The sequence below is a fragment of the Candidatus Aquiluna sp. IMCC13023 genome (assembly GCF_000257665.1).
Taxonomy (GTDB): Bacteria; Actinomycetota; Actinomycetes; order Actinomycetales; family Microbacteriaceae; genus Aquiluna.
Genome location: NZ_AJKR01000003.1, coordinates 346030 through 403579, shown reverse-complemented (window position 1 = coordinate 403579; position 57550 = coordinate 346030). Strand labels below are relative to the sequence as shown.

The 57550-nt window shown below is 51.0% G+C and carries 54 protein-coding genes and 2 tRNA genes (2 of these 56 running past the window's edge); 35 read left to right on the top strand and 21 right to left on the bottom strand.

Annotated features, from left to right (window positions below; translation table 11 throughout):
* Window positions 1–451 carry the final stretch of a DNA-processing protein DprA gene (gene dprA, locus IMCC13023_RS07080; protein ID WP_007542228.1) on the top strand. Its footprint begins 587 nt before the window's first position, so the window shows 451 of its 1038 coding nt (coding positions 588–1038); its start codon lies off the left edge, out of view; the stop codon is at window positions 449–451.
* An 83-nt stretch (window positions 452–534) separates the two neighbouring features.
* Window positions 535–1425 carry a tyrosine recombinase XerC gene (locus IMCC13023_RS05735; RefSeq protein WP_007542227.1) on the top strand — a complete coding sequence of 297 codons (891 nt, stop codon included), beginning with the start codon at window positions 535–537 and terminating at the stop codon, window positions 1423–1425.
* A 129-nt stretch (window positions 1426–1554) separates the two neighbouring features.
* On the opposite strand, the gene IMCC13023_RS07460 is transcribed toward IMCC13023_RS05735, so the two are convergent.
* Window positions 1555–2022 (bottom strand): M23 family metallopeptidase, encoded by a 468-nt coding sequence (locus IMCC13023_RS07460; protein ID WP_081478865.1) that lies wholly within the window; start codon window positions 2020–2022, stop codon window positions 1555–1557.
* A 245-nt stretch (window positions 2023–2267) separates the two neighbouring features.
* Between IMCC13023_RS07460 and rpsB the strand changes: the two genes are divergently transcribed.
* From rpsB to IMCC13023_RS05685, 9 genes are all read left to right on the top strand, one after another.
* A complete protein-coding gene (gene rpsB / locus IMCC13023_RS05725) occupies window positions 2268–3305 on the top strand; it encodes a 30S ribosomal protein S2 (RefSeq protein WP_040325456.1) in 1038 nt (345 codons plus the stop codon).
* Window position 3306: 1 nt separating this feature from the next.
* On the top strand, window positions 3307–4134 hold the full coding sequence (gene tsf / locus IMCC13023_RS05720; protein WP_007542224.1) for a translation elongation factor Ts: 828 nt from the start codon (window positions 3307–3309) through the stop codon (window positions 4132–4134).
* Between the two features lie 99 nt (window positions 4135–4233).
* Window positions 4234–4935 (top strand): UMP kinase, encoded by a 702-nt coding sequence (gene pyrH / locus IMCC13023_RS05715; RefSeq protein WP_007542219.1) that lies wholly within the window; start codon window positions 4234–4236, stop codon window positions 4933–4935.
* A 19-nt stretch (window positions 4936–4954) separates the two neighbouring features.
* Complete coding sequence (gene frr, locus IMCC13023_RS05710; protein WP_007542217.1) at window positions 4955–5515, top strand: ribosome recycling factor; 561 nt, start codon at window positions 4955–4957, stop codon at window positions 5513–5515.
* Entirely contained in the window at window positions 5516–6337 is an 822-nt protein-coding gene (locus IMCC13023_RS05705; protein WP_007542215.1) for a phosphatidate cytidylyltransferase, read from the top strand.
* A complete protein-coding gene (locus IMCC13023_RS07075) occupies window positions 6334–6876 on the top strand; it encodes a hypothetical protein (protein ID WP_157775978.1) in 543 nt (180 codons plus the stop codon). Before IMCC13023_RS05705 ends, IMCC13023_RS07075 begins: the two co-directional genes overlap by 4 nt.
* 50 nt (window positions 6877–6926) lie before the next feature.
* Window positions 6927–7505 (top strand): aggregation-promoting factor C-terminal-like domain-containing protein, encoded by a 579-nt coding sequence (locus tag IMCC13023_RS07405; protein WP_249859725.1) that lies wholly within the window; start codon window positions 6927–6929, stop codon window positions 7503–7505.
* Window positions 7505–7801, top strand: a complete 297-nt coding sequence (locus IMCC13023_RS07455; protein ID WP_007542211.1) for an Rv1322 family protein — start codon at window positions 7505–7507, stop codon at window positions 7799–7801. The genes IMCC13023_RS07405 and IMCC13023_RS07455 overlap by 1 nt, the downstream gene beginning before the upstream one ends.
* Window positions 7801–8508: an alpha/beta hydrolase gene (locus IMCC13023_RS05685; protein WP_007542210.1), complete on the top strand. Its 708-nt coding sequence runs from the start codon at window positions 7801–7803 to the stop codon at window positions 8506–8508. The genes IMCC13023_RS07455 and IMCC13023_RS05685 overlap by 1 nt, the downstream gene beginning before the upstream one ends.
* Window positions 8509–8519: 11 nt before the next feature.
* On the opposite strand, the gene IMCC13023_RS05680 is transcribed toward IMCC13023_RS05685, so the two are convergent.
* Both IMCC13023_RS05680 and IMCC13023_RS05675 read right to left on the bottom strand, forming a co-directional pair.
* On the bottom strand, window positions 8520–9572 hold the full coding sequence (locus tag IMCC13023_RS05680) for an AI-2E family transporter (RefSeq protein WP_007542209.1): 1053 nt from the start codon (window positions 9570–9572) through the stop codon (window positions 8520–8522).
* On the bottom strand, window positions 9573–10640 hold the full coding sequence (locus IMCC13023_RS05675) for a coiled-coil domain-containing protein (RefSeq protein WP_040325271.1): 1068 nt from the start codon (window positions 10638–10640) through the stop codon (window positions 9573–9575).
* Between the two features lie 61 nt (window positions 10641–10701).
* Here IMCC13023_RS05675 and IMCC13023_RS05670 point away from each other — a divergent pair, with 61 nt between their 5' ends.
* From IMCC13023_RS05670 to gatB, 8 genes are all read left to right on the top strand, one after another.
* Window positions 10702–12411 carry a DUF8094 domain-containing protein gene (locus tag IMCC13023_RS05670; RefSeq protein WP_007542207.1) on the top strand — a complete coding sequence of 570 codons (1710 nt, stop codon included), beginning with the start codon at window positions 10702–10704 and terminating at the stop codon, window positions 12409–12411.
* Window positions 12411–13253, top strand: a complete 843-nt coding sequence (locus tag IMCC13023_RS05665) for a tetratricopeptide repeat protein (RefSeq protein WP_081478864.1) — start codon at window positions 12411–12413, stop codon at window positions 13251–13253. The genes IMCC13023_RS05670 and IMCC13023_RS05665 overlap by 1 nt, the downstream gene beginning before the upstream one ends.
* Before the next feature lie 72 nt (window positions 13254–13325).
* Complete coding sequence (locus tag IMCC13023_RS05660) at window positions 13326–14492, top strand: cysteine desulfurase family protein (RefSeq protein WP_007542205.1); 1167 nt, start codon at window positions 13326–13328, stop codon at window positions 14490–14492.
* Window positions 14493–14521: 29 nt separating this feature from the next.
* Window positions 14522–15628, top strand: a complete 1107-nt coding sequence (mnmA, locus tag IMCC13023_RS05655) for a tRNA 2-thiouridine(34) synthase MnmA (protein WP_081478863.1) — start codon at window positions 14522–14524, stop codon at window positions 15626–15628.
* Complete coding sequence (gene ligA / locus IMCC13023_RS05650; RefSeq protein ID WP_040325269.1) at window positions 15594–17714, top strand: NAD-dependent DNA ligase LigA; 2121 nt, start codon at window positions 15594–15596, stop codon at window positions 17712–17714. The genes mnmA and ligA overlap by 35 nt, the downstream gene beginning before the upstream one ends.
* Before the next feature lie 48 nt (window positions 17715–17762).
* Complete coding sequence (gatC, locus tag IMCC13023_RS05645) at window positions 17763–18059, top strand: Asp-tRNA(Asn)/Glu-tRNA(Gln) amidotransferase subunit GatC (protein ID WP_007542198.1); 297 nt, start codon at window positions 17763–17765, stop codon at window positions 18057–18059.
* 2 nt (window positions 18060–18061) lie between these two features.
* A complete protein-coding gene (gatA, locus tag IMCC13023_RS05640; RefSeq protein WP_007542196.1) occupies window positions 18062–19564 on the top strand; it encodes an Asp-tRNA(Asn)/Glu-tRNA(Gln) amidotransferase subunit GatA in 1503 nt (500 codons plus the stop codon).
* Complete coding sequence (gatB, locus tag IMCC13023_RS05635) at window positions 19564–21063, top strand: Asp-tRNA(Asn)/Glu-tRNA(Gln) amidotransferase subunit GatB (RefSeq protein WP_007542193.1); 1500 nt, start codon at window positions 19564–19566, stop codon at window positions 21061–21063. The genes gatA and gatB overlap by 1 nt, the downstream gene beginning before the upstream one ends.
* 4 nt (window positions 21064–21067) lie before the next feature.
* On the opposite strand, the gene IMCC13023_RS05630 is transcribed toward gatB, so the two are convergent.
* The 4 genes from IMCC13023_RS05630 to IMCC13023_RS05615 all read right to left on the bottom strand — a co-directional run bounded on the left by IMCC13023_RS05630 (window position 21068) and on the right by IMCC13023_RS05615 (window position 28926).
* A tRNA-His gene (locus IMCC13023_RS05630) sits at window positions 21068–21143 on the bottom strand.
* Window positions 21144–21167: 24 nt separating this feature from the next.
* Entirely contained in the window at window positions 21168–21770 is a 603-nt protein-coding gene (gene orn, locus IMCC13023_RS05625; protein ID WP_007542191.1) for an oligoribonuclease, read from the bottom strand.
* A 6-nt stretch (window positions 21771–21776) separates the two neighbouring features.
* A complete protein-coding gene (locus tag IMCC13023_RS05620; protein WP_007542189.1) occupies window positions 21777–25379 on the bottom strand; it encodes an efflux RND transporter permease subunit in 3603 nt (1200 codons plus the stop codon).
* Between the two features lie 97 nt (window positions 25380–25476).
* A complete protein-coding gene (locus IMCC13023_RS05615; RefSeq protein ID WP_007542187.1) occupies window positions 25477–28926 on the bottom strand; it encodes a bifunctional proline dehydrogenase/L-glutamate gamma-semialdehyde dehydrogenase in 3450 nt (1149 codons plus the stop codon).
* Window positions 28927–29081: 155 nt separating this feature from the next.
* Here IMCC13023_RS05615 and IMCC13023_RS05610 point away from each other — a divergent pair.
* Window positions 29082–29157, top strand: a tRNA-Arg gene (locus tag IMCC13023_RS05610).
* Between the two features lie 73 nt (window positions 29158–29230).
* Here IMCC13023_RS05610 and IMCC13023_RS05605 read toward each other — a convergent pair.
* On the bottom strand, window positions 29231–30022 hold the full coding sequence (locus tag IMCC13023_RS05605; protein ID WP_007542185.1) for an SDR family NAD(P)-dependent oxidoreductase: 792 nt from the start codon (window positions 30020–30022) through the stop codon (window positions 29231–29233).
* A gap of 95 nt (window positions 30023–30117) precedes the next feature.
* Window positions 30118–31479 carry a DEAD/DEAH box helicase gene (locus IMCC13023_RS05600; protein ID WP_007542183.1) on the bottom strand — a complete coding sequence of 454 codons (1362 nt, stop codon included), beginning with the start codon at window positions 31477–31479 and terminating at the stop codon, window positions 30118–30120.
* Window positions 31480–31878: 399 nt separating this feature from the next.
* On the opposite strand from IMCC13023_RS05600, the gene IMCC13023_RS05595 reads away from it, so the two are divergent.
* Window positions 31879–32493, top strand: a complete 615-nt coding sequence (locus tag IMCC13023_RS05595) for a hypothetical protein (RefSeq protein WP_007542181.1) — start codon at window positions 31879–31881, stop codon at window positions 32491–32493.
* 22 nt (window positions 32494–32515) lie between these two features.
* Here the strand turns inward: IMCC13023_RS05595 and IMCC13023_RS05590 are convergent, their stop codons facing one another.
* Together IMCC13023_RS05590 and IMCC13023_RS05585 are read right to left on the bottom strand one after the other, a co-directional pair.
* Complete coding sequence (locus IMCC13023_RS05590) at window positions 32516–32767, bottom strand: hypothetical protein (RefSeq protein WP_157775977.1); 252 nt, start codon at window positions 32765–32767, stop codon at window positions 32516–32518.
* A gap of 638 nt (window positions 32768–33405) precedes the next feature.
* Window positions 33406–34158 (bottom strand): DeoR/GlpR family DNA-binding transcription regulator, encoded by a 753-nt coding sequence (locus IMCC13023_RS05585; protein ID WP_007542176.1) that lies wholly within the window; start codon window positions 34156–34158, stop codon window positions 33406–33408.
* Window positions 34159–34374: 216 nt separating this feature from the next.
* Between IMCC13023_RS05585 and IMCC13023_RS05580 the strand changes: the two genes are divergently transcribed.
* The 13 genes from IMCC13023_RS05580 (at window position 34375) to IMCC13023_RS05520 (ending at window position 48900) form a co-directional block, all read left to right on the top strand.
* Window positions 34375–35415: a substrate-binding domain-containing protein gene (locus IMCC13023_RS05580; RefSeq protein ID WP_007542175.1), complete on the top strand. Its 1041-nt coding sequence runs from the start codon at window positions 34375–34377 to the stop codon at window positions 35413–35415.
* A gap of 100 nt (window positions 35416–35515) precedes the next feature.
* Window positions 35516–37021 carry a sugar ABC transporter ATP-binding protein gene (locus IMCC13023_RS05575; protein ID WP_007542174.1) on the top strand — a complete coding sequence of 502 codons (1506 nt, stop codon included), beginning with the start codon at window positions 35516–35518 and terminating at the stop codon, window positions 37019–37021.
* Entirely contained in the window at window positions 37018–38064 is a 1047-nt protein-coding gene (locus IMCC13023_RS05570; protein WP_202797981.1) for an ABC transporter permease, read from the top strand. Before IMCC13023_RS05575 ends, IMCC13023_RS05570 begins: the two co-directional genes overlap by 4 nt.
* Window positions 38065–38178: 114 nt before the next feature.
* Window positions 38179–39159, top strand: coding sequence for an ABC transporter permease (locus IMCC13023_RS05565; protein ID WP_007542171.1), 981 nt, complete (start codon window positions 38179–38181; stop codon window positions 39157–39159).
* A 2-nt stretch (window positions 39160–39161) separates the two neighbouring features.
* Entirely contained in the window at window positions 39162–40163 is a 1002-nt protein-coding gene (locus tag IMCC13023_RS05560; RefSeq protein WP_007542169.1) for a dihydroxyacetone kinase subunit DhaK, read from the top strand.
* A 7-nt stretch (window positions 40164–40170) separates the two neighbouring features.
* Complete coding sequence (locus tag IMCC13023_RS05555; RefSeq protein WP_007542167.1) at window positions 40171–40782, top strand: DAK2 domain-containing protein; 612 nt, start codon at window positions 40171–40173, stop codon at window positions 40780–40782.
* Between the two features lie 37 nt (window positions 40783–40819).
* Window positions 40820–41698: an NAD(P)-dependent oxidoreductase gene (locus IMCC13023_RS05550; RefSeq protein ID WP_007542165.1), complete on the top strand. Its 879-nt coding sequence runs from the start codon at window positions 40820–40822 to the stop codon at window positions 41696–41698.
* Window positions 41699–41754: 56 nt separating this feature from the next.
* Complete coding sequence (locus tag IMCC13023_RS05545) at window positions 41755–42567, top strand: BtpA/SgcQ family protein (protein WP_040325266.1); 813 nt, start codon at window positions 41755–41757, stop codon at window positions 42565–42567.
* Window positions 42568–42577: 10 nt separating this feature from the next.
* On the top strand, window positions 42578–44095 hold the full coding sequence (locus tag IMCC13023_RS05540) for an FGGY-family carbohydrate kinase (RefSeq protein WP_162097431.1): 1518 nt from the start codon (window positions 42578–42580) through the stop codon (window positions 44093–44095).
* A complete protein-coding gene (locus IMCC13023_RS05535) occupies window positions 44088–45179 on the top strand; it encodes an aminopeptidase (RefSeq protein WP_007542159.1) in 1092 nt (363 codons plus the stop codon). The genes IMCC13023_RS05540 and IMCC13023_RS05535 overlap by 8 nt, the downstream gene beginning before the upstream one ends.
* A gap of 138 nt (window positions 45180–45317) precedes the next feature.
* The gene (locus IMCC13023_RS05530) at window positions 45318–46862 is read left to right on the top strand and encodes an FGGY-family carbohydrate kinase (protein WP_007542157.1); all 1545 of its coding nucleotides are present in this window, start codon (window positions 45318–45320) and stop codon (window positions 46860–46862) included.
* On the top strand, window positions 46862–47863 hold the full coding sequence (locus tag IMCC13023_RS05525) for a sugar-binding transcriptional regulator (protein ID WP_040325264.1): 1002 nt from the start codon (window positions 46862–46864) through the stop codon (window positions 47861–47863). Before IMCC13023_RS05530 ends, IMCC13023_RS05525 begins: the two co-directional genes overlap by 1 nt.
* Window positions 47860–48900: a zinc-binding dehydrogenase gene (locus tag IMCC13023_RS05520; protein ID WP_007542153.1), complete on the top strand. Its 1041-nt coding sequence runs from the start codon at window positions 47860–47862 to the stop codon at window positions 48898–48900. The genes IMCC13023_RS05525 and IMCC13023_RS05520 overlap by 4 nt, the downstream gene beginning before the upstream one ends.
* A 305-nt stretch (window positions 48901–49205) precedes the next feature.
* Here the strand turns inward: IMCC13023_RS05520 and IMCC13023_RS05515 are convergent, their stop codons facing one another.
* From IMCC13023_RS05515 to IMCC13023_RS07065, 6 genes are all read right to left on the bottom strand, one after another.
* Complete coding sequence (locus tag IMCC13023_RS05515) at window positions 49206–50072, bottom strand: ABC transporter substrate-binding protein (protein WP_007542151.1); 867 nt, start codon at window positions 50070–50072, stop codon at window positions 49206–49208.
* A 31-nt stretch (window positions 50073–50103) separates the two neighbouring features.
* On the bottom strand, window positions 50104–50769 hold the full coding sequence (locus tag IMCC13023_RS05510; RefSeq protein ID WP_007542149.1) for an ABC transporter permease: 666 nt from the start codon (window positions 50767–50769) through the stop codon (window positions 50104–50106).
* Entirely contained in the window at window positions 50762–51403 is a 642-nt protein-coding gene (locus IMCC13023_RS05505) for an ABC transporter permease (protein WP_007542147.1), read from the bottom strand. Before IMCC13023_RS05505 ends, IMCC13023_RS05510 begins: the two co-directional genes overlap by 8 nt.
* Before the next feature lie 11 nt (window positions 51404–51414).
* Window positions 51415–52131 carry an ATP-binding cassette domain-containing protein gene (locus IMCC13023_RS05500; RefSeq protein ID WP_007542140.1) on the bottom strand — a complete coding sequence of 239 codons (717 nt, stop codon included), beginning with the start codon at window positions 52129–52131 and terminating at the stop codon, window positions 51415–51417.
* A gap of 21 nt (window positions 52132–52152) precedes the next feature.
* On the bottom strand, window positions 52153–52440 hold the full coding sequence (locus IMCC13023_RS05495) for a DUF427 domain-containing protein (RefSeq protein WP_007542139.1): 288 nt from the start codon (window positions 52438–52440) through the stop codon (window positions 52153–52155).
* Window positions 52441–52591: 151 nt separating this feature from the next.
* Complete coding sequence (locus IMCC13023_RS07065; protein WP_050816760.1) at window positions 52592–53422, bottom strand: WD40/YVTN/BNR-like repeat-containing protein; 831 nt, start codon at window positions 53420–53422, stop codon at window positions 52592–52594.
* Window positions 53423–53674: 252 nt separating this feature from the next.
* Here IMCC13023_RS07065 and IMCC13023_RS05485 point away from each other — a divergent pair, with 252 nt between their 5' ends.
* A complete protein-coding gene (locus IMCC13023_RS05485) occupies window positions 53675–54580 on the top strand; it encodes a ribokinase (RefSeq protein ID WP_050816759.1) in 906 nt (301 codons plus the stop codon).
* 4 nt (window positions 54581–54584) lie between these two features.
* Here the strand turns inward: IMCC13023_RS05485 and IMCC13023_RS05480 are convergent, their stop codons facing one another.
* The 4 genes in view from IMCC13023_RS05480 to argG are tightly spaced (at most 23 nt apart) and all read right to left on the bottom strand, a layout consistent with a single transcriptional unit that may run on beyond the window.
* Complete coding sequence (locus tag IMCC13023_RS05480) at window positions 54585–55214, bottom strand: LysE family translocator (RefSeq protein ID WP_007542132.1); 630 nt, start codon at window positions 55212–55214, stop codon at window positions 54585–54587.
* Between the two features lie 23 nt (window positions 55215–55237).
* Window positions 55238–55648, bottom strand: a complete 411-nt coding sequence (locus tag IMCC13023_RS05475; RefSeq protein ID WP_007542130.1) for a DoxX family protein — start codon at window positions 55646–55648, stop codon at window positions 55238–55240.
* Complete coding sequence (deoD, locus tag IMCC13023_RS05470; protein WP_007542128.1) at window positions 55645–56340, bottom strand: purine-nucleoside phosphorylase; 696 nt, start codon at window positions 56338–56340, stop codon at window positions 55645–55647. The genes IMCC13023_RS05475 and deoD overlap by 4 nt, the downstream gene beginning before the upstream one ends.
* On the bottom strand, window positions 56340–57550 hold the 3' portion of the coding sequence (gene argG / locus IMCC13023_RS05465; RefSeq protein WP_040325433.1) for an argininosuccinate synthase. It continues 103 nt past the right edge of the window; 1211 of the gene's 1314 nt are visible here — the last part of the coding sequence; the start codon falls outside the window, past its right edge; it ends in the stop codon at window positions 56340–56342. Before argG ends, deoD begins: the two co-directional genes overlap by 1 nt.

Genomic DNA, 57550 nt, shown 5'->3' with positions numbered 1-57550 from the left:
CTGGGAACTGTTTCACCGGATAGTGCGATCCGGGGGAGTGCTTATGAGCGAAATGCCTCCCGGAACAGCTCCCACAAGGTTTAGGTTTTTGCAGCGCAACCGCCTCATAGCTGCCATGTGCAGGGAACTCTTCGTAGTTGAGGCTGCCTTTAGGTCTGGCTCCAGGAACACTGCCAATCACGCCAGAGCTCTAGGACGAGAGGTCTATGCTTTGGCGGGTTCTTGGGCGAGCGAGCAAAGTCAAGGCTGCAACACAATGATTCAAGAGGGGTTGGCTAAGCAGCATGTTCTTGATGAACTCATAGAAATTGAGCCCTCGTGGATTGAAAAGCGAGTTGAAGATGCCATTCGAGCAGGAGCAAAAACTCCAAGTGAAATAGCGATGGAGTCTGGACTCGACCTCAAGCAAGTAAAAGCCAGTATGTCGATGGCAGCGAAGACTTACAGTTAAGCGCAGATCTTTGGCGTCCAAGAACCCTCTGAAAAGGTGTGAGCGGGAGTAGTGTTTCGAGATTCTCCCTTTACTCTGGAGGCATGCAGAATCTCAACCAGGACCTAGCTCAGTTTCTAGAGCAGCTAAAGGCGCGTGGGGTTTCTGCAAACACCCAGAAGGCCTACAGCTCTGACATCAACGACTTGCTAGTTTTTTTGTCCGACACAAAACAGTCCCTAGACCTTGAGGCACTCAGAAGCTGGCTTTATCGAATTTCCGAAGCGGGCGGGTCGAAGGCAACACTGGCAAGAAAAACCTCGGCGATTAAAAACTTCACTGCTTGGAGGGCTGATTCTGACCTCGCTGATCAAGACCCGGCATTGAGGCTTCGTTCTCCAAAGCTAGACCGGCCATTGCCGAAGGTGGCGTCAGAGCTCTCATTGAGCGCGGTATTTGATCGAATGGCGTCTCAGGCAACTCAAGACAATCCAGTCGGTCTAATGAACCACTGTGCTGTCGAGCTTTTGTATGCAACCGGCATGAGAGTGAGCGAGCTAGCAGGGTTGGATTTATCGGACATAGACCACGAGCGACAGCTACTGAGGGTCACCGGTAAGGGTAATAAGCAGCGAATGCTGCCCTACGGTCTGAGAGCGAAGGACTCGATCGAACGCTGGATCAGGTTTGGAAGACCGGCTGTTGAAGCACCGACCTCGCCAGAGTCTCTGCTCTTGAGCTCGCGGGGCAGAAGAGTTGGAGTTCGCCAGCTTTATGACGTTGTCGCAAGTCAACTGGAGACCACCAACCTCGGGTCCGCAGGCCCACACACACTTCGGCACTCGGCTGCGACTCACCTTTTAGACCACGGGGCCGACTTGAGGGCCGTGCAGGAGATACTTGGGCACGCTTCCTTGGCCACCACTCAAATTTACACGCACGTTTCAGTTGAGCGGTTGCGTTCCTCATTTGAACAAGCGCACCCTCGCGCATAGCTCGGCTCGAAAGCAAACTTGGCAAAGTACTACCAAAGTTTATGCTCCCTAATCCTTAGGGAGAAAAAGGTATTTGAAAGTCGTTGCTCATGAGTCACTGCTTCCGTGAAGACAGCAACCGGGCAGTAGTTATAACTTCAGAAAGCTGGGCATAAGAGTGCCCAGAAAGAGCTCCGGGTTTAGGTAGCCGCGGTCACTTCTCACAGAAAAATGCACGCAGCTTTCACAGTGAGATTCAAAGTCTTCGTTGATTGAGCAAAACTTGCCAAGCTCCTGTCCTCGTCGAACGAAATCTCCCGGCAGCAATGAGGAGCATATTTGCTCAAAGCTAAGCAGGTACCCACTGCTAGTTATGATGTTCCGATCTACTACTGGCCCCGAGAAAGTTACCAGTCCTGAAGTTGGTGCCAAAACACTTTGCTCAGCTTCCAGGACGAAATCCAGCCCTCGATGTCCCGAGCCATAAAGAGAGACCGGAGCTGAAAATTGGTGTTCGACTTGGAAAAAGGGAATGGGTTTTGCCCAGATTTCTGGAGGACGAAACTCTTGACTTGCGAGGGTTATCAAGGTCGAAAGAATTGCCAATAATCTAAACATGACTCGAGATTGGCAAAAAGGTCCGCAGTGATTGATGAATGCCTAATTGCACTGGAAAAACAAGGACTTTGTTTGGTATGCTAGTAACACTCTCAATGCTTCGGTATTGAGTGAATTCGCGTGTTCCAATCAATTTGATAACTCGGTCCTAGAAATAGGTGCTGTCAAATGGAATGCCAGGGATGAGGCCAACCGGTCGAATCATGAAACTGAGTGGATGCTTCGGTGTCCAAAAGGAGGGCCAATTGGCCACGATCACAATGCGTCAACTCTTGGACGCGGGAGTCCACTTCGGTCACCAGACCAAGCGATGGAACCCAAAGATGAAGCCTTTCATCCTTACGGACCGTTCCGGCATTTACATCATCGACCTGCAGCAGTCGGTCAAGCACATTGACGATGCTTACAACTTCGTTCGCGATCTAGTTGCTAATGGCGGATCCGTGATGTTCGTTGGAACTAAGAAGCAGGCTCAGGGAGTTATCTCCGCCGAGGCTATTCGCGTTGGGCAGCCGTACATCAACCAGCGTTGGTTGGGTGGACTACTAACAAACTTCAACACTGTAAACAAGCGTATCCAGCGTCTAAAAGAGCTTGACACCATGGATTTTGAAGACGCCAGCAAGTCGTCATTCACCAAAAAAGAACTACTAATTTTCCGTCGTGAGCGCGACAAGCTAGAGAAGTCACTTGGTGGAATTCGCAACATGGCGAAGACTCCGAGTGCACTTTGGGTGGTTGACACCATCAAGGAGCACCTAGCAATCACAGAGGCCAAGAAGCTAGGCATCCCTGTGATCGCAATTCTTGATAGCAACTGTGACCCGGATGATGTAACCATCGGAATTCCAGGTAACGACGACGCTATTCGCTCAATCGAGATCTTGACCAAGGTGATTGCTGACGCAGCAGCCGACGGCATGATTGCTCGTCACTCGAAGGACGAGGCTCAGGCTGAGCCTCTAGCTGAGTGGGAACGCGAATTGCTAGAGCAGGGTAAGGCAGAAGCCACCGAAGTTGTGGCCGAGGCTCCAGTGACTGAAACTCCAGAAACCGAAGCTCCAAAGGCAGAGGCCAAGAAGCCAGCAGTTAAGAAGGCAGAGACCAAGAAACCAGCTGCCGCTGAGACTGAAGAGGCACCAGCTGCCGCTAAGACTGAAGAGGCACCAGCTGCCGCTAAGACTGAAGAGGCACCAGCTGCCGCTGAGACTGAAGAGGCACCAGCTTCAACTGAGGAGCCAACCCCAGCCGTAGAGGCAGACACAGACAAGAAGGACGCATAACATGGCGAACTACACAGCCACGGACGTAAAGGCTCTGCGAGAAAAATCGGGAGCCGGGATGATGGATTGCAAGGGCGCTCTAGACGAGGCCGACGGAGACATCGAGAAGGCGTTTGAAGTCCTGAGACTCAAGGGTCTCAAGGGAGTGTCAAAGCGCGAAGGTCGAACGACCTCAAACGGTCTTGTCGTTTCTCGAATTGCTGGTGGAACAGCAGTGATGATTGAGCTTGCATGCGAGACCGACTTTGTTGCAAAGGCGGAGAACTTCGTTACCCTTGCCGACCAGGTTGCAGATGCGATCTCTGCTGCTGGCGCAACCTCCATTGAGGCTGCTCTAGAGGCACCGCTTGGCGACAGCACAGTTTCTGCGTCGATCATCGACAAGGCGGCAATCATGGGTGAAAAAGTAGAGCTTAGAAGGGTTGAGGTCATCTCAGCACCTGGTCTCGATACCTACATGCACCGCACTAGTCGCGATCTTCCGCCGCAGGTTGGGGTTGTACTTGGCTACGAGGGCAGCGATGCAGACACTGCTCATGATATCGCCGTGCACATTGCCGCTTTTAGCCCAACTTACCTTTCACGCGAGGATGTACCGGCTGAAGTTGTGGCCAAGGAGCGCGAAATTGCCGAGGAGACCGCTCGTAATGAGGGTAAGCCTGAGGCAGCTCTGGCGAAGGTAGTTGAAGGGCGAGTAACCGGCTTTTTCAAGGAGACCTGTCTGCTCGACCAGCCTTTCGCAAAGGACAACAAGCAGAGCGTTGCTCAGGTGGCTAAGGCTGCCGGATTGACCGTGACTGGCTTCCTAAGGTTGCGCGTAGGCATTTAGTTCAAGAAATGATCAACGGGCTCGGTCAATGACCGGGCCCGTTTCTTGTTTGCGCCCTAGTATTGGAAAGGAAAAACGTCGTGATACCTGGAGGGCTAATTGGAGACTAAGAAAAGAAGAGTTCTTCTTAAGCTTTCCGGAGAAGCCTTCGGAGGCGGTGGACTGGGGGTAAACCCAGACGTGGTTGCTGCAGTTGCCAAGAAAATCGCAGACGCGGCTAAAGAAGTAGAGATTGCAATTGTCGTTGGCGGCGGAAACTTCTTTAGGGGTGCTGAGCTTTCTAACCGCGGCATGGATCGCGGGCGAGCTGACTACATGGGCATGCTCGGCACTGTTATGAACGCGTTAGCCCTTCAAGATTTTATAGAACAGGCTGGTGCCGATGTTAGGGTCCAGACTGCCATTTCCATGGCTCAAGTCGCTGAACCCTACCTACCATTGCGAGCAATCCGGCACTTGGAAAAGGGTCGAATAGTTATTTTTGGTGCGGGAGCGGGTTTGCCGTATTTCTCCACTGACACTGTTGCCGCGCAACGTGCTCTTGAGATCTCTGCGGACGAGGTGCTTGTGGCTAAAAACGGCGTAGATGGCGTTTACTCATCTGATCCACACAAGAACCCAGAGGCCAAGAAGCTTAAGGAAATCAGCTATCAGGATGCGCTGGTTCAAGGAATAAAGGTTGTAGATTCGACAGCATTTTCGCTCTGCATGGACAATAAAATGCCGATGCGAGTATTTGGAATGGATAATATTTCGGCTGCGCTCTTGGGAAGCGAAGTCGGCACCCGGGTTCGAGCATAGGCAAATAGGAGCAGATGAGATGATTTCAGAAATTTTGGCAGAGGCCACAAACAAGATGGACAAGGCTTTGGAGTCGACCAAGGATGACTTTGCATCGGTCAGGACGGGTAGGGCCAACCCCGGAATGTTCCAGAAGGTGATGGTCGACTATTACGGAACTCCAACTCCACTGACGCAGCTCTGCGGTATCCAAAACCCAGAAGCTCGCTCAATAATCATTAATCCCTACGACAAGACCGCGTTACCAGCCATTGAAAAGGCCCTAATGGCGATGCCGAATCTTGGAGCACAGCCAAATAACGACGGCGAAATTATTAGGATCAACCTCCCGGAGCTAACCGAAGAGCGAAGAAAAGAATACGTTAAGTTGACTCGCGACAAAGCAGAGCACGGTCGAGTTTCAGTTCGAGGAATTAGAAGAACTGCAAAGGAAGCCCTAGAGGCAGTCAAGAAAGACGGCGGTGCCGGTGAGGACGAGGTTGATCGTGCTGAAAAAGAACTGGAGGCACTAACCAAAGCCCACACCGACAAGATTGATGATGCGTTGAAGAACAAGGAAGCAGAACTGCTAGAGGTTTAGATGGCATCGGCTAAAACTAGAACCTTAGGGCCGCGGTTAGCGGTCGGTTTTGGCCTTGGCGCGGTTCTATTGCTGTCTTTGCTTCATCCCCTAGCTTTTACGTTGCTGGTGGCGGTCGCATCCGGGTTCGCTGCGGCAGAATTGAGCGTTGCAATGCGTTCAGCCGGTTGGCATGTACCGAGGTTGGTTGCTCTCTTGGCACCGGGGATAGTTATCAGCACTTATTTCCTGAGCGCTGAAGGCCAGTGGCTCGGGTTGCTTATTTCGACTTCTCTTTTGGTCGTTTGGAGAATAGCGACTCTGATTTACACCTCCAACAAGCAGTCTTTCAAGCAGACCCTTCGAGATTTTGGGGGTACTGCTTTTGTTCTTGTCTACGTGCCCCTGCTTTTGAGCTTCTCAATCCAGCTTGTCTTGGAGCCAGTTGGAGTGCAGTGGGTTCTCGGGCTTGTCCTCACGGTTGCCATAATCGATACCTTTGGCTATCTAATTGGAAGGTTTTTTGGAAAAACCAAGCTTTCTCCTGAAATTAGCCCAAAGAAAACTTGGGAGGGCCTTGCGGCTTCAATTTTTGGGGCTTTTGTGGGTGGACAAGTTCTTGTGTTAATCACACCGGCATCATTTTTGTTTGGCCTTGTCTTTGGAGCAGCAATTTTATTGAGTTCTGTGTTGGGCGATCTTTCCGAGTCGCTAATAAAGCGGGACTTGAATGTGAAAGATATGGGTAAAGTTCTGCCCGGTCACGGTGGAGTGCTGGACCGCATTGACTCTTTGATTCCATCCTCCTTTGTGGCTTATCTCATGAGTCAGCTAGTGTTTTGACTATGTTTCCAAAGAGCCAGTCAGATCTAATGGGGTATCAGCCTGATCAAGTAGACGCGCTGCTAACGCGGATCAAGATTCAGTTTGAAGCCGCCGGCAGAAGTCTCATTACTTCTTCCATCGTCTCTGTGTCGAGATTTGATCTTGTACCTGGGGGCTACCAAATTATGGCTGTAGATAACACTTTGGCTAGGCTCGGCGACTCTCTTGAGGCAAGGGAGGTAGCTGAAAGAATGCTCAGGTTTGGTAAATCCCCTGTTCTGACTCAACTAAATCACTTGCTTTTCGAGATTGCTCAGGTGTTGGGCAAGAACCCCAATGAGCGTTTCTCAGGGCAGAAAAACGGCTACTCGAAATCTCAAGTAGCTGAGCTAATGAACTCCATCAGAGTAAACCGGGGCAAACTGGTCTCACCATTGCCCCTAGAAGTCCGAACTTGGTCACTTGGGTCAGCTAGATCGGGCGTCTCGAGGTCAGAAGTGAACGCTTTTTGCGACCTGGTTGCTAGCGCTGGCCACCGGCAAATCGCTCTGGGCTAATTGCCCCAAAGCCAAACCCCTAATAGGCTTGTCTTTCCTTGAGGAGCAAATTGGCAAAACATCGATCGAAGGCAACATACCCGCTGACAAGCGTCGGCATGGGTTTTGTTTTCGTGTCCGCACTGGTCATGGTGACAGCGGTTGATCCCTACTCGGGTGCCTTTGCCTCTGCTAGTTCAATGCAGAGTTTCGAGAGCGAAGAGATGGAGTACCAGCAGCTCACAATTCAGTCCATTCCCGGCGACGGTTTTGGTCGAGGTGAGTTCGAGCTTGTAGATGGAGCGACCGCGCTCAGGCTCGTAGTTAGGAACGCTCCGACTCCGGATCCTGATAGCGCAAAGGGGTTCGCCCTAGGAGAAACTAAGGCCAGGGGCTGGGAATACACGCAATTCTCTTGCTTGGTAAAGCTCTGGGAGCGAGAGAGCAATTGGAGACTAACCGCCACCAATAAATCATCTGGCGCCTATGGGATTCCGCAGTCACTGCCTGCTTCCAAGATGGCATCGGCTGGTGCCGATTGGCGAACAAACGCTGAGACTCAGATTAAGTGGGGCTTGGGCTACATTGAGGGGCGCTACGGCTCACCTTGTGCTGCCCTTGCCCACTCCGACAGTCACAACTGGTACTGATGGTTGGTCGTAGACCTCGTCGAAATGCTGCCAAGCGGGAGTATCGTGAGTTAGATTTTTCAACGATTCGCACTACCTTGCCGCACTCGGAAATAAAGCGCGGCGTGGAATTTCAAGTTCAGCAGAGCTCGGGTGCGAACGCTGAGGAGGGCAAAAGCTGGAAGTGTCCCGTCTGTCAAATTGAGATTGAGCAAGGTCTTGCCCACACGGTTGCCTGGGATCTGCATCGTGGAGTGGAGACCAGAAGGCACTTTCACAAGCACTGCTGGAAGTTGTTTGATGGGATGCTGACCTAGTGGAAGAGATTCGCTCCTCGACCGTTCTTCCGGGCTTTCGCGAAGACATTGAGCTTTATACCAGCGATTCTGAAGTGCTTGTCGGAGAATTGTCCATTCCTGCTGTCGGCAAGCCGGTGACGACTTTGATAATGCTTCACCCATTACCTACTCACGGCGGTTTCATGGACTCGCATTTGATTAGGAAGGCAGCCAACCGTTTGCCAGCGCTAATTGGGGCAGCTGTGCTTAGATTCAACACCAGAGGCACCTCATCGCCCAGGGGCACCTCTTCGGGCCAGTTTTCGGATGGCGTGTCAGAGAGTGCGGATGTATCGGCCGCAGTGAAGTTCTGTCTAGATCGGGGCCTTCCGACACCTTGGCTGGTCGGCTGGTCGTTTGGAACTGAGCTTGCAATCAAATACGGACCAGATTTTGAGATCATGGGAGCAATATTGCTCTCGCCACCGCTTCATCGAGCAACCGATAGTGACCTTTTGCGTTGGAATGAGTTTGGAAGACCACTTATTGCGCTGGTTCCTGAACTAGACGAATACCTCGATCCAGTAGCTGCTGCTTCCAGGTTCGCCATTGTTGATCACGCTGAGGTTTTTGGATTTGATCAGGAAAAGCATCTTTGGGTCGGAGAAAAAGCGACAAAGAGAGTCTTGGATAAATTAGCCGAAGTCACAGTTCCAGGAAGCTCTCCACTCCCCACTAGTTTCTAATTTTTCTGTCCCTAGCGCAGTTGCTGCCTAGGCATCCAAACCTCACGAACGATTAGCAAGATTGATGCCGCAACCGGGATAGCAATAACCGCTCCTAGAACACCCATGAGTGTTCCTCCCATTAGGGCAGCGATAACAACGAGGGCTGCCGGGATTGAAACAGCTTTCTTCATGATCCTCGGAGCTATTAGATATGCCTCTAGCTGCAGGTAAATCAAGTAGTAAATAACCGCAATAAGTGCCAGCTGCGGGCCTTCAATCAGGGTCACCGTAATGACGATAATGGCCGATGAAAGTGGTCCAATTAGTGGGATTAGGGAGATCGTAAAGGCCAAAAGGGTCAAAAGTAAGGCGAACGGTGCATTGATTATGGTCAGAAATATAAATAGGCTGGTCGCGTGAATCAGGCTGACGGATGTTTGGCCCATAACCCAGCGACCGACCGAGTAGGCGATCTGGTCGGTTATTTTACGGAAGCGCTCGCGCTTAGAAGCCGAGGAAAGCTTTGCAAGGTAGTCCTTCATTCCTTCAAGCGAGGCCATGAAGTAGAGGGTGAGAATAACTACAACGACGACGCCGACCACGCCGGATATGACTCCGATTCCAACCTGCAGTACTCCTCCAAGAAGCACCGGCCAGTTTGCGGAATTACTTATGAAATCGAGGCTTGAGCTCGTGGCGGTTGTGATTGCGCCACCCAGCTGGCTATCCCAACGGGTTATCAGATCAGTCGTAACCAGGCTGGTTGCAATATCTGGTATCTGCTCGATTAGCTTTGCTGCTTCTCTCACGGCCGTTGGGATGATCGCCCAAAGTATTAGTGCGACAGCTCCCAAAAACACAATGACAACTAGGCCAACCGCAAGCGGGCGAGGAACCTTGCGCTTGGTCAAGGACCTTACGACCGGATCAAGACCTAGCGCTAGGAATAATGCAATGCCTATGTAGGTCAAAACCGTGGCAGTCTGAGAAATAGCGGCGCCGATAATTATTGCCGTGAGCACCCCGAGTCCGCCGGTCAGTCCAATCTGGAATGAGTTGGTTACTCTTGCGCGCTGTTCCATCTATTCCTCCGGAGAATCAGTGTTGGTTACCAAACTACGCAGGTTTTTCAAATAAAGCTCACCTGAACGCACACGATTCTCAATATTCTTCATGTGCAGTTCCCTGGCCTTCTCAAGCTCGGCGATGCTGTCAAGGGCCTTGGCATTTATCTCAGCCGCCTCTAGATCGGCGGCGTGAACTATTGCCTCGGCCTTACTCCTTGAATCAGAAAGAATCCGACTCTGGGCTTGACCGGCTTCCATCTCAAGGGCTTGAATTTCCAGTCGAATAGTAGAAATCGTTTTTTTCAACTCAGTCAGGTCGTTCTTGGCAGACTCTAGATAGCTCTCGGTCTGGTGAACGGCCTCGTTGTGCTTTTCTAAATATTCTTTCTCGGCAACTCTTCTGCGGGTTTTGAATTTCGATTCCAAATCCGCTATAGCCAGATCCTTTGCCGCTTGCTCTATTCCAAGTTGTTCAAGATTAAGAAGTCCTTGCCCGGCAATTTTTGCATCTAGCTCGGCCTTCTTGGCCTCAACTTCGCGCCTTGCCGTTGTCTTGAGAGAAGCAACTTCCGTGGCGGCCTGTCCGCGCATCCTCGCAACCTCTAGTTCAATGTCCCGCAGCTTGTCCTTAGCCTCGGTGGTTGCCTTCATTAGAAGCAGTTCGGCGTCGTGTTTTGCACCGGCAATTCTTCGGGCTACTCGTCTTTCCGCGGCTGTAATTTGATCTTGATAAACATCTTCGGCATTTTGCGCAATCCGCTTGGCTTCCTGAGTGGCAGATTCGATGAGCTCCTGGGCTGTCTCAGCCGCTGCGCTCTCAATCTCTCGGGCAGTGGTCTCTGCACGAATAAGAAGCTCTGCGGCCTCGGCTCCAAGGCTTGAAAAACTCGGGGCCATCGTTCCGATCAGCTTTGCTTCGGACTGTGCAAGTTGAGCAAGAGCCCGTTGAAGTGCCTCTGAGTTTTCTGCCGCCTGCTCTTTGACACGGACAAGTTCCGAGTTGAGGGCGTTTAGCTCGCGCTCGACTGCCTCCGGGTCATAGCCTCGCTTGCTGGTCTCGAAGCGATTAAAATCAGATGGCAAGTTGAATCCTCGGTTGAATAGTAAACTTTCGTGGCTACCCAAGTGTACTCGGAGCTGGTTTATGCGTTTTTGGATCGCCCTATTTGTCTTTGTGACAGGGCTGGTTTCCAGCGCCATCGGGTTCACCAACCAACTTGAAAATCAGCCAATTAGCGTTATCAATGCGTCCGCCTCGCTTACTCAGCCGGCCAGTTACGTTCTAATCCCAAACGCTGTACTTAGCGCTTATGAGGGCGAGAACTCGGTGTTTGCAATTGGCGACGGTGCTGTGTTTATGGCAGCTGGTCGACAGTCAGACATCGTGGCTTGGCTCGGTGATTCTGCCTACGTGGAGATGAGGCTATCCGTGGATAAGACAAACCAAATCGCAAGCTTGGTGGAAATTGAGAGACCAGGGGCCGGCGAGTTGGATGATCCAGTTGGTGCGGACATTTGGAAAACAGAAATTTTGAGTAATGGAACCGCTCTTTTACCCATTGAGTTGAACAACGAAGTTGCGGTCCTAGTGGCATCAACCGGAATAGAGCTGGCTCCTAGGACACTTCGCGTTACCTGGAAATTAGAGGAAACTGAAGCTCCGATCGCGCCAATTACTGGCATAGGTCTAGTGATCATGCTCGTGGGTGCGCTGTTAGGACTTTACGCAGCATTTGTCTACGGAAAGAAGTTTAGAAGTCGAAGAAATACTCGAGGCCCTAAAAGGCCCAAGCCTCCCAAGCCCAAGAGGGCAGCGTCTCAGGCGGGCAATGGGCCTTTGACGAGTAGAAGAGCTCAAAGGGGCATGAAATATGTTGGCTTAGCTTTGTCGGTGGGAATGCTAGCCGGCTGCGTGCCGGATTATCAAAACCCAATCATTTCGCCCAAACCTCTCGAGCAGCCGGGTGTCCTGACTGCAACTCTTGATAGTTCTCAGCTTGAAAGAATTTTGAGCGAGATCTCCGAGGTAGTCGCGGTTGCAGATGCCACTCTGGATAGAGAGTCCCTCGAGGTTAGGGTTACGGGCCCCGCTCTGGAAATTCGCAGAGCCGCCTATGCACTGGCAGCGAAGAGCACGGACTCTTCAGTTGCTCCAACGAAAATTCTTTCTGGCCCAGTGCAACTATTTTTGCCCGGGGCAACCGACACTTGGCCAAGAAATACCATTGTTGTGACAGGAGAAGACTCCCTACAGGTCATGGTCTTACGTCAAGAGTCTCCGCGAGATGATTACAAGCTCTATCAATACTCCGACTTGCTTCCGAACATCAGCTTCCCGGAGGTGCCGGCCGAGATAGTCGGGGCTAATGCCCTCAAGGAAGATAACAAGTTCTTGTCTATGGACCCGGCTTCCCTTGTTGAGGGCCTAGGTAATCTTTTGAATCGCGGTTTTGATTCTCCGTGGGCACTTTTGATAGATCCGGACAATCAGTATGTTTCAGATGTTTCAGCTGTTCAGCTAGGCCTCCAAGAAACTTTGAGCAATGCGAATTTGAGCTTTGAGCATGCTTTGTCTGAAAGCCAGCCCGTCATTCTGGCGAACTCCGAGGGCGGCGCGCTGGTAGCGCTTTACATGATCGACACCTACACGATTATTCCCAAGGAGCCCGGTGACGCCGTTGCAATCACTGGCGATGAGTCGATTTTGCTGGGCACTGGCGGCAGTGCAACTGGGATTGAGACTAAATACGGTGCGATGCTGCTATTCAACGTCCCAGCGTCTGGCTCTGATGAACGCGCAACTCTGCTCGGTGCCACCCAGCAGCTTCTCTCAGCGCTAACCTTGGGCGGGTAATGAGTAATTTCGGAGCTATGGATCTTTCGGGTCTGGCCAATAAGGCAACGCCACCGGCTGGCACTGCTATTACCGGCTGGCTCGTCCCCGGTGATGAGCCAACGCTGAGGCGCTATCTAACGCTGTCTGAAACCACTCCGGTGTTGATGCTGGTCTCTGACCAGTCTGAGGCTTCTGTGAGGCTAAGAGCTGCCGTTTTAGCGGTCCTTGAGTCCAGCCAAGGCCGTTTCGCCGGCATAGACATCGATATCACTTCAAGCCCTCAGCTGGCTCAGGCCGTTGCTGTTGACAAGGCACCCGCGATGCTCGCTATTTTGGCGGGGCAACCGGCGCCCTTGTTTCAGGGTGAGGCGACTAAAGAGCAGCTACTAAGCGTGCTGGGCCAGGTGTTGGAGCTGGCTGGGGAAAAGAACATAACCCAGACCGTCAGCGTCCAGGGCGGTGCGGCACCTGAAAAACCACTTGCCCCGGAGCACTTAGATGCAGTCGCGGCAATTGACAGAGGTGACCTACCAGAAGCCAAGAGGCTATACGAAAAGCTAATTGTTGAATACCCAAATGACTCAGATGCCACGGCAGGCTTTGCCCAGGTGAATCTCATGCTGAGACTTGCGGCAAAAGATCAAACTGGGACGCTGGGTCCGCTGTTCTATGAAGCCGATCAGTTGCTGATTGCTGGAGATGCTCGCGGCTCACTTGCGCTGCTGCTTGATAGCTTTGAAATCGAATCCGATGCTCGCGATCAAATTCGCGACCGGTTGCTAGAAATGTTTATCCTGATCGGTGATAGCGACCCAGAAGTCGTGCAAGCCAGGCGAAGACTGGCAACGCTGCTGTTCTAGGCATCAGTCTTTTTGGGACATTTGTTCAAATTGCGGCACTTTATTAGCGAGCGCCAGAACTAAGATTTGGTTATGTCAGTTTTCCTTGATCATGCCTCGACCACGGCGCTTCGGTCTTGTGCCAAGGAAGCCCTCAGCGATGCGCTGGATTTTGTTGGTAACCCTTCTAGCGTTCACAGCCAAGGGCGAGCCACGCGAGAATTGTTAGAGGAATCACGGGACAAAGTAGCAAAGGCCTGCGGGGCAAACCGCAGCGAAATAATTTTTAACTCCGGTGGCACCGAGGGCAATAATCACGCGATCAAGGGCATTTTCTGGGATCGGGTCAAAAAAGATCCGGACTGCAAGGTAATTATTTCCTCCAGAACCGAGCACCACGCTGTAATCGACCCGGTCCAGTGGCTTGGGGGGAATCAAAATGCCGAGGTTGTATTCGTGGAGCACTTAGCCAACGGCATGATCGATTTGAATTCTTTGAGGTCCCTAGTGAAAAAGCACGGTCAAAGGGTTGCTCTAATTAGTTTGATGTGGGTAAACAACGAGACCGGCGTGATTAGCGATATCCCAGCGATTACCGAAATTGCCTCCGAGTTTGATATTCCTGTCCACAGCGATGCCGTGGCGGCCTTTGGTCATATTCCGATCGATTTTCAATCCAGTGGCCTGACCGCAATGACGCTGTCTGGTCATAAGGTTGGTGCCCCAATAGGCGTCGGAGCTCTTGTGGTTGCCAGAAGCGCCAAGCCGATTTCCCTGGTGCATGGTGGGGGTCAAGAGCGTTCACTTAGATCGGGAACCATGAATTACCCGCTTGCTGCCAGCTTTGCCGCCGCGGCCAAAGAAGCCATCGCCGAACTGGATCATGAGGTGGCACGTTTAGGCGCGCTAAAAGATCAGCTGGAAGCCGCTGTAATGGAGGCTGTCCCTTCCGCAATAATCACAGCTCAAGGGGCGAATAGAGCTGCCTACAACGCTCACTTCGTTTTCCCTGGAACGCAGTCAGACGCGATGTTATTTCTGTTGGATCAAAAAGGAGTCTGCGTCTCTGCTGGCTCGGCTTGTCAGGCCGGAGTCCTAGGACCTTCGCATGTCTTATTGGGCATGGGGTTTAGTCACTCAGAGGCATCTGCTTGCGTGAGGGTGACACTTGGTAAAACGTCGACACTTCAGGATGTACAGGTGTTTTTGACTGCGTTAGAGCAAGTTCATCCAGTGGCCCTCCAGGCAACTCCTGCATAAATCCTCAAAGGCAAATTAGACTTGTAGCCATGCGTGTTTTAGCGGCAATGAGTGGCGGAGTTGACTCCGCCGTAGCTGCCGCGCGTGCTGTAGAGCAAGGCCACGAGGTTATCGGCGTTCATTTAGCTCTTTCTAGGATGCCGGGAACGCTTAGAACTGGATCCAGGGGCTGTTGCACCATAGAGGACTCGATGGATGCGCAGCGAGCAGCGAACAAGCTTGGCATTCCTTTTTACGTCTGGGATTTCTCTGAGCGGTTCAAGCTTGATGTGGTTGATGACTTTGTGGCCGAGTACCAAGCCGGCAGGACACCAAACCCCTGTATGCGCTGTAATGAGCGCATCAAGTTCGCAGCGTTATTAGAACGTGGGTTATCACTTGGCTTCGAGGCAATTTGCACGGGGCACTATGCATCAATCCTTGAGGATGGCGAGGGAAACCTCGAGCTGCACCGGTCTCTGGAAATGGCTAAGGATCAGAGCTATGTATTGGGAGTACTAAACGCTAATCAGTTAGCGCACTCTATGTTCCCGCTGGGGGCGACCGCGTCCAAAGATTTGATTCGGCAGGAAGCTGCTGCTAGAGGCCTAAGTGTCGCAAATAAGCCGGATAGCTATGACATTTGCTTTATACCCGAGGGCGACACCAGACAGTGGCTGAAAGAGTTTGTACCAACTGATTCAGGCAAGATTGTTGACGGCGAAGGAAATCAGTTGGGAGAGCACGACGGCCACGTCGGCTTCACAATTGGTCAGCGCAAGGGATTGAAAATCGGAACTCCTGCAGCCGACGGTAAGCCAAGATATGTGCTGGAAATTAGACCTAAAACCAAGGAAATTGTGGTTGGACCGGAAGAGGCCCTGCAAATCTCAGATTTATTCGGCGCTCGCTATACCTGGTGCGGAAAAGCTCCTGAAAATCCTGAAGCGGCCTTTGACTGTGATGTGCAAGTAAGAGCTCACGGAGACACTGTGCCAGCCTCTGCCTTAATTGTTGATGGTCAGATGCATGTGCAACTAAGCACACCACTCTATGGAGTGCCCGCTGGACAAACTGCAGTCATCTATGTTGGAACTCGAGTCTTAGGCCAAATGACCATAGATGAAACCCGAAGCAAGGTTTCAACGGGTGCCTAATCAGTCGTTCAGAATCGAAGCGCTAAGAGCGCTGGTTGAGAAATATCGAAACGCCTACTACCAACAGGACCAGTCGCTTATTTCGGATGCTGAATACGATCTACTCGAACAGGAACTCAAGGAGCTAGAAGTACTGGAGCCAAAAGGTTTCGGGGATTCCCCAACAACCAAGGTCGGGTCCGGTTCTGGCAGCGTATTCGATCCAGTTATTCATGGTCAAAAGATGATGAGCCTGGATAATGTCTTTGACTCGCAAGGGCTTTTGGCTTGGGCTGAAAGGGTCGGCCCCGGACCATATTTATGCGAACCTAAAATCGATGGACTCGCGGTTTCTTTGACCTACAAAGACGGGGTGCTTGTAAGAGCCGCCACCCGCGGCGATGGCGAGGTTGGCGAGGACATCACCCAGAACGCCATGACTATTCAGGGTGTCCCGCATCGTCTTCTAGGTCAGAATCACCCACAACTTGTGGAAGTTCGAGGTGAAGTGTTTTTCGAGCTTGAAGATTTTGCAAAACTAAACGCCCGGATCGTTTCTCAAGGTGGAAAACCCTTCGCTAATCCACGAAATAGCGCTTCTGGCTCACTTCGTCAAAAAGACCCGACTGTTTCGGCTACTAGGCCATTGAAAATGCTGGTGCACGGATTTGGAGTTTGGTCCGCTAACGTTTCCAGCCAAAGCGCGGTTTATGAAAGCCTTGCGAACTGGGGACTTCCGACAACCAATCGCTACCAGGTGCTTGAAACTCCAAATCTCGTTCTTGAATACATTGCCGAACTGGAAGCCGCACGACCTACCATCGAGCACGAAATCGATGGAGTAGTCATCAAGGTAGATGATTTAGCAACTCAAGAAAGCCTCGGGTCAACCTCCCGGGCGCCGCGATGGGCCATTGCCTATAAGTATCCGCCCGAGCAGGTAAACACCAAATTACTGGACATAAAAGTCTCAATCGGAAGAACCGGCCGAGCTACGCCATTCGCGGTTTTAGCTCCAGTGATTGTTGCCGGCAGCCAGGTTGAATTTGCAACTCTCCACAATCAAGAACAAGTCAAATCAAAAGGTGTTTTTATCGGCGACACGGTAGTACTTAGAAAAGCCGGCGATGTGATTCCAGAGATCTTGGGCCCGGTTGTTTCGCTGAGGGACGGCTCTGAACGAGCTTTCGTGATGCCCTCTAATTGCCCCGAATGCCAGGCGAAGCTGGAACCAGCGAGCCTAGGTGACATTGATTTACGCTGCACCAACGCCAAGAGTTGTCCAGCTCAGCTTCGCGAACGCATTGCATACATCGGATCAAGAGCTGCTCTTGATATCGAGGCTCTGGGCTATGTGAGCGCGAGTGCACTCACGAACCCTGTTGAACCGGCGGTTGCGCCAATTTTGTCCGAGGCGGACCTATTTTCGCTCACCATGGAAAAGCTTTTGCCGATAAAAGCCAAGGTAATAGATGCCGACACTGGCATTACAAAGAAAGATACTGAGGGGAACGACAAGGTAGTCGATTATTTCAGAAAGAAAAACGGTGAGCCCTCAGAGGTTGCAATCAAGCTTTTGGCAAACCTAGAGGCTGCAAAAACCAAGCCACTTTGGCGGTTATTGGTTTCATTATCTATAAGGCACGTAGGTCCCGTTGCAGCTCGAGCACTTGCGGATAATTTTGGATCTTTCAGGGCAATTTTCGAAGCCAGTCAAGAACAGCTTGCAGAGGTTGATGGTGTTGGGCCAACGTTGGCCGAATCGATAACCGGTTGGTATCTCGAGGATTGGCATCGACAGATTATCGCTAGTTGGGAAGCCGCTGGAGTCCAGCTGTCTAATCCTTTGCACGAGGAACAGGGCCTAGAAGCCGATGGACTGTTTGCAGGTCTGTCGATTGTCGTGACCGGCTCAATGGAGACGATGACCAGGGAAGCGATTGAGGCTCTGATAATTGAAAACGGCGGAAAGGCCTCTTCTTCGGTATCCAAGAAGACTGCTTTTTTGGTAGCTGGCCCGGGAGCCGGATCGAAGTTGACAAAGGCCGAGTCGCTGGGCGTCTTAGTAATCACCGAAGCGCAGTTCCTAGATAAATTGCCAGCCTGACGGAACTAGACTGAGTTATTAATACCAATTGATGAAGTGAGAAACCGTATGTCTGAAATTACACCCGATTTGGTTCGCCATCTCGCATCTTTGGCCCGCATCTTGGTCACCGATCAAGAGGTCGAGCAACTAGCCGGCGAGCTCGGCATAATCGTGGATTCGGTTGCCACTGTCACCAAGGCTGTTTCCGGAGATGTCGCTGCGACAAGCCACCCAATTCCAATGGCAAATGTCTATCGCGAGGATGTCATCTTGCCGTCCCTTTCCCAGTTGCAGGCCCTGTCTAGCGCTCCAGACAGCGCTGAAGGCCGGTTCAAAGTAAACGCAATCTTGGATGAGGACTAGACATGACTGAAATAACTTCTTCCAGCGCGGCGGTCCTCGCCGGTCTTATCTCAAGCAAAGAGGCTTCATCGGTTGAAATAACTACTGCGTTTTTAGATCGTCTTGAAAAGTTGAACCCAAAGACCAACTCCTACCTTTATTTCAATCGTGAAAACAGCCTGGCTCAGGCCAAAAGGGCCGACCAGCAGCTAGCTGAAGGAAAGACCGTCTCCCCACTTCACGGCGTCCCAATTGCAGTCAAGGACAACCTAACTACGACCGATGCTCCAACCACCGCCGGTTCGAAGATCCTTGAGGGTTGGGTGCCCCAATATGACGCAACCGTGGTTAGAAAACTAAGAGAGGCTTCAATGCCTATTCTTGGAAAAACTAATCTCGACGAATTTGCAATGGGCTCCTCAACTGAGTTTTCGGCATACGGACCCAGCAAGAACCCTTGGGACCTAACCAGGATCCCAGGTGGTTCCGGGGGAGGCTCCAGTTCCGCTATTGCTGGCCACCTTGCCCCGCTTGCGATAGGTAGCGACACTGGAGGCTCAATAAGGTTCCCCGCAGCCATGACTGGCTCTGTTGGTGCAAAGCCGACCTACGGAGCCGTTTCTCGTTATGGGCTGATCGCCCTAGCTAGCTCATTAGATCAGATAGGGCCAGTGACAAACAGCGTCATGGATGCGGCCTTGTTGCAGGATGTAATCGGTGGGCATGACCCTAATGATTCAACATCTTTGCCAAATAGCCTGGGCTCCATGGTTCAGTCTGTGAAAGAAGCGGATGTCAAGGGCCTCAGGGTGGGAGTTGTGAAGCAACTGTCCTCGGACGGCTTCCAGCCAGGGGTAAAGGCCTGCTTCGATGACACCATCAAGAAACTTGCTGCCGCAGGCGCCGAAATCATTGAGGTTGATTGCCCAAGCTTTGAATACGCTGTCGCCGCCTACTACTTGATCTTGCCCGCAGAGGCTTCTTCAAACCTTGCGAAATTTGATTCGGTGAGATTCGGACTTAGAGTCACTCCGGACGGAAACCCAACCATAGAAAACGTTATGGCTGCCACGCGTGAACAGGGCTTCGGACCAGAGGTCAAAAGAAGAATAATCCTCGGCACCTACGCGCTTTCTTCTGGTTACTACGACGCTTACTACGGCTCTGCCCAAAAAGTAAGAACCCTTATCCAGCAAGATCTGGCTAAAGCATTTACCCAGGCTGATGTCTTGCTAACCCCCACAGCACCCACAACTGCATTCAAGATTGGCGAGAAGGTCAACGACCCACTGGCGATGTATCTAAACGACATAGCTACCATCCCTGCCAATCTGGCCGGTATCCCGGGAATCTCAGTGCCAAATGGGCTCGCCTCAGAAGACGGATTGCCGTCCGGCGTTCAGATTCTCGCGCCAGCGATGCAGGATGGTCGGATGTATCGAGTTGCAAGCATCGTGGAGAAGCTTTATGTGGATCAATGGGGTGCCTCGCTAATTGCAAGAGTGCCTGATTTGGAGGCGTTGTAATGGCTAAAGAACAACTAATGTCCTACGAAGACGCCATTGAGCGTTTTGAGGTAGTGATTGGACTCGAGGTCCACGTTGAGCTAAATACCGTGAGCAAAATGTTCTGCGGCTGTGCAAACAACTTTGGATCTGAGCCAAACACCAATGTTTGTCCAACTTGTCTTGGGCTGCCTGGCTCGTTGCCAGCGGTAAACCGCAAGGCCGTGGAGTCCTCAATTGCTATCGGACTAGCGCTGGATTGTCAGATTGCCTCCAATGGTCGATTTGCTAGAAAAAACTATTTCTATCCCGACTTAGCCAAAAACTTCCAAACCTCGCAGTTTGACGAACCAATTGCGTTCGAGGGCGAGATTTCGATTGAACTAGAAACCGGCGAAGTGTTCATGGTTCCGATTGAGCGGGCCCACATGGAAGAGGATGCTGGAAAGCTGACACACGTTGGTGGAGCCACCGGCCGAATTCAAGGGGCCGAGTATTCTCTGGTGGACTATAATCGCGCCGGAGTGCCACTGGTAGAGATTGTCACTAAGCCCATCTACGGAGCGCTTGACAAAGCTCCAGAGCTGGCTGCGACCTATGTCAGAGCTATCCGCGACATTGTAAAGAGCATGAACGTATCCGACGCCAAGATGGAGCGCGGAAACGTGCGTTGCGACGCAAACGTTTCACTGCGTGAAAAGGGCGCGGAGAAGCTCGGAACCAGAACCGAAACTAAGAACGTGAACTCACTGAAGAGCATTGAAAATACTGTTCGCTACGAAATTCAGCGCCAGGCCTTCATTCTTGCTGCCGGTGGAAAAATCATTCAAGAAACCAGGCATTGGCACGAAGACCGCGGCCACACATCTGCCGGCAGACCAAAGTCCGACGCTGATGACTACCGCTATTTCCCAGAGCCAGATTTGGTGCCGGTGCAGCCAAGCAAAGAGTGGATCGAAGAGATTCGGCTGACTCTGACTGAAAAGCCTTCTATTAGGCGAAAGCGCCTTCAGGAAGCCTGGGGCTTTGCGGATCTTGAATTCAGAGATGTTTTGAATTCTGATTTGCTAGATGAGATTGAGGCAACTGTTTCTGCAGGGGCGAGCCCACAGTCGGCCAGAAAATGGTGGACCGGAGAGCTTGCCAGATTGGCCAACCTTCAAGAGGTAGCTGTGCAGGACCTCCCAATCACTCCTGAGCAAGTCGCCAGTATTCAGAAATTAATCGACTCCGGGGACCTAACCGACCGCATAGCAAGAGATGTTGTTGCGGGTGTCCTTGCAGGAGAGGGCGAGCCGGCCGAAGTCATTGAAAGCCGTGGCTTGAAGATTGTTACTGACGAAGGGGCCCTCATTGCGGCAATTGACAAAGCATTAGCGAGTCAACCGGATGTCATGGAGAAGATTCGGGATGGAAAGCTTCAGGCAGCTGGAGCCGTAATCGGAGCTGTGATGCAAGAAATGCGCGGTCAAGCCGACGCAGCCAGAGTACGAGAACTCATTTTAGAAAGAGCCAAGTAACTACTGGGGTGAGTAACGGGACTTGAACCCGCGACCCCCTGGACCACAACCAGGTGCTCTACCAGCTGAGCTATACCCACCATGTCTGGACTAGCCAGAACGATTTAGAGTGTATCAGTCTCCAGAGCCAAAACTGCTTCCTTTAGTTCCTTCACTGAAGGCCCCGGTGCCTGAACTAGAAATACTTTGCGGTAATAACGAAGCTCCATGATCGACTCTTGAATGTCCGATAGCGCTCGGTGACTGACGTCTTTTTTCGGAAGCTGGAAGTAAATCTTGGGATACCACCGTCTGGCCATTTCCTTGAAAGAGCTCACGTCGATGTTTCGGTAATGCAAAAACGAGTCAAACTCCGGGGTTTGACGGTTCAGAAACATGCGATCAGTGCCGATTGAATTTCCTGCAAGAGGTGCCGTGCCCTTGTCAGTGACCCACTGCTTCACATAACCAAGCACCTGCTGCTCGGCCTTCTTGATTGAAATGCCCTTGGGGATCTCAGTTATCAAACCGGAAACGGTATGCATGTTGGTCACAAACGCACCCATGTTCTTCATGGCTTTGCGCGACGGCTTCACAACCACCTGAAAACCTTCGTGAACTGGCTTCAGGTCTTCGTCTGTGACGATAACTGCAATTTCACATATTTCGTCAACGCCGACCTCCAGTCCGGTCATTTCGCAGTCGACCCAAACAATAAAAGAAGACATTAGCGATCAGTCGTTCGAGTGTCGAGGGTTTTTGGCGGCTCTAAGTTGGTCCTTGCGGTCCTGCTTGTCCTTTTTCTTGGCTGCCTTGATTTCCCTCTTGGTTAGAGGCGCAGTTGCACTGTCATCTTGACCTGCAGGCATTTCAGCCGCCAATCCAGTGACGGCCGCAGCCGGCTCAATCGGGGCCTTAGGTTCGTCCCACGCGATGCTGGACTCATCATCCAGCTCAACCTCGATGGGTTCTTCTGTCCAAGCTAGTTCTGGCGTGGTAGCTGCCGGTGCTGGCTGGAAGGTTTGCTCAGGAGCTTGTTCTTCCGAGGTATCTGGGGAAGTAAGTTCCTCATCAGGAGTAATAACATCAGGTACTTCTTGAACAGCTTCAGGATTTGGCAAAGTGTCTGTCATGACCGCGGCTGATGCAATTGGGGTTGCTTCTGAAGCCGAAATCGCGCTTTTACCCGAGGCTGCCTTCTTGGCTAAACGAGCCTCTTTCTTACCTAGGCGGCGGTTTACTCTAATCACCTTCCGTTCCTTCCGACCCTCTACAAGCCAGTAAAGAACCGGAACAAGAATGAGTGTCAAAAGAGTCGATGAGACAAGCCCACCAATTACCACTATCGCTAGTGGTTTAGAAATAAAGCCGGAGTTCCCAGTCACGCCAAGTGCTAGGGGAGTAAGGGCGAAGATCGTCGCAAAAGCCGTCATCAGGATTGGTCTCAGCCTTTGCCGTGCTCCAGCAATCAGAGACTCCTCGACGCTTACGCCCTTCTTCCGATACTGATTGACTAAGTCCAACAACACAATTGCGTTGGTGACCACCAGCCCAACCAGCAGCAGCATTCCTATTAGGGCGGGAACTCCAAGAGCAGTGTCGGTGATTAGCAAGAGCCCTAGGGCTCCAATCGCGGCAAACGGAATTGAGACCAGCAGCAATAGCGGCTGAATTAGGCTGCCAAATGTTGCAACCATGACAATGTAGACAATGGCAATCGCCGCGAGCACGGCTGTGCCCAGCTGGCTGAAGCTCTCGGCCTGATCGGCCGCTGCTCCACCAACGATTGCTTCCGCACCGGCCGGCAGTTCAATGAGCTCTAGGGTCTCGGTGATGTCCGCCGAAATAGCGCCCAGGTCCTCTCCAATTGGGGCTAGCGAAACTGTTGCGGTGCGGTTGCCTCGCTCAGATGTTATCGAGGTCGGCTTCAGAACTTCAGTGATAGTAGCAATGCTGTCCAGACGGACAGGCCCCTGAAGGGTCGGTATTGACAAAGCTTTCACCTCGTCAATGGATTCTGGAGCTTGGGCGCCCGAGATATAAACATCAGCGTCCTTACCCTCGATGTTCAAGGTACCAAGCGACGAAGGGCGAAGTTGGGAGGCGACTATTCCGGTAACTGTGGTCTCAGTCAACAAGTAACTTGCGGCCTTCTGCCTGTCTACAACTACCTCTAGAACTCTTTGATCCGCGTCCAGGGTCGTCGTGATCGAGCTTACATTTTGAACATCGGCTAGTCCCGTAACAAGATTATTAACGGATTCCTGGAGAAGTGCGGGATCGCTTGCTGATACCTCAATGTCGATTGTCTCGCTGGAACCAAAGCCTCCTCCAGTCGAAACTGTGATTTCGCTTCCCGAGGGTACTTCAAGTTGACGGACCTCTGTTTGAAGGATTTCCACGTCCGCGCCATCTTCTGCGGTTATTGTCAGGCGTACACCGGAGGCGGCTCTTCCAAAGGCGACCCTGCCATCAGCTCCAGATGATCCGATAGTGCTTTGCACTACTTCGACACCGTCGAGAGCCATGATTTGATTTTCAAGAAGAGCCGAGGCTTTGTCTTGTTCCTCGAGCGTCACGTTGCTTGGCATGCTCAGCGAGGCGTCGAACTGGTTTGACCCGCCACCATCGATGAAGTTGGTTTTTAGAAGTGGAACAAGTGAGAGCGTGTAGCCCAAGATCAATACTGCAGCTGTCAGAGTGACCCAAGGGTGATTCTTGGTGCCCTTGAGGATCGGAATGTAACCGCGCTGAAGCAGGCTCCGCTTTTCGCGTTGCTCCTCTACTTCGCGCTGGTTCGCCTCGAAGGCGACTGGGTCAGCGGCTTGAGCTGCCAAAAGACGCTTTGGCATGCGAAGGAACCAGTACGCCAGCACTGGAACGATGGTTAGTGATACAAGTAGTGAGGCGAGCAAGGCTATTGCAACGGTGAATGCGAAGGGGCGGAATAGCTCGCCGACTAATCCAGAAACTAACGCGATTGGGAGGAAGACTGCAACGGTGGCCAGGGTAGAAGATGTGATCGCCAGGGCGACTTCCTTGACTCCGGAGAGAACCGCTTTCACGCGTTCCTCGCCATAGCTCAGGTGTCGGTTTATGTTCTCAATAACCACAATCGAGTCATCGACTACTCGTCCAATCGCGATTGTCAAAGCACCAAGCGTCAATAGGTTTAGGGAGTAATCCGCAAATTCCAAAGCGATAAAAGTTATAAGCAATGATGTCGGAATCGAAATAGCAGTAATGATCGTGGATTTAACACTCAATAGGAAAATCAGAATCACTAGGATTGCGAATCCAAGACCGAGTAGGCCCTCGACTGTCAAGTCTTTGATGCTTTCTTCAATAAATGGCGCCTGGTCAAAAATCGTGACCACAGTAACGTCTGTGGCTAGAGCCGCTCTTAGATCGGGGATCAAGTCTTGGATGCCTCCCGATACGTCAACCGAGTTGCCGTCCGGAGTCTTCGTTATCGAAATAGCTAGGGTTTCGTTGCCATTGGTTCGAGCAATTGAGGTGATTGGAGCATCTTCGTAAGTGACTGTTGCAACATCGCCGATTGTCACAACACCAAGTGCGCTTGGATTCGGCGTTGCCGAGATTAGAGGAAGTGACTCCATCAAGGAAACTGTGTCAACAGCATTTCCCATCTGAATCGAGATGCTGCCATCTGCGTCAGTCAGAGAACCAACTGGCAAAACCAGTCCGTTAGCACGCAAGGCTGTGGAGATGTCTCGTTGGCTGAGACCATTTTGAGCAAGAGCTACCTGGTCGAGTTCTAAATTGAGTCTTTTTTGCTTACCTCCGGACACGGCAATGTCTCTAATGCCTTCTACTTGCTGGAAAACCGAAGGTGCAATCTTGTCAAGTTCTGCACTGAGGCTCTCGTTGTCACCATTATTCGCCGAAATCGCAAGGACGATGATTGGAACCGAGTCGAAGCTGCCCGAGATAACTTGAGGATTCACATCTGAAGGAAGCAAAGCCTCGACCGCGCTAATAGCGTTATTGAGCCTTTCGGTCGCATCAGAGGTGCTGGTGCCAAACTCGAAAGATACTCTTAGCACCGATAGTCCAGTTGATGAAGTGACGCTAGTTGATTCCAGGCCCTCAAGCCCAATAACGGCGTTTTCGATAATTATGGAAACTTGACTGTCTACTACCTCGGGTGATGCTCCAGCGTAGGAGGTCACAATTGCTGCCGACGGAATCTCGATGGATGGAATGAGCTCCTGTTTTAGGTTTCCAACGGACAGCAGGCCAAATACACCGATAATCAAAGTAATTAGCGCAACAACAGCGCGATTTGCTAGCGAAAGTCTGGAAATATTTGACAACTAATTACCTCTTTGATTATTGGCTTTACGGAGAACTCAACAGTTTAGGAGATTAGTCCCTAAAATAACGAGCCGTCACCTTAGAAGCTCCTGTCAATTAGATACTGAGCTCGGCAACAAACTGAACCGGGGTTCCGAACCTGTGACCGGTCACAGTCACTGACTGCTCCTTGAAATATGGCAACAGTTCAATTCGTCCAGATTCGGTCAGCTCATTGCCGTAAATAGCCACGTCGCAGTTGGAAAAAGCGCTGTCGGCATCAATTTGTGGTGCGCCGCCGACCAGTCGAACTCGCCGCGGGCTCGCCGCTAGCCGCTGTTCGAAAGCGGCCTGGTCTTCTAGGGCAACGCGCAAACCAGATTTTTTTAGAAGTGAGGCTACGTTTTTTTTCAGTTCAAAAGCACTGATGTCGAGGTTTCCTAGCACCAGCGCAATCGAAAGGGCTCTCATGGTCTCTTGACTGGTCGCAGTCTTTTCAATACGAAGCACGCAATCGCTTCTTCGATATCGAAGAACATTCCGCTCGCTGTCTAGGCCGGAAGGATCGGTTGCGTTACTGAAGGTCTCCGTTAGCGCCGCCTGATCAGATTTGGCAGCGCGAACAAGCGATTCCATTTCGGTGTCAGAAAAGTCCGTCAACTGAGCAATAGCAAGCAGTTCATTAACACTCTTGTTCATAATCTCGGCGCTAGCAGTCGAATGCGAGCTCTCCCAGTTGGTAAGGCTAAGAATGTAGTTTGGCCCGCCAGCCTTTGTGCTGGGGCCTACACTCGAGCGTTTCCAGCCCCCGAAGGGTTGACGCTGGACGATAGCTCCGGTGATGCCGCGATTTACGTAGAGGTTTCCGGCCTGAATTGTGGCAAGCCACTTTTCAATTTCGACTGCATCCAGGGAGTGGATCCCGGTTGTCAATCCGTAGTCCACTGAGTTCTGAAGCGCGATTGCCGCCTCTAGATTGGGTGCGATCATGATGGACAGAATTGGACCAAAGTACTCGGTCAGGTGGCTGGTCGAATTCGGCACGACATTAACTCGGATTCCTGGTGACCACAGTTTTCCGGAGTCATCCAGCTGGGAAGGCTCAAGTAACCATTTTTCTCCCCGGCCAAGCTTTGTCAGGCCCTCGAGTAGCTTTCCTGAAGGGGCAGCGATCATGGGCCCCATTTGTGTCCTGGGGTCGTTGGCATGGCCGACGTGCATACTACTCACCGCATCATGAAGCTGGCGCAGGAATCGCTTTGATTTGTGGACGGATCCGACCAAGATAACCAGCGAGCTAGCCGAACATTTTTGACCAGCATGACCAAAGGCGGAGTAGGCAATGTCTTTAGCCGCCAGATCGTAGTCAGCGCTCTCGGTAACAATAATTGCGTTCTTGCCGCTGGTTTCTGCTAGCAGTCTCAGGTCAGGGCGGAAGCTCTTGAACAACTGGGCCGTCTCGTAACCACCGGTCAGGATCACTTGGTCGACTTTAGGATGGGACAGTAGCTGCTTGCCGAGCCCAGACTCACTTAGTTGAATCGGAATAAATATATCTTCGTCGATAATTTTGGAAATTATGTCTGCAAGAACCGCACCGCATCTCGCCGAGGCGCCCGCAGGCTTGAAAATTACTGCAGAGCCTGCAGCGAGAGCTGCTAACGCACCACCGGCCGGAATAGCAATTGGAAAGTTCCACGGGGGAGTCACAACGGTGAGGCCAAATGGGATTGGGCTTGCACCATCTATGCTGTCGAGCTCAAGCGCCCGCTGAGCGTAGTAGTGAGCGAAGTCAACGGCCTCTGATATCTCGGTGTCGGCCTGATCAATTGTCTTGCCGGCCTCGGCCATGGCGACTTCTATTAGGCTGCCTCTATTGGCTTCCAGTGCCACACCGATTTCGTGGAGCTTTGCGGCGCGAGTCTGCAGAGACTCGCTACCCCATCGCGCTCCACCATGGACAGCACTGTCGATAACTTCTTGAAGCTCGGCCTCGCTGGAGATTGTTTGTCTCGCTACCAGGGCTAAACCGATATCACTGGTACCGGCGCGAGCAATGATTTCGTAGCCCCAGACTCGGTTGCCGGCTAAAGACGGATCAGTGTCTGCGGCATTCGCGAAGCCGCCCGCAGGCGGAAATACTACGTCGTTGCGACGGTCTTGTAGTCGGTTAGGAATCGGGATTTCCAAATCAAGCATGGTTAGAGACACCCTGAAGCGTTCCTCTTCAACTTGGAAAATGTCCGGGTCGGCTAACCTAAACGCGTTTGAAAGGAAGTTCTCTTTAGAGGCGCCCTCCTCCAATCGTCTAATCAAATAGGCGATGGCAACATCGAATTCCTGTGGGTGAACTACCGGCGTATATAGAACTAGAGTGCCAACTGTTTTCCTGATGACGTTTGCCTGAGCCTCAGCCATCCCCAGCAGCATCTCAAAGTCCATGCCGGTTTGAGCATTTCGCTGCGAAGCCAACAGCCAGGCGAAGGCAAGATCAAATAGGTTGTGTCCCGCCACGCCAATCCGAACGTTTGCCACGCGCTCTTCAGTCAGCGCATAGTTCAGCACCCTCTTGTAGTTGGCATCCGCTGCCGCTTTGGATTCCACTGTTGCAAGTGGCCAGCCGTGAGATTCTGCATCCACTCGCTCCATCGGCAAGTTAGCGCCCTTTACGACCCTGACTTTGACCGGAGCACCCCCAGCTAAGACGCGACCGGCAGCGAACTGCTGAATGTCTATCATCGCTCTTACTGCGTCCGGCAAGTAGGCCTGTAAGACGATGCCGGCCTGAAGGTTAGCAAATTCTGGTTTTGACAATATGCCCTTGAAGACCGCCACGGTCATATCGAGGTCGTGGTACTCCTCCATGTCTAGGTTTATAAACTTTTGCTTTTTTGACTCTGAAGCAATTCGGTATAGCGGGGTGAGGCGCTCAATCACGTCGCTTACGGTTTCATTGAACGACCATGGCGAGTGGGGCGAAACGATCGCAGACACTTTTACCGACACATAACTAACATCCGGCCGGGAAAGAACATCTTTGACTTTCTGCAGTCTGCGGTCTGCTTCTTTGTCTCCAAGGACTGCCTCACCCAAAAGGTTCACATTCAGAGTCGAGCCCTGCTTCGAAAGACGGGAGATGCTTCTACTCAATTTGGTTGGAGTTGCATCAATAACTAGGTGCGCAACAAACGAGCGCAAGACTTTACGGGCAATTGGAATAACAATCCATGGAAAAGGCCTGGCTAGGTTGGCCCCAAGAGACACCATGGCTCGAAGGATCCAAGGTAAAAATTTTGGTGTGATTTTTCGGAGGCGGTACAGGTTCTTCGCTGCGACCTTGAGGCTCTCGGGCCTGATTACTCCGTCCACAAAACCGACCGCGAAATCCAGCCCGTTCGCGTCCTGGAGTAGACCGGACAGTCGATCGGCCGCTTGCGAATTTTTTTGCTGAGAGGCATCTAGTACCCAGTGCTGCACCTGCTCGATCACTGCCGCGGATAGTTCATCTTTTGCGGGAACGATTGGAATCTGGGTCGTGCTAAGCGTCATTGGCTGGCCGGCTCTCATTGGGATTTACAACATCATTCTATTGCTCAAAAAGGTGTGTTTGGTGGCCCAGATCTGTCATGAGTTAGTCAATTTTTTTAGGGCCGAGTTTCGGCCATACCAAAACCTTTCTTGACACGAGCTTGTAGACTGAGGAAGGCTTCAAAGCCAACTCCGCCTTCGTAGCTCAGTGGATAGAGCAGGAGCCTTCTAATCTCTTGGTCGCAGGTTCGATTCCTGCCGAGGGCACCAAGTTAATACCGAAAGCTTCTGATCTGCGGCACACCCGTTTTCTTGCCGCCGGACGCAAAACAACGAATGCGTTTCAGCTACGCTCTTCTGCGATCGAATTACCGCCGTCAACCACTACTTCTTGGCCGGTCAGGTAAGCGGACTCCTTGGACGCTAACCAAAGCGCGGTGGCAGCAATCTCTGCAGGCGTTCCAGAGCGACCAAGCGGTGTTCCGAGGCCCTGGCGGGACTCATCCTTCAACTGGGTGTCCGTGGCTATCCATCCCGGCAGGATGGCATTGCAGGTGACTTGGTGCCTGGCTTCATCCAACGCCAGAGACCTCATCAGTCCAACCACTGCGGCCTTTGCCGCGGCATAACCGGGTTGATGTTTCATTGCCATACGTGGGCCAGTCACAGATGAAACCATGATGATACGGCCCCTGGTGGATACTCGAAGAAGCGGGAGTGCGGCTCGAGTGACTTTGAAAACCGTGTCCAGATTTCGAGAAGTGCCCAATGCCCAAGACTCATCGCTGATTTGGGTTAGGTCGGTAGTCTCGTCATCGCCAAGTGGAGCCTTGGCCGAGGTCATGCCCGCGTTGTTTACCAAAATGTCGAGTTTTTTAAGGCCGAAAAACAGCTGTTGGACCTGGTCTGAGTCCGTCAAATCAGCGATCGTGGCGCTGACTCTAGAAATACCTGTTCCTGAAGTTTCTTGCAGCAGTTCTATTAGTTCGTCGGCACGTTCATGAACCCTTTTGGTTGTTGAGGTGATGTGCACCGAGGCACCCTGAAGCAGTAGGTGCTGCGCGATGGAAAAGCCAATGCCACCTTTTGCGCCAACTCCGGTTACCAGGGCGGTGGTTCCAGATAGATCGAACATGTTTTCAGGCTAGCAGGCTGAAATGGCGTGACAAGAGTTCTTGGTCGCAGGCTCGATTCCTGCCGAGGGCACTTTTTATTTAGCGGGCACTCGACCTATCTCGAATTTTGGCGGCGACGCGATCCATTTGTTGCGCCTTGCGAATGGGGTCTCGAACCGGGTGCTCTTGACTGCTGATTTTGAGGCTTCCCAGATTCGCTCAGTGCTCGCTTTCGCTGGGCATTTCGACCAGTCGATGTGCCAGTCTTTTTGGGTTGGACTACTGGAGCAGTTGGCTTCACATATTCGGCAACTTCTCCAATGAGAGCTATTACTTCCGGTGACTTTTCAGTGACGGACCTTGGCTTCACGGAGATCTTGGCTTTGCTTAGCAAGTCAGATAAATCTTTGCGTTGGGTCGGCAGAGATATCGTCACCACATCACCCGATGCTCCAGCCCTTGCTGTTCTGCCAGAGCGGTGAAGGTATGCCTTGTGCTCAGCAGGTGGATCAACGTGAATTACGAGGTCTACTCCGTCAACGTGAACACCTCTTGCTGCAACGTCTGTAGCCACTAGTACTTTGGCCCGACCAGAGCTAAAAGCCTCTAGATTTCGATCCCTAGCGGCTTGGGAAAGATTGCCGTGTAGATCAACGGCCGGTATGCCGGCTTGAGTCAGTGCTTTAGCAAGTTTTTTGGCGTGGTGCTTGGTTCGCATGAACAAGATTCTTCTTCCTGTTCCGGAAGCCAGGGCGTAAACCAATCGCTTCTTTGCTTCCGCGTCAGAAGCTTCAAGCACGTGGTGGGTCATCTGGGTAACCGGGGAGTTGGCTTCGTCAACTGCGTGCATAACCTGGTTCTGCAAAAACTTATCTACGAGCTTTTTTACTCCGTTATCCAAGGTCGCCGAGAACAATAGGCGCTGGCCGCCTCTCGGAGTGGCATTCAAAATCCTGGTAACCCCCGGCAAGAAACCAAGGTCCGCCATGTGGTCAGCTTCATCCAACACTGTGATCTCAATCGCATCTAACTTCAAAATGCCCTGAGCCATTAGGTCTTCGAGTCGGCCGGGGGTCGCGACGATAATCTCGACACCATCCCTGAGTGCTTGAACCTGCTTCTTTTGAGGAACTCCTCCAAAGATTGTTGTCACTCTTAGGTCCATAGCGTTAGCCAATGGTTGGAGCGCGTTTGTAATCTGCGTGGCTAGTTCACGGGTTGGTGCGAGTACCAAGCCTCTTGGCTTAAGCATTCCATGGTTACTGTTTGAGGAAACAGCAAGCCTGGCCACCATTGGGATGCCAAAAGCCAAGGTTTTGCCAGATCCAGTTTTACCTCTACCTAAAACATCTCTGCCCGCCAGGGTGTCCGGTAGCGAATCTACTTGGATGGGGAACGGTGTATCAATGCCTTGAGCACTTAGCACAGCCGCAATTTCGGCTGGCACGCCAAGGTCAATAAAGGTCTTTGAAGACATAATGTAATTACTTTCATGTGATGCGACGCATCACTTTTGAGCCCAAGTTCTTGGGGAATACGGCGAAGACATCGATGGATGAATTCGTTCGCCGAAAGAAAAAGTTAAGCCACAGTTTCGTGGGGGTCGTTCTACGACGCAAGACAGTGATTTAGTACCGGCTCGTTAGAAGTCTAGGGGAGTTATGCAAAAGGACATAGGACTAGTTTGCAGATTCGATGCTTGCCAAGTTCGGCGCGCGCTTCAAGTCATTGATTCCTTTATACCCAAAACTACACCTAGGCTGTCAACGCATAGAGGGTACGGGCCACCGTAATCTCGAAAAGCCTCAATCTCCAATGCGGTCAACAGCGAACATTACTGCTTCTTATCAAGAGCATCGAGCTAGAGAGTCAAAAGATGTCAAGCAAAAGCGCCGAAAGTCTAGATCTGCCGAAACCGTCGGGACCCTTAGGCAGCGCGTCAAAGTTTTTCTACACGAAATCAAACCTGGTTACCGGGTTGCTGGCAACCTCTGTCTTTGGTGGCTACTTGGTCTTCTTCCTAACCGGCAAGGGGGCCGCTTTTGAAGTGGCCAACAGCACTGTTAGGTCACTAGGAACTTCGTTGGGCTTTGGCCAAGCAGAGATTCTGGCTTTCTTTGCAGAACGCTCTGACCAGATGATCGATGCCTACATTAGTTTCAACCAGATTTGGGACACTCTTTTCGGGCTGATCTACGGGCTAATGTATGTGATCTGGGTGTCGGTGTTGTTTAAACCATATTCTCAAAGGTTCGGGGTTCTTAATCTGCTCCCATTTGGTCAAGTGGTCTTTGATTGGCTAGAGAATTACGCTCTAGCAGCGCTCTCAAACCAGTTCCTTGCTGATGGCGCGATTTCCTCTTCGACGGCTCTTATTGCCTCAACAGCCTCAGCCATCAAATGGGTATTTTCTCTAATGGTCTACTTAGTGATTTTGGTTGGCATTGTCATGCGGATATCCCGGGCAGTTAAGAGAAGACGCCAGCGCTAGAGCCGAGTCGCCGGCATCAGCCCTAGCAGCAGTCGCTGGCGGATGTAATTGGGAGTTGCTTGGCGGCGTTCGAAAGCTCTTTTTTCTCGTTGTCTCTGGAGAGAACCAATACCGCATCGGGATAGTAACCATCCGGGTAGGCCGGGCAAACCGCCGCGTATCCGTTGTCTCGCTTGAGGATGTGTCCGGCAAAGTCCTTCTCAACCATGAAAGCTTCGGCCTCCTCAATGCTATTAAATGGTTTTGTGCACTTGGTGTAGTTCCATTCGCTCATCACAACAGCATACATAGACGTTCATCTATTTGGTGCAAAACCCGATAACTGATAATTCGATTACGACTAGTGGAATTAGGAAGGTGGGAAACTGAGCTCTGTGCCGGCCGTCCCAAAAGGGTCGAAGACCCTTGCGGCTGAGAGAGAAGATTGCTCAAATCCACCACGGAGATCGAATGAAAGTGGTCACCGGACGGTGCGTCAAAGGAAGTGTCTCACCTGGGGCAGTATTCAGCCCCAAAGTCTCTCGATTGAGGTCAAAGTTGCGCGGCAGTAGGTCGCATAGAAAATCCGAGTCTTGGCATCAATATTTGCAGTTAGCCCGAGGGGTGCAGGATCAGTTGATCTCAACTTTCCAGCCACACGTTAACCCGTTGCTAGGGTCGTTGACGATGGTAAGCGGAACAAAGCCAAATGGCCCAGTCAAAAAGCTGTGACTTGGATGCAACTTGCTTAATCAGCTTTCCCTGTTCCCAAGTTTGCTGGAAATTGAATGAGTGACGCAAAAGAGCGCGCGCTTAGCACTTGAGGCTGCTGCTGCTCCCGAGCCCCATTATTCTAGGGAAATTTCCAACTTTCTGAGATGGTGGCAAGTGACTGATCTACCTATGAATAGAACAAGTCGTTCCATGTCCAAGTTAGACCGAGTCAGCTTTGGAGACGACTCTAATTATTGGCAGAGGTAACTTTGAGGCAACAATTGGGTCGAGATAATCATCTGATATCCCGGTCAGGAAACTTTCTAAACCAAAGACTTTGAACAATGCCTTGCGATGAAATTTGGAACTATCAGCAACGAAAAATGCTTGACTGGCAATCTTTAGCATGGCTCGTTTGGATTCAATTTCGTAACTTGTGTTGTTGAAAATTCCATGTTCATTAACTGCGTCCGCGCCAAAAATGGCAACATCGACTCTAAGTTGTTCAATTTGCTGAACGGCGGTTGGACCCCACATCGTGTACAGGTCTGGGAGTAATTCTCCACCTATAAAAACTAAATTGATTCCAGGCTTCCTGGCAACTTCTATACCAATCATCAGGTCGTTGGTGACCACGGTTAGAAGCGAATTCTTTAGCGCTTTGGCTACTTCTAAGGTTGTTGTGCCGCTATCAAGAAGCAGCACTTGGCCGTCGGGGATTCGATCGGCCATAGCCTCACCGATTGCCCTTTTCTCGGCTCCATGGAGCTGTTGCTTCAAAACAGCAGGGGTTTCCGCGGGACGAAGCGGGCTTGCTCCGCCGTGGATTCTTTGGACAAGCTCAAGGGCCTCTAACTTCTCAAGGTTGCGCCTAATGGTCGATTCATCTACTTGAAGTTCACTCGCAAGTTTGCGAACGCTCTGAAATCCACGAGCCTGGATTATCTCCAGAATCTGTGCTTTTCTCGACACAGTCGTTCTCCTTGAAATTGATGTCAAAACTACGGTTATTCCACAAGATAGCAGAATTTATGTAACGGTTTGCTCACAATATGCACGGAATGCACGAATTATGCACGTTTTGGTTTGACAAACATGCAGCACATTGCCAAAGTTTTTGAGTCAGGCAATCGTGCGGGTCCTGAGCATCAACACTACCGCAAGGGAAAAACATAAGGGAGTTCGTAAATGAATTTGAAGAAGCATCTACTTACTGCAGCCGTCGCGAGCGCATCAGTCTTGGTCATGGCCGGTTGTACCACCACAGCAGATCCAGTTGCAGTCGAAGATTCCGCTGGCTCAGCACCAACAACAGCACAGTCCATGGTTGTAGTTGTAAAGCTGACCGGAATTGGTTGGTTTGACCGCATGGAGGAAGGCGTTGTCGAGTTCGCTGCCGAAACCGGCATCGATGCTCGTCAAGAAGGAGGAGACGACGCTAGCCCTGAAAAGCAGCTTTCGATTATCCAGAACCTTCTCGCTCAGAATCCGACCGCAATTGCAGTCGTTCCAAATTCGCCGGAGGCTCTAGAGGACATTCTGAAGCAGGCCCGCGCAGCTGGAGTCATCGTTGTTTCCCATGAAGCGGCCGGTATGGTCAATGTCGACGCAGACATTGAAGCGTTCGACAACACATGGTACGGCGAGCAAATCATGATTAACCTTGCAAAGTGCATGGGTAACGAAGGCCAGTATGTCTCCTTCGTCGGTGGACTAACTGCAAAGACGCACATGACTTGGGTTGAAGGTGCCTATGCAGAGCAGCAGGCAAACTTCCCAAATCTAGTTCGTGTTGAAGACCCAGTAGAGAGCAAGGAAGACGAGACTGTTGCTTACGAGCGAGCCAAGGAGCTTCTAGCTAAGTATCCAGACATCAAGGGTTTCCAGGGTTCAGCTGGAACTGACGTCGCCGGTATCGGTCGCGCGGTTCAGGAGGCTGGACTTCAGGACTCCGTTTGCGTAATGGGAACCTCTATTCCATCTGTCGCATCTAAGTACCTGGATGACGGCTCAATCGACAAGATCTTCTTCTGGGACCCAGCACTTGCCGGGAAAGCTCAGTTAAAGATTGCTCAGATTCTGGCTGATGGAGGATCTCTTTCCGAGGGAACCGACCTAGGTATCGAGGGTTACAACTCTCTACAGAAGCTAGCTGGATTTGACAACGTCTGGGTTGGTGAGGCTGCGGTCATCGTAGACAAAACCAATGCTTCGGAGTACAAGTTCTAAAACTGTCATAGAAATAAACAGGAAAGATGAGGTGCTCTAGGTTCTTAGACCTAGAGCACCTTGTTTTTTCCGAACCACACCATTTAGGCGAAGAAAAGATATGGCCAAAGCATATAGAGCTTTACCAGTGCTAGAGGTAAAGAACATCGTCAAGACCTACGGCGGGGTGAAGGCCTTAGATGAGGTCTCAATGGCACTTACGGCTGGAAACGTGCACTGCCTAGCCGGTGAAAACGGGTGTGGTAAATCTACTCTGATTAAAATAATCAGCGGTGTTGAGCAACCAGATTCTGGGTCCATTTACATTGATGGAAAACTTCAGGAAAAGCTATCCCCATTTTCATCGATAATGGCCGGCATCCAAGTTATTTACCAAGACTTCTCCCTATTCCCAAATCTGTCTGTTGCGGAAAACATTACGATCACCTCTCAAGTGGCGATTAGGGCAAAACTATTTTCAGCGAGTAAGGCGAAAATCGCCGCCGCGACGATTATCAAAGAGCTCGGATTGACACTGGACCTTAGTGCAAAAGTTGAAGCTCTATCTGTGGCAGATAAGCAATTAACAGCCATTTGCAGGGCCTTGATAAATGATGCAAGAGTTATTGTGATGGACGAACCCACTACTGCCCTTACTCACACCGAAGTTGACTATCTCTTCGATGTGGTGCGGAAGCTTAGGGAGAGAGGGGTAGCGCTAGTTTTTGTAAGCCACAAGCTCGAAGAGTCACTCCAAGTTTCGCAAGATGTAACGATCCTACGAAACGGAAAGCACATTATTTCAGGTATAGCTAGCGAGTTCGACAGAAAATCCCTGACTCAATACATAACCGGGCGCGACGTTAGTGAGGCCAGGGAAATAACTTCTCCGGTCATGACAGCAAAACCGTTAATGGAGGTGTCGCACCTGTGCTCCTCTGGCGCATTTAATGATGTTAGCTTCACTCTTCATAGTGGTGAAATTTTGGGAATTACCGGGCTACTCGGTTCTGGAAGAACTGAAATTGCAGAAGCTCTGTTTGGGGTGAGGCCAGCTGAATCCGGAACAATTGAAATTGACGGACAGGCCATACGAGTTCGTACTATTCGCGACGCCATCAAGGCGGGGATTGGGTACTTACCTGAGGATCGTCTAACTCAGGGGCTTTTTCTGGACAAATCTGTCGGGGACAACATCATCGCGGGATCACTCGACAAACACAGGAGTGCTTTCGGTCTATTGGACGGAGAGGGTATCTCCAAGACCACTCAGTCAATGTTTGACCGGTTGAAGATTAAGGCGAAAAGCGTTTCGGCTCCGGTGAGATCTCTTTCAGGGGGAAACGCTCAACGAGTAGTGCTAGGAAAACTTCTGGCCAACCAACCCAAGGTTTTGATTCTCAACGGTCCAACTGTGGGAGTAGACATAGGGTCAAAAGAACAAATACTCGAAATTCTTCGGAACGAGGCAAATCTAGGAAGGGGGGTTATCGTAATTTCCGATGACTCCCTCGAGTTGGTTTCTGTTTGCAACCGCGTCTTGGTTGTTCGCCAGGGCGAGATTGTTGACACTCTGACTGGATCACAAATTACAGCAACCAACATTCAAGAAATGACGACAGCATGAGTATTTTTGCGACTCGGAGACCTCTAGAAATGCTAGCCGGACTGCGGGGTTCTAATAATGAGGGAGTGCTTGCACTTGTCCTAGTCGTCATAGTAGTTGCAATTAGCATCCTCAATCCGGTGTTCTTTTCGTTGACAACCATGTTTTCAATAATGCGCGGATCTATTGTTCCGCTTATATTCGCACTCGGTGTTCTGATTGTGATCATCTCCGGCGGAATTGACGTTTCCTTCGCGGCAATTGCAATCTTCTCTGCGTACACCGCAGTCAAAATTGCTCAAGATGGAAATTTTGATCCGGGATTAATCGTCATCACCCTAATGGCTGCTTGTTTTGGTGCCCTGCTAGGTCTTGTCAATGGCGCCGTCATAGCAAATTTCAGATTGCCTACCCTAATTGTGACCCTGGGAACACAAGGTCTTTTTCGGGGCGTATTGATAGCTTATGTGGGCTCTAAGTACATAGCCAACCCACCAATGTCCCTTGATGAGGTAGCTAAAACTAACATCATTTCAATTGTGAACGAGCAAGAACGCGGGGCGTTCTTGCACGTGTTGGTGGTTCCGGTAATCATTCTCACGATTTTGGTCGCCTGGATGCTGAAGCGAACGATGTTTGGACGCGCCATCTTTGCGATAGGAGGCGATGACGAGGCTGCTAGGAGGGCCGGCTTTCCCGTGGTTCGCATTCAAATGATGGTTTACATCTTGGTTGGTGTGCTGGCCGCGGTGGCCGGAGTCTTTCATGTGACTCTTGGAAGAAACGCTAATCCCCAGGACCTCGTTGGCAACGAGTTGGATGTCATCGCGGCTGTCGTGCTGGGTGGAGCTTCGGTGTTCGGTGGACGGGGTTCTGTGCTTGGCACAGTGCTGGGGGTTTTACTGATTCAAGTAATCAACAACAGCCTTCTCTTGGCCGGAGTTCCAACAGCTTGGCAGCGAGCAGCTGTGGGGGTTTTACTGATTGTTGGTGTCGGTATTCAAGCTCTTTCTGCAAAGAGAAAAACCAAGAGATCCTTCGTAACAGCACAGTTGGGGGCATAAAAATTGAATAGCAAAAGCAGCACAAGGCCTTCTCTTGTATCGGCAAACAATCGCTTGGACACGATAACTCGAGATTTTATTGTGAGAGCTAGAGGCGACCGGGGAACTAGCAGGATGCTTCTAATTTTGATTGGGTCATTTGCCCTTTTTACTTATCTGCAGCCAGATATCTTCCTCAATCCGGTAAACCTCCAGAACATTATGATTGCATCTCCGGAAATTGGAGTAATTGCGGTAGCAATGATGGTAGCCATGCTTACGGGGGGCATAGATCTGTCCACCGTTGCAGTGGCTAATCTCTCTGCAATAACAATAACCACCCTCTATTCGTCGCTAATGGCTAGCGATCCTGCGAGGGCTGCTCAAATGATGCCATTCATAGTTTTACTTGGATTAGTTGTCGGCCTTGCCGGAGGTTTATTTAACGGTTTCTTGATTAGCTACGTTGGAATAGCACCCATTCTGGCAACGCTTGGCTCCATGCAAATTTTCAATGGTTTGGCCATTGTCTGGACCGGAGGAAAAACCCTGTATGGAGCTCCCGAAGAATTAGCCGCAGTGGGCAAGGCTGGTGTTCTTGGAATGCCAACGACTTTCATAGCACTACTTGTAATCGCAGGACTTGTAGCCATTTTTCTAAACAAAACCTCTCTGGGAAGAAAAACGCAGCTTTTGGGTACCAACCCCGTAGCCGCCAGGTACTCGGGGATTAACTCGAGACAAGTACTAATGAGCACTTACATGCTGACTGGTTTACTTGGAGGCTGTGCGGGTGTTTTGTTCCTCGCTAGAAACCCAACCTCGAGTGCAGACTACGGAAGCTCCTACGTATTGTTGGTAATCGTCATAGCAGTTCTGGGTGGCACAAACCCTGCAGGTGGTTTTGCAACCGTGACCGGGGTCGTTCTTGCAACCCTGACTCTGCAAACGGTTGCGAGTGGATTTAATGCAATCCGCTTATCGGCCTACGAATATTCAATAGCGCAGGGGGCCATTCTGATCCTGGTCATGATCTTGGATCAGGCCTCGACGAAGCGAAAACTGAATAAGGGCCTAAACAAAGCCAACTGGTTCAAAAAGAAAGCAAGGAAATAAACATGAGGAAAATAATAAACAACCCCGATAACTTCGTCGATGAAATGATTGAGGGATTGATTCTTGCTCATCCGGGTATGGTCCGCTTGGCTTCGGCCGACAAACGGGTGCTTGTCCGGGCGGATTCGCCAGAGCAAGGCAAGGTTGGAATTGTCACTGGAGGTGGCTCAGGTCACCTACCTTTATTCAAGGGTTACGTTGGGAAAGGCCTAGCCTCCGGAGTTGCAATTGGAAACGTCTTTTCGTCTCCTTCGTCAAAGCAGTGTTTGGAGGCAACGAGGGCAGTTTCTGGGGGAGTGGGTGTGCTTTACCTTTACGGAAACTACGGAGGGGATGTACTTAATTTTGATCTTGCGGCCGAGATGGCTGAGGTTGAAAACATCGAAACCAGAACGGTCCTCGGTTGTGATGACGTTGCCAGCCAGCCAAGAGAAAGAGCAGCGGACCGTCGTGGTGTTGCCGGTATCTTCTTCGCGTTTAAGGCTGCGGGTGCCGCTGCACAGCGGGGAGATTCGCTTGACGAGGTAGCTGCTGCTGCTCAGGACGTTGTCGAAAACACGGGAACTATGGGCATAGGTCTTTCTCCCACGATCTTCCCAACCACGGGTAAGGCCAGTTTCGAGCTTCCGGAAGGTGAAATGGAAGTTGGAATTGGAATCCACGGAGAGCCCGGAATCCACAGAGGGGAACTGGAAACAGCGGATGAGATTGTTGCCAGACTGCTTGATCCAATCGTTGCCGATCTGTCTATTGTCTCGGGAGATAGTGTTGCCGTTCTAGTAAATGGGATGGGGTCCACTCCACTCGAAGAGCTTTACGTCATGTATCGCCAAGTAAACAAACTCTTAGCCGGTAAGGGAATTGCGATTGGTAAATCTTACGTCGGTGAATATGCCACCAGCCTTGAAATGGCAGGGGCGTCTCTCTCTCTCTTGAAATTAAATGCCGCTCGCTTAGAGCTTCTGAACGCGCCCGCTGAGTCACCATTTTTCAAAGAAGGTTAGATAAATAATGAACGGTATAGAGATGAATCAAGCTATTCGAAATACACTCGCCGACCTAAAGAATTACGCTGACGAGTTTCGTGATTTAGACGCTGCGCTGGGAGATGGGGACCTGGGGGTAACTATTTCTCTTGGAGCCGACGCAATTACTTCTTCCCTAGCGTCACTTCCAGAGAATGCGAGTCCGGTTGACATCGCTCAAGCCTGTGCCACGTCCTTTGCTGATGCTAACCCGTCAACAATGGCCGCACTTGTTGCCGGCGCTCTTCTGGCTGGCTCTAATCTCTGGGAGGGCAAGAGTGAGATAACTATTGCGGACACAGCCGCTTTTACTCTGGCCGCAGGCGAATCAATTGCGAAACGTGGACGTTCCCAAGTTGGAGACAAGACAATTCTTGACGCTATCGTTCCAGCCGCCAATGCGATGGCAGCCGAATCGGACCCTGCGGTTGCTTTAGAGGCGGGCATTGCTGCTGCAGAAAAAGCAGTTGTTGACACCAGGGCATTGCAGTCTCGTCGAGGCAGAGCATCTTGGCTGCAGGAGCGAAGTGTTGGATTGCAGGATCCGGGCGCTACCGCGTTTTGGTATCTACTGAGATCCTGGAAAGCCGCTAACTAGCTACTAAGTATTCGCAACCAAATCAAAGGAGGATAAATTGTCAACTATCGGTTTTCTAGGGCTTGGAACTATGGGTCAGGGAATGGTCAAAAATCTCGTGGAGAAAGGGCACGAAGTCACTGCATGGAACAGAAGTGCTTTTGACGTCGAGAGCCTCGGAGCCAAAAGAGCGTCATCAATCAGCGAAGCGGTTAAGGGCTTTGATTACGTGATGTACTGCTTGGCTGACGACAAGGCCGTTGAGGACGTTGTCCTGTCTAACGGCGGCGTCTTGTCTGAGGCGTCCTCTCCAACAATAGTGATTAATCTTTCAACAATTGATCCTCTTACCAGCGCTAAGGAATCCCTTGGCTTCACCACTAAGGGAATTAGATTTTTGGATGCTCCTGTCTTTGGATCTAAAGGCGAGGCGAACGCTGGCGGATTATGGATAGTAGCGGGAGGAGATAAAGAAGTATTTGATAAGGCTCAGGAGGTTTTGGGGCCAATAAGTGAAACTGCTCACTACATGGGAGCATCCGGAAGCGGAGCTCAGATGAAGCTCGTTGGCAACCTAATTGTGGCCGCCCAGCTTGAAGCTCTTGGAGAGGCGCTAACTTTGGCCAAGAAGGCAAACCTTGACCTAAGCGACGTGTTGGATGTCTTACACGTGACCGACTTTAGGTCACCAATTTTTGATGGTGTAGGGGCATCTGTAATTAGAGGCGATTACTCGCCAAGCTTTGCATTGAGGCTGATGCTTAAAGACGCGAAACTTGTAAAAGCATTTGCTGATCGCATGCAGTCCCCCGTTCCCGCGACGGAGGCCACACTAGAAATAATCACACAAGCAGTAGGTGAGGGTTGGGGTGAGGAAAATGCTTCGGCGCTAATCAAAGTCTTGTCCAAGAAAGCCGGTGTAGACCTAAAGGGTTAGTGGCGCAACCCACTCGCGTGGCCCATTAGATGCAAAACAGAAGGAGATTCAAGAATATGTCATGGTTAGTTGATACATTCAGGGTTCAGAAGCCGGTCATCGGCATGTGCCACCTACAGGCGATGCCGGGCGACACTGGTTACGACAAGAAGGGTGGCTTAGACAAAATAATTGAGCTAGCGAAGGCGGATTTAGCAGCACTTCAAGAAGGTGGAGTTGACGGTGTTCTCATTTCCAATGAATTTAGTCTTCCCTACTTGACAAAAACCGAGCCAATTACAGCGATTGTTATGGCACGAATAATCGGCGAACTACGGAGTGAAATTAATACTCCATATGGTGTAAATGTTTTGTGGGACGCGACCGCTTCTATTGATCTAGCTGTTGCAACTGGCGCAGCATTTGTTCGGGAGATCTTCACCGGTGTGTACGCATCAGATTTCGGTTTGTGGGACACCAATGTTGGTCAGGTTGCTCGGCACCGCAATGCGGTCTCGGGGGAGAACGTGAAACTTCTTTACAATGTCGTTCCGGAAGCAGCCAGCTATGTCGGGTCAAGATCAGTGGAAGAGATTACTAAGTCAACTGTTTTCAATTGCCAACCAGACGGGCTCTGTGTGTCCGGGCTAACCGCAGGGGCTGCAACCGACTCCAGCGTCTTGGCCAAAGTGAAGGAGAACGCGGGAAATACTGCTGTTTTCGTAAACACCGGAGTTACTGACAAAACAGTAGTGGAGTTACTTTCCATCGCAGACGCCGCAATAGTCGGCACGTATTTCAAGCGCGATGGCATCTTCGAGAACGCCACAGATTCAAAGAGGGTAGAAAAGCTAATGACTGAGGTTCGTCAGATGCGGTCTGGCTTTTAGGTCTCCCATGGTGAATTTATTTCTAGGCATAGACATCGGAACCTTCGAGACTAAAGGTGTTTTGGTCGATGAGCAGGGTGTGGTGCAGGCAAGCGCTTCGAAGAGGCACTCTATCTCGACCCCTCGCGAAAACTATGTTGAGCAAGATGCAGAAGAAGTTTGGTGGGCTGATCTAGTTTTTGTTGCTAAAAGGCTAATGAAAACCGAAGTCGCCAAATCGAGCACCATCGCGGCGATGGCTTGCAGCGCGATAGGACCTTGCGTTTTGCCAATTGACAAAAACCTAGCTCCCCTCAGGCCTGGCATTTTGTATGGAGTTGACGCTCGAGCTGGTAAGCAGATTTCCGAGCTAAGAGAAAGATTTGGCGACGACGAGATATTTGCAAAATCAGGTAACTCATTAAGCAGTCAGTCGGCGGGGCCCAAAGTGATGTGGGTTGCTCAAAATGAACCAGAAATTGCCGCCATGACTGAATGGTATGTCACCAGTCAAAGTTTTTTGGTCGCGAAGCTCACGGGTGAAGTAACCATGGATCATGGGACTGCCGGTTATTTTCACCCGCTTTATGATCTCAAGCAGCAGAAATGGGACATTACGGGTTGCGAGGACTTCGTCTCTGCAGCGCAACTTCCAAATCTTGCGTGGGCCACTGAAATAGCCGGTTACGTTACTCATGCCGCGGCTCTGGCCACCGGCATCCCTGAGGGTACTGTGGTGGCGGTTGGCACCACAGACTCGCCAGCCGAAGCAGTTGGTGCGGGTGTTGTTGAGGCTGGTGACACTATGATCCAGTACGGCTCTGCCGGCTACATGATTAACGTCCTGAATGCCCCAAAGTCAAGTAGTGATCTTTGGTCTGCTCCCTTTGTCTTTCCAAAGAGCTTCGTAGCTGCAGCCGGGACGGCTACAGCTGGAACAGTAACCCGATGGATCTGCGATTTATTAGATATTGACAGCTCTGAAGGGGATGAGAAATTATTCACTGAACTTATTGACCTTGCTATGCAATCCAAAGTTGGAGCTAATGGGGTTATTTTCCAGGCTCATTTGAGTGGCGAGCGCACGCCAGTTCAAGACGCAAATAGCCGCGGGATCTTCTTTGGACTTTCTCTCTCTCATACAAGGTCCGATATCGCTAGGGCTGCGATAGAGGGAATAGCCCATTCTTTGTCGTACGCATTTGAAACGTATTCCACTAATGGAATTGAGCCTGAGAGAATAAAGGCAATCGGGGGAGGAACAAAAAACACGATATTAATCGAATCCGTGTCCGCGATCTTAGATAAACCACAGACTGTCGCTAGTAGCGTCGGCGCCGCTTTTGGTGACGCTGCCATTGCTGCATACGCTGTTGGCCATCTGACATCCCGCAGTGAAATTTTGAATTGGGTAGGTTCTGAAGCGCAGGTTGGAGTGAACAGGGACATGCAGTCCAGGCTGCAACTTGACCACGAGGACTACAAGGCTTTATACGAAGCGACAAGAGCCCTAGGAACCAAGAGGTCATTAAGGGCTCGAGATGGATAATCGTTGGAGCTTGCTGGCCCACCAGCTAATCCGCGGCCTTGACATAACTTCCAATACCAAGGTGTCGATGTTTATGACCGATTTTCGATGCATGGAAGCTGTTTCTGCTTTTGTGGCTGAGTGCTACAAGGTTGGAGCGTACCCACAAGTTATGGCGACCGATGAAAGATTTGATCGATTCGCCCAAGAATTTGCCTCGGATGAGACACTTGGGAGCCCTGCTGGGCTAGAAGTCGCAGCAATGGAGTGGGCCGATGTGCATGTTTCCTTCAGGGGCATGGTGACTCCGGATTTCGATGTCGATCAGCGCAAAATTGCTCTGCTGCGCAAAGGCAAGGGAATTGTGTCCACCAAGCGCTGGCAACAGACTAGATGGTGCATTGTCCGTATTCCAGCAATCGAGTGGTCGAATATGATCAACGTGGACCATGAGGAGTTGTTGCATGAGTTTTTCGACAGTTCAATTGCCGATTGGGGAAAAGTTGGTGACCTGCAGCTATCGCTGTGTGACCGACTTGCCGAGGTCAGTCAGATAAGAATTCTTTCCAGAGATTCGGATTTAGTTTTGGGAGTAGCGGGGAGAAGATGGCTGTCTTTTGCCGGCGAGATGAATCTCCCAGACGGGGAAGTGGCAACTGCCCCAATTGAAACCAGCGTCAATGGCCATATCAAATTTCCTGGAGTGTTCTGGTTTTCGGGCGTCGCGATTCGGGACCTCATCCTGTATTTCGAGGGTGGCAAAGTCGTATCTTTTTCTGCAACTGAAGGAGCTGATTTGGTGTCTGCAGTTTTGGAGACAGATGATGGTTCGAGACATCTAGGGGAAATTGGAATTGGCACTAACCCAAACATGAAAACCCTCACCGGAGACCTGCTTCTTGACGAAAAAATTTTAGGCACGGTGCACATAGCCCTAGGTAGGGCATACCCAGACTCGCTTGGGGTTAATGAATCCGCACTGCACTGGGACATTGTCAAGGACCTTAGGGAGCAAGGGTGTTTTCTCTTCGCCGACGACTTGGAGCTAATTTCAAACGGAGAGCTAAAGGTTCCGTTGGCTAATTTTTCAAATCTCAGGAAATAAAGGCGACCACTACTGAGAATGTTCTTGAAATATTTAAATGCAATTAATTGCGAATGATGGAATTAGTTGCACAAGGGTTTCGAAGTCACCGTAGCTTGGTTTTAGGGATAAATACCAAGGGAAAGGGGAGGGAGCAAAATGAAAAGTGGTCCCTACATGATCGGCATAGACGGTGGCACAGAGGGCCTCAGGGTTGGCATTTTTGATCTTGATGGAAACCCCTTGGTTTTCGTGAGAAACGCCTACGAAACTAATTTCGTTCAGCCCGGTTGGGCCGAGCAAAACCCAGAGCATTGGTGGAAGGCCGCAGTGTCGGGCATTCGGAGCGCAATGAGTAACATCGGCGCCGAGTCGAGTGACATAGCCTCAATCTGCGTTGGGGCCACAAGCTGCACCGTTGTGTGCCTCGATGATTCGGGTAACGTACTCCGACCAGCAATCATCTGGATGGACGTTAGGGCGGAAGAGGAAGCCCGGATAGTGGCAGACAGCGGCTCTCCGGCACTACTTCTTAGCGGTCGAGTACATGCCTCGGCAGAATGGCTTCCGTCCAAAGCACTGTGGCTTTCTCGTAATCAGCCGGAAATTTTCGCAAAGACTACGTGGATGGCGGAATACGCTGACTACCTAACTTGGAGGCTAACCGGGGAAAAAGTGGCATCTCAAAATAATGCTGCTATTCGCGCCTATTACGACGTGGAAAACGGGGGTTGGGCACGTGAGCTGTACGCAACCCTCGGTATGCCCGATTTGGTAGAGAAGCTTCCCGAAGTTGTTCTGCCCATGGGTACGCCAATAGGCAAGCTCACGAAACGAGTCCAGGATGAGCTCGGCTTAGATGAAAACGTAGTTGTTGTGACCGGAGGCGCTGATGCATTTGTGGCTCAAATAGGGCTAGGCGTCGTAGAGCCTGGAGCCATGGCGCTTATCACTGGGTCGTCTCATCTCCTGCTGCTTCAAACCAAGAACCGTGTTCATGGGGAGGGAACCTGGGGTGGCTATCCTGGGGCCGTTATCGATGGTCAGTACACGGTGGAAGGGGGACAGACTTCCAGCGGTTCAATGATTGGTTGGTTTAGGCGCCTGGTTCAGTCGGAAGAGGTTGAGGACAACTTTTTTGAAGCTTTGTCTCCGCTTGCTTCAAAGCTTCCACCAGGGTCAGATGGGCTCATTGTGCTGGATCATTTTCAGGGAAACAGGACTCCTTATGTGGACGCATTGTCTCGCGGGGCGATACTGGGCCTTTCGTTGAGCCACCGAAGGGAACACATCTTTCGAGCAATGATCGAGTCGGTCTGCTTCGGTAGCGAAAATACCATGCGCAGATTCCGAGAGCAGGGACACCAAATTGATCGAGTTGTTGCAGCCGGAGGGGCAACAAATAGCGATCTTTGGCTTCAGCTCCACGCGGACATTTCGAATGTTCCAGTCGAAGTCACTAAGGTTTCAGAGACAGCGAGCTTGGGACCGGCAATACTTGGTGCCGTCGGAGCAGGGCTATACAAAGACATAAATGACGCCGTGGATGCGATGGTACACAGGGACAGGGTTGTGTTGCCTAATAGCGAAGTGCACCAGAGGTACGAGGAGTTCTTTCTCGCATACCAAAAATCTTATGAGGCACTAAAGCCAATAATGCACCAGCTCTCTGCGGCCCAGAAATCGAAGCAGCGAGATACCTAATGCCTCAGCTAACGAGCGGTGGAAGGGCGAATGACTTGGCTCGCGTAGCCGAGATGCACTTCATTCAGAGAATGGACCAAAAACTTATAGCGTCTCGAATTCACGCTTCGAGATCAACTGTGAGCCGGATGTTGAAAGAGGCTATTGATTCCGGAATAGTCGACTTCAAGATAAACCACCCCCTGGCCCGGGATTCGCAGTTAGAAAAACAACTATTAAAAATCTTGAAGTTGCGTGAGGTTTGGGTCTCGAATTTGGAGAGCGCTATAACCAGAGACGAAGGAAGGATTATCGGCGAACTTGGTGCCAAGTGCATTGATCAGCAAGTTACTAAAACTGGCTCCCTAGCAATCTGCTGGGGCAGCGCTACGAAGTTAGTTGTTGAAAACTTAGAGACAAATCCAGAAAAACAAGTTCACGTGATTCAGATGATCGGCTCCATGGGCACGAGTGACTCGACCAACGATGGCGTTGAGCTAACAAAAATGGCTGCAAGAAAGCTAAAAGGTACTTATGAACTTCTAAACGCTCCTCTGGTTGTTGATGATGAGGCTTCGGCGCTGTCGTTACTGCGACAATCGGCTATTTCCAAGGTGCTGGATGCGGCTGAGGCTGCTGATTGCGCTCTGGTTGGCCTGGGCGCTATAAACCTGAATTCATCTGCATTGGTTGCCGCCGGATACTTGACAGCCGACGAGGTTTCTGACGCGTTGGTGCTCGGTGCAGTCGGTGACGTGTCGGGTATTTTGATCGACAGTAGGGGTAGAGAGGTTGTCTCGAAGTTCACCTCCAGGGTGATTGGGCTGAAGCCTCAAAGAATTAAAAATATAAAAAATACTGTTGCGGTGGCTTTCGGACAGGACAAGCTTCAGATTATTCAAGCTGCAGCTCTCGGCGAATACATAGACATTTTGATTACCGACAGCTCAACAGCCAGAAGCCTTATTTCATCATCCATAGCAACAACACACTCAACCGAAGGAAGAACGAGTTCCATATGAAGGCAATTGTTTATAGGGGACCTGGAGACGTAGTGGTCACTGAAGTGGAAAAGCCAAAACCAGCCGTTGGCGAGGTGTTGCTGAAAATTTCTAGCAACACTATTTGTGGTACCGATTTACGAATCGCCCTTGGAATCAAGAGGAAAGGGGTCGTGGCTCCCAGGATTTTAGGCCATGAAGTCGCTGGAGAAGTTGTTGAAATGGGTGACCATGTTGTCGGCTACGAAATAGGAGACAAGGTAGGAATGAGTCCGACTTATTCCTGCGGCACATGTGCGGAGTGTTCGGAGAAGCGTTCTCATCTCTGCAAGAATGCCCTAGTGCTAGGACACCAGACAGACGGTGGCCTAGCCGAATTTATTCTCATTCCGGCGAAGGCCGTTTCCGATGGGGTTTTAGTTAGCTATAAAGGCGATCATGATCCTGTTGCAGTGTCCTTAGCGGAACCTCTTTCGTGCATTATTCACGGGCAAAAGTTTTTGCAAATAACATCCGCGGACACCGTGTTGGTTATTGGTGGAGGAGCAATAGGTCTGATGCATGCGAAGCTTGCGAAACTATCGGGTGCCGCGACCGTAATTCTGAGTGAGCCTCTTGAGTTTAGAAGAAGACTCGCATTAGATTTCGGTGCAGACATTGCTGTCGACCCGACTACAGAGGATCTATCCGCAATTGTGCTAGAAGAGACAGGTGGGGCTGGGGCCCAAGTTGTAATTTTATGTATAGGAGTACCCACTCTGGTAAATCAGGCTCTTCAGCTGGCAGCCAATAGGGGAAGGGTGAGTATGTTTGCTGGTTTTCCGGTGAATCAAAACGCAGAGATTGATTCAAATTTAATTCACTACAAGGAGCTTTCGGTTGTTGGCAGTTCCAACTCAACGGTACCTGATTATCGAGAGGCTATAAGGCTCATAGATACTTACCAAGTTGAAACTGCAAAGCTCGTTACTCACCGGTTTAACCTCGATCAATACTTAGAGGCTGTAGAGATGATGGATCATCCATCAGCGCTCAAAGTGGCGATAATCCCAGAATAAATAGACCAAAAACTAAAACTAGGAAACAAGAGAAGCAAATGGCAGAGCACGTTCAAAAGAGACAGGAGAGTACTTCGCGAATGTTCCAATTCGATCCACTGGTTTCCACGTGAAAGGTGCAAACTCCCTCGATTCGGGGGAAGAGGAATAGACTCAGCCGCATTTTCAACAAGGACAGCGAAAAAAGACAAGCGGTTCTAACTAAGAATTTTTTGGGTTCGTTGCCACTTGCGCGATAACTCCTTTGCAAAAAAAATACCCAGTCCGCTTTCTAAAAGCGCACTGGGTATTTCTAATTACTTGCTTTAGTCAATAAGGCCTTCTGATAGCAACCAGTCCCTGGCAATTTCAGCCGATGACAGTTGCTCGTCAACGCTTCTAACGTTGAGGGCAACTAGGTCTGCTGCTGTCATAGCCGATGAAACGGCACTGATTAGATCGCGTGCTTCTTGATTCACGGCATCCGAGGCAATCGGCACAAGGTTAGACGACAGGAAAAGTCCCTGCGGGTCTGTCAATGTGACCAGTCCAAGCTGCTGGATTCGTGGGTCAGCGCTATAGACGTTTGCCATGTCAATCAGCCCTGCGACCAGTGACTCAACGGTGGTGTCTCCAGTGGCCTCAAACTCCACGGTCACGCCGTAGGAGCTTAGGAGGCCAGTTGGTCCGTATGGTCTCTCAGCTAGCTCTGGGGCGCCACCTAGACGTATTCCGGATACTCCAGCAAGATCTGCAATAGAGGTTAAGTTGTTCTTCATTGCAAAGTCACTTGTGACGTTGTACGAGTCCTGATCGGAGGCTCCTGAGAGAGCAAGTGCGGTTAGGCCTGCTGGTAATGCGGCCTGCAAGGCTTGGTAAACGTCTTCTTCGGCGGTTGCGGTGGCTTCGGGGTCGAAGTACTGCAGCAAGTTTCCGGTGTACTCAGGGAAAAGATCTACTTCGCCGGCCAAAAGCGCGGGTACATAAACGTCGCGCTGTCCTAGGGCAAACTGCCTGTCAACCGAGTATCCGGCGTCTTCTAGAACCTGAGCGTATACCTCGGCAACTATTTCGTTTGAGTAGTAAGCCTGGGAGCCGATTACAAGCGGCTCGCTATTTGAATCAGCGCAGCCTGCAAGCCCCAGTACTGCAACAGCGCTGAGAGCAATTGCACTCTTAGTGGATTTTTTCATTGGATTTCCTTCTGGTTGTCTATCGATTTGATTAGTGAATGAGCCGGCGCACTAATTTACTCTGTACCTTGGCTAAAAGCCTCTCTCCGGTAATGGACAACAACACAATGACCAAAGCACTTCCCGTTAATTGAGCGAAATCTCGAAGCGCCAGACCCTGAATGATTCCAAAGCCCAAGCCACCAAGTCCAACAAGGGGCGCAAGCACCACAGTGGAGACTACTTGAAGGTAGGCAATCTTGAAGCCACCAACCATGGAGGGTGCCGAAAGTGGCAAGCCAACATGCCTAATTTGCTGCCACGTGGTCATGCCTTGAGCTCGAGCGCCTTCACGGATAGCTATTGGTACTGATTTAATGCCCGCATAAGCCCCTGCCAAAACAGGTGGAATCGCGATACTCACCAGCGCCAAAACTACAGCGAACTGCCTAAATTCAACACCCATTAGCATCACCAGCGCGAACATCAGGCCCATCGTGGGGATAGCCCTCGAGGCGGACGATATCGCTATCACCAGACTCTCGCCGCGTCCGGATTGGCCGATGGCTATGCCGATCGGAATCGCAAGAAGTCCTGCAATTGCAAGGGACACAAGGGTGAGTGTCAAATGTTCTAAAAATAAGTTGGCAAGACCGTATCGGCCAGCCCAGTTTTCAGGATCCGTGAGCCAGTCGAAGAGCTCACCGATGCTAAACACGCTGGGCCGATCTTCTGGTCCATGGCGTGAGGACCCTACCTAGAGCCATAAGCCCAATATCCATCGCAATGCCGATTAGAAAAATCGCAAACAGCCCGGTGAGTATCTCCTCGGGTATTTTTCGTTGGAAGCCATCCAAAAATAAGTAGCCCAGATTTCTAACTCCGACTATGGCCCCGATCGATGCCATGGACACAGTGCTTGCCGCCGCTACCCTCAGCCCTGCGATGAGACCAGGGATAGCAAGGGGTAGCTCCACGTGAACAAAAAGCTGAAGTGGGCTCAACCCTTGAGCTCTGGCGATAAAAACTGCTGGTTTGGGCACCTGGCCAAACGCATCGCGGGTGGAGAAGAACATCGATGCTGCAACATAAACGCTCAGGGCGATTACTACGTTGGTCGGGCCTAGGTAGCTGGTTCCGATTACCGCGGGCAATGCCACGAAGATTGCAAGCGACGGAATTGCGTAGATCGCACTAAAAGTGGTGCCAATGGTTCCTGCGAGCCTTGCTGGAGTGAGCCTGACTAAAGCAAAGGCAAAGACTGAACCCAAGAAAAGTGGCACAAGGGAAATCAGTAAATGAGCTACCGAGAGTTGAAGCACGAAGTCAAAGTTTTTAGCGGCCCACTCCATAATTGCCCCCGCTACAGACCAAGTAGTTTTTGCACGAACTTGTTGGCTGGCTTTTCAGTTAGCTCCTTTGGGGTACCGACCTGTTCGATCTTCGCGCCCTGGCTCAAAACCACCAGCTGATCAGCTAGCTTGATCGCTTCGTAGCGGTCGTGAGTAACCAAAATAATGGTGAGCGAAAGCTGGCGTTGAATTCGAATCAACTCGTCTTGCAGTTCCTCTCGGACAATCGGATCTACCGCTCCAAACGGCTCATCCATAAGAAGAATGTTCGGCCTGATTGCAAGGGCTCTTGCGACACCAACTCGCTGCTGTTGTCCGCCGGACAGCTGTCCTGGAAAACGATCGTGGAAACTGCTACCAATGCCGACGAGTTCAAGTAGCTCAAGGGCGTTTCTTAGCGCTTCATCTTTGGTTTGACCGGCTATGTTGGCGATCAGGGTCACGTTGTCTAAAACGCTCTTGTGGGGGAGTAGCCCAACCTCCTGCATGACATAGCCAATGGACCGTCGGAGAACCACCGAATCCAGGTCCGCGATCTCATTGCCGTCGATTAGCACAGATCCGCTGGTCGGCTGCACAAGCTTGTTCACGGTGCGAAGAAGAGTTGTTTTACCGGAACCCGAAAGACCCATGAGAACGGTAATTTTGCCGCTCGGCGCAGTGAGCGAAAAGTCAGCAACGGCTAAGTCCTGGCCATATGTCTTTGAGACGTCTCTAAATTCAATCAATGGTCAAATTCCGGCTACTAGTTAGCCTTTGGAAACCTCGACCATTCGGTAAAAGGCCACGTGACCGGCGATCGAAGCTGCGCCGTCCTTTGGGGTTTTGTAGGTCCATGCCGAGTCTTTGCTGGTTTTACCATCAACATTTAGGTTGAAATAGCTTGCGGTTCCCTTCCACGGGCAGTTCGTCTGCATTTGGGAATCCGTGAGGTAATCCGTTGTGACCGAGTCGAGGGGGAAGTACTGGTTTCCTTCGATCTCCACTGTCTTATCAGACTTCGCAATTACTTTGCCGTTCCATGTTGCTGTGTACATGTGAGGCCTCTCTTGTCAGTGGTACTAACATTCTGCCTCGGCTTATAGTTCCCAAAATTCTAGCTCTAGTTTAGGTTGCGGGCTAAGCATGAAACATACTCAGATTTGGGACAGAATGACGGCGGAGGCTTTTACCCGCTAGTCAATTGCCTTAGGGCAGCAGACTAAAAACCTTGCCGTTATCGGTAGAGACATACGCCCCTTGCTCGTCTAGGACAATAATGCTGACACCGCTAGCTGCTACATCTCGTATGCCGGTGAACGATCCCGACATTTCAAGGAATGGCATTCCCAGTTCGGGGCTCCTGTAAATCGTTGAGTCGGTAGCGAGGATGATCCCGCTGTCAGACCAGTCGACTTTTGTTAGCCCAGAAGGTGCAGTTATTTCTGTGAGGGAAAGCCCTGAGTCTTCGGTTAGATACAGGAAGCCCTCAGAGGTTAACAGGAACTGCAGACCGTTATTTGGATTTAGGCTCAAACTTGTCAGGCTTGGGGTTGCAATGTTGGACCAAGTAACAGCTCCATCTTGGGATCCGACAACCACGCCGTAGTTAGCTGCGACACCGACCAGTGAGTCTCCTGAGACCTCGAGCAGGTGGAAGTCGACCTCACCGGTCAAGGATTTTGGCGTCCAAGTGTCTCCGTTGTCGCGAGACTCAAGTATCCCGAGAGGGTTAGGAAAATCTTGTCCGGGTCCTGGGTGGCCACTGGCGTAGAAAACGCCCTTATCAATCGTCAAACCCATGGCATCGAATTCTTCGCCGATTAGGTTCCATCCCTCGTCGGACCATTTGTAAATACCATGATGGCTGGCAAGGTAAAAGTTACCCCCGTCAGCTGCGACACTGTGGACATGCTCCATTTGGGCGATTGCCTTTGGTCCAGGTGCGGAAGCGCAGCCAGTTGCCACCAGCAGAATCGCTCCAGCCATTCCTTGCGCTCTGAGCATCGGCCAACTTCTCGAGTAGTTTTTCATCTCCATAAAGTTAGCCTCTCGATCTAAGGATCCGCTGTTAAATCTCTGCCAATTAGTATTCCGTGAACGCTTGTTCACTTTGGACTCAGTCTTGCCGGCAGAAGTTGGCTAGCCTATTTTCAAACTGACGGGTTAGCACAGTGTCGGGGCAATGGCCGGGGATCTTTTTATGTAGGTATCCATGACCTCTATTTGCAGTCCTATAGCTATTCTTAACAGGCAGCGGCCTATAACCGTCTTGAATCCAAAGGGGACTGATTGAAACAAGGGATATCCATCGCAGTAGTTGGCAGCATCAACGCTGATTACTCGGTCTTTATGAAAAAGCTGCCCTTGCCCGGGGAAACTGTATTGGCATCACAATCGGGACGCTTTGCCGGAGGAAAGGGTCTGAATCAGGCTGTTGCAATCCATCGGGCCGGTGGTGACGTAACTTTCCAGTTTGCAGTTGGGGACGATGACGACGGTAAGTTTTTGACGAACTTTCTGGTTGAACAAAAAGTGGTCTTCTCCAGAATCCTCGACGCTGGAACTGCAACCAGTAAGGCTTTCATACTCGTAGATCAAGACGGCGAGAATCAGATCGCAGTTGTTCCAGGAGCTAATTACAGCCCCAAATTAAAAGAGCAAAACTTTCAAGATGGAGCAGGACTTCTTGTTCTGCAGTTGGAGATTGGAAATGACAGCAACCTAGTAGTTGCCGAGCTGGCCAAGAAGGCTGGCTGGAGAGTTGTCCTCACCCCCGCACCATCATCGGAGTTTGACCCCAAGCTGCTGGAATTCATAGACATTATTACTCTCAATGAAACTGAAGTTACTCAAATCGCAGGTGGGGCGGACTTTGAAAGCGCCGGTGCAGAGCTTTCCAAAAATGTGGGGCTAGTGTTTGTTACTCAAGGCGCCCAGGGGGTATCGGTATTTGCTGATGGACAGCTCCTTGGCCATGTTGACGCAATGGCCGTCGATGCGATTGATGCGACCGGTGCCGGGGACACTTTTTGCGGCTACGTGGTGGCGGGACTAGCGCAAGGCCTAACCCCATTGGAGGCCGCAGAACTTGGCACCGTAGCCGCAGGGATTTCCGTTCAATCAAGGGGAGCGTCCAATTCGATTCCATTGAGGCAAGAGGTCGACTCGCTAATGCTCAAAAGACGAAAAGGCTAGCTTGTTACAGGAGCGCATCCAGCAGCATGTAGAGGCCTAAGAGTGCCAGAGCTAGGCCACCGATTCCGCGGAAGTTAGCCAGTCGTTTTTCTGAACCGCCAAGCCAGTGCCGTGCCTTACCGGCTGCAATCGCATAAACCGAATCGCTTGTTACTCCAATTATTAGAAATAGCGCACCGAGTACAAGCATTTGTGCGCTGGGGTTGCCACCCGAGGGATCAACGAAGCTTGGCAACGCTGCAATGAAGAACACCAAGGTTTTAGCATTCGTAATGCCAACAACTATTGATTCACTCAAGACTTTTTTGCCCGAAGGTGAAACCGAGGCGTTACTTGCATCAAGTTTTTTGCGCTGCCAGATTGCTTTTAATCCCAAGTAGCCGATCATTAGTGCGCCAACTACCTTGATGACAAAAAATAGATCGGGAAATTGTTGGATAAGAACACCGAGCCCCAGAGCCACAATAAGAATTTGTAATCCAACACCCAGTGCGTTTCCAAAAACGCTTATAAGCGCGGCTCTTGTCCCAAGCACCAATGCTCGACCGATTGCAAACAGCACACTTGGTCCCGGTACCAGAATTATGACCATTGACAGCAGCAAGAAGCCGATTATGTTTTGGGTTGTTGGCACTCCAAGATGTTACTGCAGTGAAGCTATGTTTTCTTGCGCCTGAGTAGGCGATAAGCATTGGTGGAAACGAGGGCCCAAACAACCAAAACCGGTTGGAAGAATAACCTCACGAATCGAGCTTGGTCAGTGTCCAGGCCGAATGCGCTAAGTCCGTTTATCCACTGCGAAAGATTGCCGGGGAATATAGCGATGAAAAACAAGGCTGCTGCCAACCCAATCAGCTTTCGCGGCAGCTGTGTCCAGAGCACTAAGAGACCAAGTCCCAAGGAAATTTCCACAATTCCCGATGCGATAACTACGAAGTCAGCATCAAACGGAAGCCAGGTCGGAACCTGAGCCCGGAATTCAGCTCGCGCGGTAGTCAGGTGAGAAATACCGGCGGATAACAAACCAAACCCAAGGCCAATTTGAAGCAGAACTTTTATGTACTTCACCTGGAGGCTGCTAGCGCTATTTCGACCATGTTTGCGAATCCAGATTCTCGCTCTTCTGAGGAGGTGTGGCCAGAGCCATCCATCATGTCTGACACCGTGACAATGCTCAGTGCTTTTCGGCCAAACCTGGCCGCGAGAGTGTAGAGCTGGTTGGTTTCCATTTCTAGAGCCAGAATCCCAAGCTTTTTCCACTGCTCTAGCGAGTCCGTGGTGTCATAGAAAAGATCACCGGAAGCTATGCCGCCGACATGAAAGCGGACTTCAAGCTCTCTTGCCTTCGCAACTGCCTTTTCAAGGAGTTCGTAGTCTGCACTTGGAGCAAAATCCAGGCCGTTGGTGGCGCGACGATTTATTTGAGAGTCGGTAGAAGAGGTCATGGCAATTACTACATCGCGAAGTTTGGTTGGGGCCAATCCACCCGAGGTGCCAACCCGGATTGCTTTTTGAACACCGAAATCTTCGAAAAGCTCGTGAGCGTAGATTCCGATTGATGGGGCGCCCATACCTGTGCCCTGAACCGAGACTCGCTGACCGTTATAAGTGCCAGTAGATCCAAACATGTTTCTTACCGAGTTGTACTGAACCGGGTTTTCGAAGAAGGTATCCGCGATCCACTTTGCACGAAGAGGGTCTCCAGGCAACAAAACCGTGTCCGCAATTTCTCCAGGTTCGGCCCCAATGTGAATGCTCACTAGGTCAGGTCACTCGCGTTGTCAGAAAGCTGGCCTTGGGCCTTATAAAGATCAAGCTTGGCTCTGGTGTCTTCGATGTCAAGGTTTCGCATGGTCAACTGTCCGATTCGATCGGTCGGACCGAAGGCCTCTTCGGCATTGCGCTCCATCGAGAGCTTTTCCGGGTGGTAGCTAAAACCCGTGCCTTCGGTGTTCATTATTGTGTAGTCATCGCCTCTGCGAAGTTTTAGCGTCACCGACCCAGTTACCGCACTGGCAACCCAGTTCATGAGAGATTCTTTCAGCATTAGGGTCTGCGGGTCTAACCAGCGACCTTCATAGAGCAGACGTCCCATTCTGCGGCCTTCTTGATGGTAGCTAGCGACGGTGTCCTCGTTGTGTATTGCACTCAGAAGTCTTTCGTAGCAAATGTGTATAAGCGCCATTCCAGGAGCCTCGTAGATGCCGCGAGATTTAGCTTCGATTATTCGGTTTTCAATCTGATCGCTCATGCCAAGTCCGTGTCGGCCACCAATTTCGTTGGCCTTGAAAATAATATCGGCGGCGCTAGATAGCGTTGCACCGTTTATCTTCACGGGTCGACCCTGCAAGAATTCAACGGTAACTTCTTCTGCTTCAATCTTTACTGAGTCATCCCAGTGCTTGACGCCCATTATCGGCTCCACTATTTCTAGAGGTGTGTTCAAAAATTCCAGGCTTTTGGCCTCGTGAGTAGCACCAAGCATGTTGGCGTCAGTTGAGTAGGCCTTTTCTACCGAAGAGCGGTATGGAAGCTCTCGCTCGAGAAGCCACTGACTCATTTCTTCACGGCCCCCAAGTTCTGCAACAAAGTCAGCGTCTAGCCAAGGCTTATAAATTCTCAGGTTTGGATTGGCTAGTAGGCCGTAGCGATAAAACCGCTCTATGTCATTGCCCTTATAGGTTGAGCCATCGCCCCAGATGTCAACGCCGTCCTCTTTCATGGCACGAACCAAGAGAGTTCCGGTAACAACTCGGCCTAGCGGAGTGGTGTTGAAATAAACCTTGCCTCCGGTTCGAATGTGGAATGCACCACAGGCAAGAGCGATGAGACCTTCTTCGGCCAGCGCTTCTCGGGCATCGACAATGACGCCTGCCTCGGCACCATATTCCTTTGCTCGACCTGGGATTCCATCAATGTCGTCCTCGTCATACTGACCAAGGTTGGCTGTGTAGGCATAGGGAATGGCGC

Excerpts from the sequence above, each read along its gene's own strand:
- IMCC13023_RS05735 (WP_007542227.1), top strand. The coding sequence starts at position 535 with ATGCAGAATCTCAACCAGGACCTAGCTCAGTTTCTAGAGCAGCTAAAG.
- IMCC13023_RS07460 (WP_081478865.1), bottom strand. The coding sequence starts at position 2,022 with ATGTTTAGATTATTGGCAATTCTTTCGACCTTGATAACCCTCGCAAGT.
- tsf (WP_007542224.1), top strand. The coding sequence starts at position 3,307 with ATGGCGAACTACACAGCCACGGACGTAAAGGCTCTGCGAGAAAAATCG.
- frr (WP_007542217.1), top strand. The coding sequence starts at position 4,955 with ATGATTTCAGAAATTTTGGCAGAGGCCACAAACAAGATGGACAAGGCT.
- IMCC13023_RS05705 (WP_007542215.1), top strand. The coding sequence starts at position 5,516 with ATGGCATCGGCTAAAACTAGAACCTTAGGGCCGCGGTTAGCGGTCGGT.
- IMCC13023_RS07455 (WP_007542211.1), top strand. The coding sequence starts at position 7,505 with ATGGTTGGTCGTAGACCTCGTCGAAATGCTGCCAAGCGGGAGTATCGT.
- IMCC13023_RS05680 (WP_007542209.1), bottom strand. The coding sequence starts at position 9,572 with ATGGAACAGCGCGCAAGAGTAACCAACTCATTCCAGATTGGACTGACC.
- IMCC13023_RS05670 (WP_007542207.1), top strand. The coding sequence starts at position 10,702 with ATGCGTTTTTGGATCGCCCTATTTGTCTTTGTGACAGGGCTGGTTTCC.
- IMCC13023_RS05665 (WP_081478864.1), top strand. The coding sequence starts at position 12,411 with ATGAGTAATTTCGGAGCTATGGATCTTTCGGGTCTGGCCAATAAGGCA.
- IMCC13023_RS05660 (WP_007542205.1), top strand. The coding sequence starts at position 13,326 with ATGTCAGTTTTCCTTGATCATGCCTCGACCACGGCGCTTCGGTCTTGT.
- mnmA (WP_081478863.1), top strand. The coding sequence starts at position 14,522 with ATGCGTGTTTTAGCGGCAATGAGTGGCGGAGTTGACTCCGCCGTAGCT.
- ligA (WP_040325269.1), top strand. The coding sequence starts at position 15,594 with ATGAAACCCGAAGCAAGGTTTCAACGGGTGCCTAATCAGTCGTTCAGA.
- gatC (WP_007542198.1), top strand. The coding sequence starts at position 17,763 with ATGTCTGAAATTACACCCGATTTGGTTCGCCATCTCGCATCTTTGGCC.
- gatA (WP_007542196.1), top strand. The coding sequence starts at position 18,062 with ATGACTGAAATAACTTCTTCCAGCGCGGCGGTCCTCGCCGGTCTTATC.
- gatB (WP_007542193.1), top strand. The coding sequence starts at position 19,564 with ATGGCTAAAGAACAACTAATGTCCTACGAAGACGCCATTGAGCGTTTT.
- orn (WP_007542191.1), bottom strand. The coding sequence starts at position 21,770 with ATGTCTTCTTTTATTGTTTGGGTCGACTGCGAAATGACCGGACTGGAG.
- IMCC13023_RS05615 (WP_007542187.1), bottom strand. The coding sequence starts at position 28,926 with ATGAGAGCCGGCCAGCCAATGACGCTTAGCACGACCCAGATTCCAATC.
- IMCC13023_RS05605 (WP_007542185.1), bottom strand. The coding sequence starts at position 30,022 with ATGTTCGATCTATCTGGAACCACCGCCCTGGTAACCGGAGTTGGCGCA.
- IMCC13023_RS05600 (WP_007542183.1), bottom strand. The coding sequence starts at position 31,479 with ATGTCTTCAAAGACCTTTATTGACCTTGGCGTGCCAGCCGAAATTGCG.
- IMCC13023_RS05595 (WP_007542181.1), top strand. The coding sequence starts at position 31,879 with ATGTCAAGCAAAAGCGCCGAAAGTCTAGATCTGCCGAAACCGTCGGGA.
- IMCC13023_RS05590 (WP_157775977.1), bottom strand. The coding sequence starts at position 32,767 with ATGAGCGAATGGAACTACACCAAGTGCACAAAACCATTTAATAGCATT.
- IMCC13023_RS05580 (WP_007542175.1), top strand. The coding sequence starts at position 34,375 with ATGAATTTGAAGAAGCATCTACTTACTGCAGCCGTCGCGAGCGCATCA.
- IMCC13023_RS05575 (WP_007542174.1), top strand. The coding sequence starts at position 35,516 with ATGGCCAAAGCATATAGAGCTTTACCAGTGCTAGAGGTAAAGAACATC.
- IMCC13023_RS05570 (WP_202797981.1), top strand. The coding sequence starts at position 37,018 with ATGAGTATTTTTGCGACTCGGAGACCTCTAGAAATGCTAGCCGGACTG.
- IMCC13023_RS05565 (WP_007542171.1), top strand. The coding sequence starts at position 38,179 with ATGCTTCTAATTTTGATTGGGTCATTTGCCCTTTTTACTTATCTGCAG.
- IMCC13023_RS05560 (WP_007542169.1), top strand. The coding sequence starts at position 39,162 with ATGAGGAAAATAATAAACAACCCCGATAACTTCGTCGATGAAATGATT.
- IMCC13023_RS05555 (WP_007542167.1), top strand. The coding sequence starts at position 40,171 with ATGAACGGTATAGAGATGAATCAAGCTATTCGAAATACACTCGCCGAC.
- IMCC13023_RS05545 (WP_040325266.1), top strand. The coding sequence starts at position 41,755 with ATGTCATGGTTAGTTGATACATTCAGGGTTCAGAAGCCGGTCATCGGC.
- IMCC13023_RS05535 (WP_007542159.1), top strand. The coding sequence starts at position 44,088 with ATGGATAATCGTTGGAGCTTGCTGGCCCACCAGCTAATCCGCGGCCTT.
- IMCC13023_RS05530 (WP_007542157.1), top strand. The coding sequence starts at position 45,318 with ATGAAAAGTGGTCCCTACATGATCGGCATAGACGGTGGCACAGAGGGC.
- IMCC13023_RS05525 (WP_040325264.1), top strand. The coding sequence starts at position 46,862 with ATGCCTCAGCTAACGAGCGGTGGAAGGGCGAATGACTTGGCTCGCGTA.
- IMCC13023_RS05520 (WP_007542153.1), top strand. The coding sequence starts at position 47,860 with ATGAAGGCAATTGTTTATAGGGGACCTGGAGACGTAGTGGTCACTGAA.
- IMCC13023_RS05515 (WP_007542151.1), bottom strand. The coding sequence starts at position 50,072 with ATGAAAAAATCCACTAAGAGTGCAATTGCTCTCAGCGCTGTTGCAGTA.
- IMCC13023_RS05505 (WP_007542147.1), bottom strand. The coding sequence starts at position 51,403 with ATGGAGTGGGCCGCTAAAAACTTTGACTTCGTGCTTCAACTCTCGGTA.
- IMCC13023_RS05495 (WP_007542139.1), bottom strand. The coding sequence starts at position 52,440 with ATGTACACAGCAACATGGAACGGCAAAGTAATTGCGAAGTCTGATAAG.
- IMCC13023_RS07065 (WP_050816760.1), bottom strand. The coding sequence starts at position 53,422 with ATGGAGATGAAAAACTACTCGAGAAGTTGGCCGATGCTCAGAGCGCAA.